General features: G+C 67.7%; 41 protein-coding genes, 3 tRNA genes and 1 pseudogene. 19 read left to right on the top strand and 26 right to left on the bottom strand.

Annotated elements, in window-relative coordinates; genetic code table 11:
- The first annotated feature begins 77 nt into the window (after positions 1-77).
- A tRNA-Cys gene (locus tag ACP96_RS02855) sits at positions 78-153 on the top strand.
- Positions 154-180: 27 nt separating this feature from the next.
- Here the strand turns inward: ACP96_RS02855 and ACP96_RS02850 are convergent.
- Positions 181-984, bottom strand: coding sequence for a DUF7839 domain-containing protein (locus ACP96_RS02850; protein ID WP_050032077.1), 804 nt, complete (start codon positions 982-984; stop codon positions 181-183).
- A gap of 310 nt (positions 985-1,294) precedes the next feature.
- Here ACP96_RS02850 and ACP96_RS02845 point away from each other — a divergent pair, with 310 nt between their 5' ends.
- Both ACP96_RS02845 and ACP96_RS02840 read left to right on the top strand, forming a co-directional pair.
- Positions 1,295-2,134: a hypothetical protein gene (locus ACP96_RS02845; protein ID WP_050032082.1), complete on the top strand. Its 840-nt coding sequence runs from the start codon at positions 1,295-1,297 to the stop codon at positions 2,132-2,134.
- 179 nt (positions 2,135-2,313) lie between these two features.
- Positions 2,314-2,523 (top strand): hypothetical protein, encoded by a 210-nt coding sequence (locus tag ACP96_RS02840; protein WP_050032076.1) that lies wholly within the window; start codon positions 2,314-2,316, stop codon positions 2,521-2,523.
- Positions 2,524-2,566: 43 nt separating this feature from the next.
- Here the strand turns inward: ACP96_RS02840 and ACP96_RS19085 are convergent, their stop codons facing one another.
- Positions 2,567-2,713: a hypothetical protein gene (locus ACP96_RS19085; RefSeq protein ID WP_202593903.1), complete on the bottom strand. Its 147-nt coding sequence runs from the start codon at positions 2,711-2,713 to the stop codon at positions 2,567-2,569.
- A gap of 132 nt (positions 2,714-2,845) precedes the next feature.
- Between ACP96_RS19085 and ACP96_RS02835 the strand changes: the two genes are divergently transcribed.
- Both ACP96_RS02835 and ACP96_RS02830 read left to right on the top strand, forming a co-directional pair.
- Positions 2,846-3,460, top strand: a complete 615-nt coding sequence (locus ACP96_RS02835; RefSeq protein WP_050032075.1) for a VOC family protein — start codon at positions 2,846-2,848, stop codon at positions 3,458-3,460.
- The gene (locus ACP96_RS02830) at positions 3,457-4,155 is read left to right on the top strand and encodes an alpha/beta hydrolase (RefSeq protein WP_050032073.1); all 699 of its coding nucleotides are present in this window, start codon (positions 3,457-3,459) and stop codon (positions 4,153-4,155) included. The genes ACP96_RS02835 and ACP96_RS02830 overlap by 4 nt, the downstream gene beginning before the upstream one ends.
- Before the next feature lie 45 nt (positions 4,156-4,200).
- Here the strand turns inward: ACP96_RS02830 and ACP96_RS02825 are convergent, their stop codons facing one another.
- Genes ACP96_RS02825 through ACP96_RS02810 form a run of 4 tightly spaced genes read right to left on the bottom strand, consistent with a single transcriptional unit; the run spans position 4,201 to position 12,185 of the window.
- Entirely contained in the window at positions 4,201-6,285 is a 2,085-nt protein-coding gene (locus ACP96_RS02825) for a SpoVR family protein (protein ID WP_050032072.1), read from the bottom strand.
- On the bottom strand, positions 6,282-7,664 hold the full coding sequence (locus ACP96_RS02820) for a DUF444 family protein (RefSeq protein WP_050032071.1): 1,383 nt from the start codon (positions 7,662-7,664) through the stop codon (positions 6,282-6,284). Before ACP96_RS02820 ends, ACP96_RS02825 begins: the two co-directional genes overlap by 4 nt.
- A complete protein-coding gene (locus ACP96_RS02815; RefSeq protein ID WP_050032069.1) occupies positions 7,655-10,108 on the bottom strand; it encodes a PrkA family serine protein kinase in 2,454 nt (817 codons plus the stop codon). Before ACP96_RS02815 ends, ACP96_RS02820 begins: the two co-directional genes overlap by 10 nt.
- A 1-nt stretch (position 10,109) precedes the next feature.
- Positions 10,110-12,185, bottom strand: a complete 2,076-nt coding sequence (locus ACP96_RS02810; RefSeq protein ID WP_050023621.1) for a PrkA family serine protein kinase — start codon at positions 12,183-12,185, stop codon at positions 10,110-10,112.
- A 411-nt stretch (positions 12,186-12,596) separates the two neighbouring features.
- On the opposite strand from ACP96_RS02810, the gene ACP96_RS02805 reads away from it, so the two are divergent.
- On the top strand, positions 12,597-13,283 hold the full coding sequence (locus ACP96_RS02805) for a DUF1028 domain-containing protein (RefSeq protein ID WP_050032067.1): 687 nt from the start codon (positions 12,597-12,599) through the stop codon (positions 13,281-13,283).
- A 17-nt stretch (positions 13,284-13,300) separates the two neighbouring features.
- Here the strand turns inward: ACP96_RS02805 and ACP96_RS02800 are convergent, their stop codons facing one another.
- Both ACP96_RS02800 and ACP96_RS02795 read right to left on the bottom strand, forming a co-directional pair.
- Entirely contained in the window at positions 13,301-14,143 is an 843-nt protein-coding gene (locus tag ACP96_RS02800; RefSeq protein WP_050032065.1) for an endonuclease/exonuclease/phosphatase family protein, read from the bottom strand.
- A 510-nt stretch (positions 14,144-14,653) separates the two neighbouring features.
- On the bottom strand, positions 14,654-15,136 hold the full coding sequence (locus ACP96_RS02795; protein WP_050023618.1) for an RNA-binding protein: 483 nt from the start codon (positions 15,134-15,136) through the stop codon (positions 14,654-14,656).
- A 191-nt stretch (positions 15,137-15,327) separates the two neighbouring features.
- On the opposite strand from ACP96_RS02795, the gene ACP96_RS02790 reads away from it, so the two are divergent.
- The 3 genes from ACP96_RS02790 (at position 15,328) to ACP96_RS02780 (ending at position 16,829) form a co-directional block, all read left to right on the top strand.
- Positions 15,328-15,930 (top strand): 2Fe-2S iron-sulfur cluster-binding protein, encoded by a 603-nt coding sequence (locus ACP96_RS02790; protein WP_050032064.1) that lies wholly within the window; start codon positions 15,328-15,330, stop codon positions 15,928-15,930.
- A gap of 118 nt (positions 15,931-16,048) precedes the next feature.
- Positions 16,049-16,375, top strand: a complete 327-nt coding sequence (locus ACP96_RS02785; protein ID WP_050023615.1) for a hypothetical protein — start codon at positions 16,049-16,051, stop codon at positions 16,373-16,375.
- 127 nt (positions 16,376-16,502) lie between these two features.
- The gene (locus ACP96_RS02780; RefSeq protein WP_050023613.1) at positions 16,503-16,829 is read left to right on the top strand and encodes a NifU family protein; all 327 of its coding nucleotides are present in this window, start codon (positions 16,503-16,505) and stop codon (positions 16,827-16,829) included.
- Positions 16,830-16,891: 62 nt separating this feature from the next.
- Here ACP96_RS02780 and ACP96_RS02775 read toward each other — a convergent pair whose 3' ends face one another.
- From ACP96_RS02775 to ACP96_RS02765, 3 genes are all read right to left on the bottom strand, one after another.
- A complete protein-coding gene (locus ACP96_RS02775) occupies positions 16,892-18,040 on the bottom strand; it encodes a glutamate-cysteine ligase family protein (protein ID WP_050032062.1) in 1,149 nt (382 codons plus the stop codon).
- A gap of 398 nt (positions 18,041-18,438) precedes the next feature.
- Complete coding sequence (locus ACP96_RS02770; protein ID WP_050032060.1) at positions 18,439-19,908, bottom strand: DUF402 domain-containing protein; 1,470 nt, start codon at positions 19,906-19,908, stop codon at positions 18,439-18,441.
- Complete coding sequence (locus tag ACP96_RS02765) at positions 19,905-20,297, bottom strand: DUF7532 family protein (protein ID WP_050023610.1); 393 nt, start codon at positions 20,295-20,297, stop codon at positions 19,905-19,907. Before ACP96_RS02765 ends, ACP96_RS02770 begins: the two co-directional genes overlap by 4 nt.
- 128 nt (positions 20,298-20,425) lie before the next feature.
- Between ACP96_RS02765 and ACP96_RS02760 the strand changes: the two genes are divergently transcribed.
- Entirely contained in the window at positions 20,426-21,436 is a 1,011-nt protein-coding gene (locus ACP96_RS02760; protein WP_050032059.1) for a PrsW family intramembrane metalloprotease, read from the top strand.
- An 88-nt stretch (positions 21,437-21,524) separates the two neighbouring features.
- Here ACP96_RS02760 and ACP96_RS02755 read toward each other — a convergent pair whose 3' ends face one another.
- The 3 genes from ACP96_RS02755 to ACP96_RS02745 form a co-directional block, all read right to left on the bottom strand.
- Positions 21,525-22,505, bottom strand: a complete 981-nt coding sequence (locus tag ACP96_RS02755) for an ROK family protein (protein ID WP_050032057.1) — start codon at positions 22,503-22,505, stop codon at positions 21,525-21,527.
- Positions 22,506-22,626: 121 nt separating this feature from the next.
- Complete coding sequence (locus ACP96_RS02750) at positions 22,627-23,082, bottom strand: universal stress protein (protein WP_050032055.1); 456 nt, start codon at positions 23,080-23,082, stop codon at positions 22,627-22,629.
- A gap of 164 nt (positions 23,083-23,246) precedes the next feature.
- On the bottom strand, positions 23,247-23,630 hold the full coding sequence (locus ACP96_RS02745; RefSeq protein ID WP_050026139.1) for a DUF5611 family protein: 384 nt from the start codon (positions 23,628-23,630) through the stop codon (positions 23,247-23,249).
- 330 nt (positions 23,631-23,960) lie between these two features.
- Here ACP96_RS02745 and ACP96_RS02740 point away from each other — a divergent pair, with 330 nt between their 5' ends.
- The gene (locus ACP96_RS02740) at positions 23,961-25,223 is read left to right on the top strand and encodes an RNA-guided endonuclease InsQ/TnpB family protein (protein ID WP_050032053.1); all 1,263 of its coding nucleotides are present in this window, start codon (positions 23,961-23,963) and stop codon (positions 25,221-25,223) included.
- A 1-nt stretch (position 25,224) separates the two neighbouring features.
- On the opposite strand, the gene ACP96_RS02735 is transcribed toward ACP96_RS02740, so the two are convergent.
- Entirely contained in the window at positions 25,225-26,379 is a 1,155-nt protein-coding gene (locus ACP96_RS02735; RefSeq protein WP_050032052.1) for a DUF7093 family protein, read from the bottom strand.
- 200 nt (positions 26,380-26,579) lie between these two features.
- Between ACP96_RS02735 and ACP96_RS02730 the strand changes: the two genes are divergently transcribed.
- Positions 26,580-26,894, top strand: coding sequence for a 2Fe-2S iron-sulfur cluster-binding protein (locus tag ACP96_RS02730; protein WP_050026112.1), 315 nt, complete (start codon positions 26,580-26,582; stop codon positions 26,892-26,894).
- A gap of 225 nt (positions 26,895-27,119) precedes the next feature.
- On the opposite strand, the gene ACP96_RS02725 is transcribed toward ACP96_RS02730, so the two are convergent.
- Positions 27,120-27,314, bottom strand: coding sequence for a cold-shock protein (locus ACP96_RS02725; RefSeq protein ID WP_004048101.1), 195 nt, complete (start codon positions 27,312-27,314; stop codon positions 27,120-27,122).
- 196 nt (positions 27,315-27,510) lie between these two features.
- On the opposite strand from ACP96_RS02725, the gene ACP96_RS02720 reads away from it, so the two are divergent.
- On the top strand, positions 27,511-28,053 hold the full coding sequence (locus ACP96_RS02720) for a hypothetical protein (RefSeq protein WP_050026114.1): 543 nt from the start codon (positions 27,511-27,513) through the stop codon (positions 28,051-28,053).
- A 75-nt stretch (positions 28,054-28,128) separates the two neighbouring features.
- Positions 28,129-28,464, top strand: coding sequence for a zinc ribbon domain-containing protein (locus ACP96_RS02715; protein WP_050032050.1), 336 nt, complete (start codon positions 28,129-28,131; stop codon positions 28,462-28,464).
- Between the two features lie 50 nt (positions 28,465-28,514).
- Here ACP96_RS02715 and ACP96_RS02710 read toward each other — a convergent pair whose 3' ends face one another.
- The 3 genes from ACP96_RS02710 to ACP96_RS02700 all read right to left on the bottom strand — a co-directional run bounded on the left by ACP96_RS02710 (position 28,515) and on the right by ACP96_RS02700 (position 30,206).
- Positions 28,515-29,381 (bottom strand): amidohydrolase family protein, encoded by an 867-nt coding sequence (locus tag ACP96_RS02710; protein WP_050032048.1) that lies wholly within the window; start codon positions 29,379-29,381, stop codon positions 28,515-28,517.
- A gap of 31 nt (positions 29,382-29,412) precedes the next feature.
- Positions 29,413-29,907, bottom strand: coding sequence for a DoxX family protein (locus tag ACP96_RS02705; protein WP_202593902.1), 495 nt, complete (start codon positions 29,905-29,907; stop codon positions 29,413-29,415).
- A 225-nt stretch (positions 29,908-30,132) separates the two neighbouring features.
- Positions 30,133-30,206: transfer RNA gene (locus ACP96_RS02700), tRNA-Phe, on the bottom strand.
- A gap of 223 nt (positions 30,207-30,429) precedes the next feature.
- Between ACP96_RS02700 and ACP96_RS02695 the strand changes: the two genes are divergently transcribed.
- Positions 30,430-31,023 carry a beta-class carbonic anhydrase gene (locus ACP96_RS02695; RefSeq protein WP_050026118.1) on the top strand — a complete coding sequence of 198 codons (594 nt, stop codon included), beginning with the start codon at positions 30,430-30,432 and terminating at the stop codon, positions 31,021-31,023.
- A 94-nt stretch (positions 31,024-31,117) separates the two neighbouring features.
- Here the strand turns inward: ACP96_RS02695 and ACP96_RS02690 are convergent.
- The 7 genes from ACP96_RS02690 to ACP96_RS02660 all read right to left on the bottom strand — a co-directional run bounded on the left by ACP96_RS02690 (position 31,118) and on the right by ACP96_RS02660 (position 40,147).
- Positions 31,118-31,188: transfer RNA gene (locus ACP96_RS02690), tRNA-Pro, on the bottom strand.
- A gap of 54 nt (positions 31,189-31,242) precedes the next feature.
- Entirely contained in the window at positions 31,243-33,297 is a 2,055-nt protein-coding gene (locus ACP96_RS02685) for a DEAD/DEAH box helicase (RefSeq protein WP_050032046.1), read from the bottom strand.
- A gap of 95 nt (positions 33,298-33,392) precedes the next feature.
- On the bottom strand, positions 33,393-33,923 hold the full coding sequence (locus ACP96_RS02680; protein WP_012659307.1) for a 50S ribosomal protein L16: 531 nt from the start codon (positions 33,921-33,923) through the stop codon (positions 33,393-33,395).
- Positions 33,924-34,046: 123 nt separating this feature from the next.
- The gene (nucS, locus tag ACP96_RS02675) at positions 34,047-34,790 is read right to left on the bottom strand and encodes an endonuclease NucS (RefSeq protein ID WP_050032045.1); all 744 of its coding nucleotides are present in this window, start codon (positions 34,788-34,790) and stop codon (positions 34,047-34,049) included.
- Positions 34,791-35,230: 440 nt separating this feature from the next.
- Positions 35,231-36,520 (bottom strand): adenosylhomocysteinase, encoded by a 1,290-nt coding sequence (locus ACP96_RS02670; protein ID WP_050032044.1) that lies wholly within the window; start codon positions 36,518-36,520, stop codon positions 35,231-35,233.
- A gap of 103 nt (positions 36,521-36,623) precedes the next feature.
- Positions 36,624-38,123, bottom strand: a complete 1,500-nt coding sequence (locus ACP96_RS02665) for a hypothetical protein (RefSeq protein ID WP_050032078.1) — start codon at positions 38,121-38,123, stop codon at positions 36,624-36,626.
- Between the two features lie 698 nt (positions 38,124-38,821).
- Positions 38,822-40,147, bottom strand: coding sequence for an amidohydrolase (locus tag ACP96_RS02660; protein WP_050032042.1), 1,326 nt, complete (start codon positions 40,145-40,147; stop codon positions 38,822-38,824).
- A gap of 174 nt (positions 40,148-40,321) precedes the next feature.
- On the opposite strand from ACP96_RS02660, the gene ACP96_RS02655 reads away from it, so the two are divergent.
- The 4 genes and pseudogenes from ACP96_RS02655 to ACP96_RS02640 form a co-directional block, all read left to right on the top strand.
- Positions 40,322-40,699 (top strand): dihydroneopterin aldolase family protein, encoded by a 378-nt coding sequence (locus ACP96_RS02655; RefSeq protein WP_050026137.1) that lies wholly within the window; start codon positions 40,322-40,324, stop codon positions 40,697-40,699.
- Positions 40,700-40,783: 84 nt separating this feature from the next.
- Positions 40,784-42,649 (top strand): ABC transporter substrate-binding protein, encoded by a 1,866-nt coding sequence (locus ACP96_RS02650; protein ID WP_050032041.1) that lies wholly within the window; start codon positions 40,784-40,786, stop codon positions 42,647-42,649.
- A gap of 105 nt (positions 42,650-42,754) precedes the next feature.
- A complete protein-coding gene (locus ACP96_RS02645) occupies positions 42,755-43,825 on the top strand; it encodes an ABC transporter permease (protein ID WP_050032038.1) in 1,071 nt (356 codons plus the stop codon).
- Positions 43,822-44,605: pseudogene (locus ACP96_RS02640) on the top strand (ABC transporter permease); the annotation flags it as partial. The gene ACP96_RS02645 and the pseudogene ACP96_RS02640, both read left to right, overlap by 4 nt.

Below are 44,605 nucleotides of genomic sequence, written 5' to 3'. Positions count from 1 at the left end.
CTGTGTAGCGAGCGAGAGCGCCTTCCACCACATGCGACCGCTAGGCTTAAACGCTCGACTGCGGTACGTTCGATAGCGCCAAGGTGGCAGAGTCTGGTCAGACGCAGCGGCCTGCAGAGCCGCCCAACGCCGGTTCAAATCCGGCCCTTGGCTTTTCTCGAAATTCGTTTCGACTTCGTCTCAGAAGTCGCCTGCGTCGATCACTTCGTGCGGAATGCTCTCGTCGCGGAGTCGCGCGGTGTGTTGTGGCAGTTGGTCGGCCGTAACCACCAGTAGCACGTCTAGTCCTCGCACCGCGGCTTCGGCAACCGCGTCGGCGGTCCCGAATCGGATGTCCGGGCGCGCGTCCGCCTGCGTCGCGAGCGCGTACGCTTCGGTACCGGCGACGGCGAGGAGGCCCTCCGACGGACGGATCTCCGGGAGTATTTCGGGATCCACCGACGCGGCGTCCGTGACCGCCGGAACGGGGAGGACCGTGACGTATCCGGTGTCGTAGTCGACCACGCCTTCGAAGTCCGCGACGCCGACAGCTTGGCCCGCCGAGGCGGCGGTGACGGTGACTGCTGTCGCCGTCCCACCCGCGGGGTTCGCGTGCAGGACGCCACTACGCATAACGAGGCCGACGTCGCTCCCCTCAGAGACGTCGGCCATCGCGATCGCGGCGTCGACGTCGACGCTGCCGAGGACGTCTGAGCTGACGCGGTCGAGGTACGCTTCTAAGCTGTCGGTCCGGGAGATCAGCCAGTCGACGCCCTCTTTCGTCACCGCGTACCGTCCACGCCCTTCCTTCTCGACGTAGCCGTGCTCAACGAGGTCCCTGACGTAGTCGCTGACGGCCTGTGATGTCACGCCGATCGCGTCGGCGATCTCCGTTTGACTCACTGCGGGCTGCCGGGCCGCGATCTCCACGAGAACCTGGTACCGCGTTGCGTCGCGCTTGCTGTCGAGCACTTCCGGCGGAGTCGCCCTGTCGGGATCTGTCATTGCTGGTGTTCGGCAGCGGGCAATTAAAGTACTGTTGCAGAAGCGATTCGTTAAGACGTGTTTCTCACCTGATCGACGGATCTAATGAAATCTATATTGTATTCGATCAGTTTCGGTTGTCTACTGTTCGCGTTCACTTGGGTTCTCTCGGGCCCAACCGTCCGTCGCTGCCGGATATTCACCGCCGAGACCGCGTCGCCCTACCGCGTTGACCGGTACTCCGCGTCGGCTTCGTTTCGCGCTTCGGGAGCACGGCTTAGTAACCGTTATACACCGGGTGACCCATGCTGGAACTATGCAACGACGCGCTGTGGCCGTGTACGCCGCGCTCTTCCTTCTCGTCGCGGGCGTGGCCGGTGTGCTCACTGTGACGGCTGAGAGTCCGGAGGTCGCGTTCGAGAACCCCGATCTCGAACTGTCTTCCGGTGACACGTTCGAAGTGGACGGCGCGGAGTACGTCGTCGCCGACATTTCCGAGGTCGAAGAGGGCGGTGGTGGCCACGGTGGGAGCGCCACGACCTCGATAGTGGCGACGATCGAGCGGGAAGTCACGGTAGATCAGTCCGAGACCTGGGCGAACGGGTCCACGGTTACGGTCGGCGACCGCGACTGGCGCGTCGAGATCACCGGTGACGACCCGTCCGAGTTCACCCTCGTCGAGGTGCTTGACCGACAGGCGATCCTCGAGGCCGACGATAACGCGGACAACGAGACGGTCGAGCGCGACGACGGCGAGTACGTCGTGGTCACCGAAAACGGTGAGTCGACGCTCGTTCCGGCAGACGAGTACTTCCCGGCTCCCGACGAGCAGTCGTACGCGACCGGCGACTCGTTCGACTACGGCGGCCAGTCCGTGACCGTCGATCAGGTATCCGCCGATCAGGCCGTGATCGTTTGGGAGGCGACGCAGACCAACTCGATGGAAGTCGAAGAGGAGTCCACGGTGACGCTCGGCGAGACGGACTTCGTTGCGAACTTCCCGGACGCGTCCACGCTGACGATGTCGAGTGACATCGAGGGATACGAAGCGCAGGTCGCGGAGATCGATCAGTTCGAGCAGTACAACTCCGGGCTGACGCGCGTGCTGATCCTCTCGCTGTTCTCGGTCGTCCTGCTGCTCTCGACGACGTTCATCCCCTCGCGGTACTGACGCCCGGCACCGTCCGGTCAGCTCCCTTCGTCGATTTCTGTCCGACAACCGCACTCGGTTCTTTTCCCGGGTTCGACGGGAGCGCCCGCAAGCGAACGGCGTGAGCGACGGGAGTTCGCCGCTCTCGACGCGCACGCCGTGACCGGCAACGTATATCCGTCGGGCCCGTTGCGAGGCGTATGACCGATACCGCGGAGAAAGTCCGACAGCTCGCACCCCACTGGGGCGTGATGTTCGTCGTGATGTTCGTCGTGTTAGCGCTCGTCGAGCGCGTCGTCGGATCGCTCTCGTTCCTCCCGTCGATGCTGCTCGTGTTCGTCGTCGCGTTCGGCTACCCGGCTGTCGTTCGGGCGCTCGGCGTCGCCCCGCCGGTCTGGCAGCGGCCCTAGCCGCTCGATCCGGCGGGCCGTGTCCCGGTTCGAGCCCCGGCGATCACTCCTCGGCGGAGTCTCGGAACGGGGACGCGAGCCGTCGACTGTACGTCGCCGAAACGGCGCCGAGCGCGAACGAGACGACCGCGGCGATCGCGATCCACAGGGTGTTCGGGTGTTCGAGTCCGGAGTGTAGCAGTATCTCCATGTCTTCCGGTTCGCATTCCCCGGATTAAGGGGTTCGTTTCGGCGGCCCGCCCTCCGATCGGATAACACCGATGTCAGCGGGTGGCTCGGCGGTCCCTTTCGCTTTTATCCGTGTCCGTCTCGTATCGGTGGTATGAGCGACGAATCCGCGGCTCCGGTCACGACGGACCTGCCCGACGCACCGTTCCACACCACTGGTACCGACCACATCACGGTCTGGGGGAGCAACGAGGCCGACACGATCGCGTTCTACCGCGACCTACTCGGCATGCCGCTCGTCCTCCGCCAGCCGAACCTCGACGACCCCTCGCAGACGCACCTGTTCTTCGACACCGGCGACGGTCGGATTCTGACCTTCTTCGTGAGCGACGACCGACCCTCCGCGCGCGGCCAGCGCGCGGGAACGGGTGCCGTCCACCACCTCTGTTTCAGCGTTGAGCCCGACGAGTACGAGGACATCATGGCGGCCCTCGAAGAGGCCGGCAAGGGGTACAACGTGTTCGACCGGGGGATCTTCCACTCGATCTACACCCAGGACAACAACGGGCTCGTCATCGAGCTCTCCGCCGACAAGTACGAGATCCCCGACGACCGCAAGGGCGAGGTCCTCGCGACCGCCCAGCGTCTCCGCGAGGAGGACGGCGCCGACTTCGCACAGGACCGGCACATGAAGGGCGCCTTAGAGGAGCTCGGTCTCCCCGTGAAGAAGCACGACCTCCCCGACGCGGACGCGGGCGTCGGCGTATGAGCCGAGGATCGCCGCACGCGGGCGACGATCCGCACGCCGACGAGCCGCTGGTGACTGCCGGCACCGACATTGAGACGGCTGACGCCGCCGTCATCCTCGTCCACGGCCGCGGCGCGACCGCGCGCAGCATCGTCGAGTTCGGGCAGCAGGTCGCCGGCGACGGCGACGTCGCGATCATCGCGCCGCAGGCGGCGGCGAACACGTGGTATCCGAACTCCTTCCTCGCGCCGGTCGCCGAGAACGAGCCCGGTCGGAGCTCCGGGCTGCGAGCGGTCGGTCGCGCGGTCGAGACCGCGACAGACGCGGGGGTCCCGGCCGAGCGCGTCGTCGTCGGGGGCTTCTCGCAGGGCGCCTGCCTCGCGAGCGAGTTCGTCGCGCGGAACCCGACGCGGTACGGCGGGCTCGCGGTCCTGAGCGGTGGGCTCATCGGTGAGTCGATCGATCTCGACGACTACGTCTCTCACGCGGCGGCCGCGGTCGACGGGGACGCCGCCGCCGCGCTCGCGGGGACGCCAGCGTTCCTCGGGTGCAGCGATGTCGACCCGCACATCCCCGAGGAGCGGGTCCACGAGACCGCCGAGGTGCTGGGGGCGCTCGGCGCGGACGTGGACGAGCGGATCTACGAGGGGATGGGTCACGGGATCAACGAGGAGGAGACGGACGCCGTCGCCGCGCTGGTCGCGGACTTGGCGTAGGACCGCCGCCGTTCGCGGCTCGTCGACCCTTTTCCGTTCCGCTCCTCACGCCAGCCAGTCGTCGGGTTTCGTGTCGTAGTCGACCTCGTCCGCCGCGATCCGTTCTCTGATCTCGGGGTCGAGGTCGTGTTCCGTCACCTCGCCGCCGTCGTATTGGAAGCGCACGCCGACCTCTTCGCCCCCCGGCTCGGTGCCTCGCCGCTTGGCGCGCCGGATCGCCTCCTCGGAGTACTCGACGCGGATCGTCGCGAGGTTCACCGGCCGTCCCCACAGCTCGAAGACGCGCTCCAGGGTCGCCTTCGCCGACTCCTCGTCGAGCGCGACCCCGTTGTACCGGTGGCCGAGGAGGAGCTCGCCCCGGTTCCGGAAGTTGCCGTCGAGCACGACGATCGTCGGCTTCCCGAAGTTCGTGAACCGGAGGAGGAGCTTCTTCCGCACGTCGTCGGTGTCGACGCTGGCGACGTGGTGCTGTTCGGTCGCGTGGCTGTACTCGTAGGTGAAGTAGTTCCCCTCGCGCACGAATTCGTCGGTGAGGAACGCGTCGATGAACGTCACGTCGTTATGGCTCTCCCGAACCTCCAACATCCGGTCCCAGCCGGCGGTTCGGTCCACGTCTGCGAGCGCCTCGTCGACGGTCGCGTACCGATCGACGTCGAACATGTACCGCGCCCGTTCGGCCAGCGTCTCCCGCGAGACGTTCCGGAGGGCGCCCCGGTGTTCGGGCCGCGAGAGGACGTAGTGGCGCTCCGCGAGCCCCTCGCGCGTGAGCAGCTTCCACGGGTAGCGCTCGATGTCCGGGTCTGTTCTGGGGCCGGTCTCGCCGCCGCCCTCGGTCCCCGTCAGCTCCTCGCCCCGCGCCGACAGCGCCCGGTCGACCGCCTCGGCGTCGACGCGCGGGTCGCCGTCGGCGGCGAGGTCGGAGAGTTCGTCGAGCGTCGCCGGCCCCGCCCCGGCGATCGCGGGATGGGGTTCGAGCGCTGCGGCGACCTCGTCCAGATCGATCCGCGAGTGGAAGTTCTCGGGCGTCACTCCCTCGACTCGAAGCAGCTTGTCGATCACGTCCCGGCGGGCGGCCCGCAGCTCCACGTGGGTCCACAGTTCGAATCCGAGCTTGTAGGGGTTGAGCCCGGGCGAACCGAGCACCCGAGACATGTGGTCGGCGTACGTGAGGAACTCGTCGGGGCCGGCGAACCCCTCGCCGCCCATCATGACCGATTCCCAATATGTAGCCCATCCCTCGTTGAGCACCTTCGTCGACTTTTGTCCCGCGAAGTAGTACGCCTCCTCGCGGAGCGCGTCGATGACGGTCGTCTCCCACGGCTCGCGGTCGACCGCCTTCCCGCTCTCGGGGTCGTACCGCTTCCCGTAGTCGCGGAGGAAGGCGAGCACGTCCGGGCGCGGCTCCTCCGGCTCGACGCCCTCGCCTCTGGCCTCGAGCCACTCGTCGTCGAACACGTCGCGGCGCACCTCCTCGGAGAGGTCCAGCTCCGCGATCCGGTCTTCGATCGCCGCGAGCGGGTCCTCATTGGGGTCGTTCACGTCCTCGGCGACTCCCGGCTCGTCGACCGAGCGCGCGGCGTCGACCGGGTTGTGCTGGTCGATCGTGTCCTCTAACGCACTCACGGCGTCGATCAGGCGCTCGACCTCGTCGCGGTCGACCGCCGAGCGGTCAGCGATGGCGGCGATCCGGTCGGCGTTACGCTCCAGCCGCGCCGCGGCGTTCGGCCCGCCCTCGCCGCGGTCGGCGTACAGCCCGAACCAGCGGTTGTTCGCGAAGAAGTCGGCGTGCGCCTCGACGTGGGTGATCACGGCCTTCTGGTCGGCCGCCGAGTTCGACTCCTGAAGGAACGCGTGGCTCGGGTCGTCGTTGTTGACGATCTCGAACGCCTTCCCGAGCCCGTGACGGTCCTTCTTGCGCTGGCGCTCGTAGTTCATCCCCCAGCGCCAGTGGGGGTAGCGCCGCTGGAAGCCGCCGTACGCGATCAGCTCGTTCATCTCGTCGTGATCGACGACCCAGTACCGGACCGGGTACGGCGCTAACCCGAGCCGTTCGGCGAGTTCGCGCGCTTCCGCGGCGGGCTCGTCGAGGGACTCCGCCTCGCGTTTCGCCTCGACGCGCTCGTCTCTCATCGGCGGTCACCCCTGTCGGTCCGCCCCCTCGCCGCCTCGCCGGCGGTCGCGGTCACGTCGCCCTCCGTCTCCGTGCTGAGGATCTCGTAGATGGCGTCGGTCACGTCCTCGGAGTCTGAGACGCGGGCGACGGCGACATCGCTCGCGTCGCCGAGCGCGTCCTCGACCTCGTCGGCGTGGCGCGCGTTCGGCGCGGCGCCGCCCGGCTGGGTCTCCACGTACGCGTGGAGGTTGGCGTCGATCGACTCCATCAGCGGGATCACCGACTCGGTCGTGTCTCTGCCGGCGTTCTCGGAGTCGCCGGCGGCGAACACGTAGCGGTTCCACTCGCTGTAGGGGTACTCCGCTAAGATCTCCGCGACCAGCTCGTAGGCGCTCGAGATCCGGGTGCCGCCGCCCGACTGGATCCCGAAGAACTCCTCGCGGTCGACCTCCCACGCCTCGGCGTCGTGGACGACGTACCGGAACTCCGCGGCGTCGTACTTCCCGGTCAGGTACCAGTCCATCGGCGTGAACACGCGCTCGACCAGCTCGCGTTTCGTCTCGCGCATCGAGCCGGACGCGTCTCGGACGTTCACGACGACGACGTTGCGCTCGCGCTTCTCGATCACCTCGGGGTGGCGGAACCGCTCGTCCTCCCGGCGGAAGGGGACGCTGTCGAGCCCCTCCCGGCGGATCCGGTGCGTGGCGGGCTCGCGGTCGAGTTCGTCGTCGAGCGCGTCGAAGCTCTCCCACCGGTCCAGCGCCTCCACGGGCCCGTCGTGTTCGTCCGCCGCGGTCGCCGCGGCGTCGGCGATCCACGCCCGCGAGACGGGGATCCCCTGGTCGCGCGCCCACGCGAACACGTCGTCGACGTCGGCGTCGGCGACGCGGAGTCCCTCGCGAACGTATTCCCCGTCGAAGTCGGTCGCGAGGTGCCGCTTCAGCCCGCGCTTGAAGAACTCGTCCACGTCGAGGGTCCCCCGCGGGCCGGCGCGGGCGGTGTCGGTGAAGTCGCCTTCCGTCTCCTCGACGACCCGTTTTCCCTTCGGCTCGAGGTCGAGCCCGAGCTCCTCGTCGAGCTCTCGCGCGAACTCCTCCGGGTCCATCTCGTAGTACTCGTGCTCGCCGCCCTCCTCGCCCGGGTCGCCCTCCTCGTCGCCGTCGGGCTCGGGATCGACGGGCTGTCCGGGCTGCGGCTGGCCGCCCCGTCCCTGCCCGACGCCGCCGGCCTCCCGCCGGTCGTACTCGAACTCGGGGAGGTCGACAATCTTGACGGGAATTCGGACCCGATCGGGGCCGGAGCCGCCCAGATCGCCGTGGCTGATGAACTCCGCGAGGTCCTCGCGGCGCTGTTCGCCCACCTCGCGGAAGCGCTCGCGGTCCTCGGTCAGTCCCACGTCCGACCACCTCCGTTCCGGCCGCCGCGGTCGCCCCTCGGGCGGTCCGAGTCGCGCGACCCGTCCGCGCCGCCGTCGGCGGTTAGCCCCGTCCACTCGTCGCGGACGCTCCGCATCACGGCGCGGCTCGTCAACTCGGCCGAGGCGGGGCTGTACCCTCGCTCAACCAGCCGCGATATCGTCGCCGCCTTCACGCGCTCCGTCTCGGTGTCGGCGGGAGGGTCGGCCCACTCGGCGGGGTCGAGGTCAGGGAACCGCCGTTTCACGTCCGCGAGGTCGTTCGACTCCAGCACCGCCTTCAGCTCCGGGATCTCGCCAAGCTCGACGTCGTCGACGCTGAACGCGTCGCCGCGGTTCCGCCACGCGTACCGGGTGAGCGCGCGGATCACCCGCTCGCGCCGGAACGCCGCGACCGACTCGGCGGGGTCGGTCCCGCGGTAGTCGCTCTCGTCGAACCGGCCGAGCGTCTCCGTCTCGAACACCTTCATCGTAAGCGCGTCCGGCTCCTCCGGACCGCGCTCGGTCTCGACCGGCTCGTCGGCGTCCCACGCGTACACGTGTTCGACGTACTCGGCCACGGTCGCCTCCGGGACGGTCTCCGCGGCGAGGATCGCGTCGACCACGTCCGCCCGCTGGCGCTCGCGCACGCGCTCGGCCACGGGCGACTTCCGGCTCTCGAACTCCGCGACCTCGGCCTGCGAGAACACCGGCGCGTCGGAGAGCCCCTCGGCCATCGCGTCGAGCACGTCGGTCGGCGTGACCACCCGCTCGACCGGCAGTTCCGGGTGGTTGCGGTCGGCGTCCGACCCGAGCAGCTCCGCGACCGCGTCGCGGACGTAGGTGACCGGGACGCCGTTCCGGCCGTCGCCGTCGCCGAACTCGACGTCGTCGACGGCGACCCGCTCCTCCTCGCCGCCGCGCTCGCGCCGGATCTCGCCGGCCTCGTACAGCTCCGCCTTCTCGACGAGGTCGATTCCCGCCGGCAGATCGTCGGTGTCGAGCCGCGTGACGACCGCGTACAGCGCGGCCGCGCCGACCGCGTGAGGCGCGAGCTCGCGCTCCGTGACCCCGCCGTCGCCGTCGCGGACGCCGATCGTGAGCGCCGCCGCGCCGGGCTCGCTCGCGGGGTCTCGGGCCGGATCGTCGCCGGGGGCGCTCTCCTCGGCCTCCCCGTCGTCCTCGACCCCGTCAACTGTGGGCACGCCCCGGGGTCCGCCGACCTCGCGCCGCAGCAGCTCCGCCTCCAGCCGCCGGTTCGTGAGGTACCGGAACTCGTGGCGGGTGAGGCGGCGCTTCAGCGCCTTCAGCGGGTCCGCCCCCTCGCGCTCGGCGTGGCGGTCGAGCTCGGCGTCGAGGTCGGGGTTCGAGATGACGATGAGCTGGGTGTCGAGATCCATCCCGATCCCCTTGTCGAGCTTCACGCGGCGCTCGTCGGGGACGTTGAGGAGTCGACGGAGGAGGTCGGCGTGCTGGCTGGCGTCCTCGACGACGGTCGCCACGCCGTTGCCCTGCGAGAGCACGCCGTCGTAGCTGAACGCCTGCGGGTTCTTCCGGCCGCGCGAGTCGAGCTCGCGGAGCATCCCGCCCATCCACGAGCCGACGAGCCGCTCCTTCGGGCTCCCGTCGTCCTCAGCGTGGAGCACGCCGATCCCCTCGCCCACGTCGACGACATAGCTCGTCACGCGCAGGTGGTCGCGGTCGGTGATCGCCGAGAACAGGTCCCGACGCCCCTCGTCGCGGTACACCGATTCGAGGTGGTCGTACGCCTCGCGGCTGAACGGGTCCAGGTCCACGTCGGCCGCGATCGGGTAGGCGTCGTCGTCGACGGCGTCGGCGATCGACTCCCGGACCGCCTTGGGGAACACCGAGAGGGGATGCGTCTGGACGGGGCTCCGGTACCACGCTCCGGCGTTGCCGCCGTCCCCGTACGAGAGCGACGCGGCGCCCGCGCCGCCCCCGTTTCCGCCGCCACCGGCCCCGGTGACATTCCACTCGACCGTGTATCGCCGGCCGGCCTCGGTCTTCGAGAACTCCCGGAGACCGTTCACCAGACAGCGCTTGAACTCCGACTTCCCGGTAGCCGTGGGGCCGTCGATCCACACGATCGTCTCGTCGCTGCCGCGCCCCGCGGCGGCGGCCCGGAGGTCGTCGACGAACGCGTTGAGCGCCCCGGTATTGCCGAGCACGGCGTGTTCTCCGTCGTTGAACGGATCGTCGAAGAAGCGGTAGCGCTCCAGCCGCTCGCCGCGCTCGCGGACCTCGCGGGTCCCCTGCGACTCGACGGCCGCGAGGAGGTACCGCGCGCCGGAGGCGGCCGCGGTCGGATTCGTCAACACCCGGTCGACGTACTCCTCGAGGCTCATCGGCGGGTCGTACGCCCCCCGAAGCGTCTCGTCGGCGTCGCGGACGAACGCGTCCCCGTCCGGCGTGTCGCGTTCGGACATCTCAGTCCCCGCCGTCCTCGATCTCGGAGCGGGCGACCGCCGCGCCCGCGTACTCTAACACTTCGGCGGCGCCGTCCTCGGAGTAGCCGCGGTCGACCAAGGCGTCGACCCACGCGCTCCGCTCCTCGTCGTCGAGGTCGGTCGCGGAGACCAGCGCCGAGAAGTTGATGTTGTGCTTCTTGTCCTCCCAGAGCTTGCGCTCTAAGGCGCGCCGGAGCCGGTCGTTCTCCCGGGGATCGAAGCCGCGCCCCTCGCGGGCGCGCCGCGAGACCCAGTTCGACACCTCCTGCCGGAAGTCGTCCTTGCGGTCAGAGGGCACGTCGAGCTGCTCTTCGACCGCGCGCAGGAACGTCTCGTCCGGCTCGGTCTCTCTCCCCGTCAGCTCGTCGTCGACGGTGTCGTCGTCGATGTACGCCATCACGTGGTCCATGTACTTCTCGCCCTGCCGGCGGAGCTCGTCCACGTCGTACGCCAACGCGTGTCGCACGTCCTCGATGGCGCGCTCGCGGTACTCCTCGCGGACGGTCTCCAGTAGGCGCTCGTACCGATCGAGGTCCGACTCCGCGATCGAGCCGTGGCCGCCGAGGTTCGCCTCGAAGTGGTCGAAGACGGACAGCGGCGAGAGGTAGTTGCGGTCGCGATGGGTGGCGTCCATGATCGCCTCGGCGATCTCGTCGCCGACGAACCGCGCGGAGATGCCGTCCATCCCCTCGCCGATGTCGGCGGACTCGGCGGCGTCCTCGCGGAGCTTTCGGCGGTCGATCTCCTCGTCTTCCAGCTCGCCGTTGTACACCTTCGCCTTGTCGAGGAGGCTCACCGTCTCGTCGGTCGGCTCCTCCAGCCGGGTGAGCACGCCGAAGAGGCCCGCCATCTCCAGGGCGTGCGGCTCGACGTGGACGTTGGGCACGTCGGCGTTGTCGAGCATCTTCCCGTATATCTCCGACTCGCTCTCGTACTCCAACACGTAGGGGTAGTCGATCCGCTTGGTGCGGTCGTTGAACGCCTCCATCTTCTCGTCGCCGGTCTTCTCGCGGTACTCCGGCATGTTCGTCCGGCCGACGATCACCTGATCGATGTCGATCCGGGGATTGTTCTTCGGCTTGATCGTCGACTCTTGGGAGGCGTGGAGGAAGTCGTAGAGGAACTCGCGCTGGAGCTTCAGGAGCTCTTCGCCGGAGAACAGCCCGCGGTTCGCGTTACAGAACGCGCCGGCGTAGTCGAACGCGCGCGGGTCGGACTCGCCGTAGACGGCGAGCTTCGCGTAGTTGACGTCGCCGGTGAGCTCCGTCTCGTCCTGGTTCTTCTTGTCCTTCGGCTCGAACGTCTCGATGCACTCCCGGCGGTTCTCGTCGGCGACGAGCCGGACGACTTCGACGTGCTCGTCGAGGACGCGCTGGAGGTCGTCGTCGTAGTACGCGAGCAGCTCGTTCAGGTAGAACTCCGAGGCCGGGTCCGGGTGTTGGTCGTTCCGGAGGGTGTAGGGGGCGTCGAGCCGCTCGTTGATCTCGTCGATCACGCCCTCGCGCTGTTCGCGCGGGATGAGCACGAGCGGGTCCTGATTCATCGGCGATCGGACGGTGTCGTCGCCGGGATCCTGGTCGTCGATCACCGAACAGAGGTTCACCCACCGGAAGGTGTACATCCGGCCGGCCTCCTCGTGCGTGTACGCCTCGAAGTACCGCCGGACCAGCCAGTCGAAGTGCGACTTTCCCGAGCCGACGGGGCCCAAGAGGAGCTTGATCCGCTTTTCGGGGCCGAGCCCGCGGGCGCCGGACTTCACCTTGTTGACGAACTCGTGGATCGCCTCGTGGACCTCGCGGCCGTAGAAGACGTTCTCGCCGTCGTGAAGGGGGTCGTCCGCGGCGAGCGCGTACTCGACGACCCCGTGCTCCTCGTCGTAGCGGGTGCCGTAGTGGTCGAACATGTCCGCGACGCGCTGGTGGGCGTTCCGCGCGATCCGCGGCTCCTCGTACAGCGCGTCGAGGTACCAGTCGAACGAGCGAGGCTCCCGGAGGTCGTCCGGGACGTTCGTCCGGTACTCCTCGCTGAGCCGTTCGAGCGTGTGTCGGTCTGACATTGTATTTCGTCTCTGATTGCTCGGATGGGCGCGATTCGCTGCGAGCGCCCTCGACGCGTGGCGGCACGGCTCTGCGTGCCTGAGACGACGGCTCATCGAGCCGCGAACACCGCTGTCGTCGAGGGCGACCCGCGACGGATCGCCGTTCGCCCGTAACCGAGGCTATATGTATGGGAGGGATTCGCACGCATAAGTGTGTCGCCTGTTGACACCAACCATAACACTACGACCGTCTCCGATGCCGGCGGTTTGGCTCCGCTTAAGGGTGTGTAACCGCCTGTTTCGGCTTCCACTTCGTCTCTACAGTGACGTCGCTCTCTACGCGACCCGGCGTGCAGTCCGATCGCGAGCGAAACCGGAAACGTCGCCCCCGGAACGTACCCTTTTGCGGTACCTCCACCGATTTACGGTGTGACGTTCAGCATCTGCGTTCGCGAGCGGTACACGGACGACGACGGCGACGACCAGATCCGGTACGGCGTGGCGGTGACCACGCGCCTCCCGGGGGTCGGAACGCTGTGTCCGTTCGCGTCGGCCGACGGCGCGGTGGCGACCCAGTCGCTCGTCAACGTCGAGTTGGGCCGGAAGGGGATCGAGTACCTCGGCGACGGGCTCTCGGTCGACGATGCCCTGGAGGCCCTTTTAAACGCCGACGACGGGAAGCCCCAGCGCCAGCTCCACGGGGTCGACGCCGACGGGACCTTCGCGTTCTCCGGCGAGGAGTGTAACGACTGGTACGGCCACGTCGTCGGCGAGAACTACACTATCGCGGGCAATCTCTTGACGGGCGAAGACGTGATCGACGACGCCGCGGCCGCCTACGAGTCGGACGCGCACGGCGACGCCCCGCTGGCGGAGCGGCTGATCGACGCGCTCGCGGCGGGCCACGCCGCCGGCGGCGACAAGCGGGAGGACCTGCCGGTCCAGTCCGCGGCGCTGCTGGTGCGGACGACCGCGGGCGACGAGACCGAGGACCCGTACTACGACGACCTCCGCGTCGACGCGAGCGAGACGCCGATCGCCGACCTCCGCGAGACGTACGAGACGGCCAAGCACGGCTACGAGACGGTGATGGAGAAGTACGCTGACGAGGAGTAGGGCTCTCCGAGCGTTCCTTATATCTCCAATCGCGCGAGCACCGGCAGGTGATCGGAGGGGTATCGCCCCCGGTCGTCGCGGTCCGCGAGGGTCGCGAACGCCTCGACGCCCACCTCGGGCGAGACGAGCGCGTGGTCGATCCGGCGCCCGTCGATCAGTCGCGCGAAGTCGGTGAGGCTCGTCTCCGGGCCGTGTCGGAGGTCGGCGGCCGCGGCCGCGTCGCGGAGGGCGAGTCGGTCGGCGTCGGTCGGCCCCACCTCGGACTCCCCCGCCGGATCGTCACCGACGAGGATCCGGTGCGGATCCGATCCCGGTGTGCAGTTCAAGTCGCCGACGAGCACGACGGGGGGCGTCGAGTCGGGGGTGTCGGCGTCTGCCCCTGCTAGCTCTGGAAGCCGCTCGCGGAGCAGCCGCGCCGACTCGCGTCGCGCGTGCGCGCTGACGTGGTCGAAGTGCGTGTTGACGAGGAGGAGCGCGGCGTCGCCGTCGACCGCGCGGACCCGCGCCCACGTCGCGATCCGCGGGTGGGCGGCCCCCCAGTCGGTCGACCGCTCGCTCGGCGTCTCGGAGAGCCAGAACGTGTCGCTGTCGGCGACCTCCCACCGGTCGGCTCGGACGGCGATCGGGCATCCCTCTCCCTCGCCGCCAGGGTCGCGCCCGCGTCCAACGAACTCGTAGCTCGGAAGCCGCTCGCGGAGGTCCTCGCGCTGGTCGGGCAGCGGCTCCTGAAAGGCGGCGACGCCCGGGCGGTGGAAGCGAACGAGCCGCGCGACGGCGTCTCGACGGTCGTGCCACGCGTCGTGGTGGTCGCCGCGGTTGGCGTAGCGGACGTTGTAGCTCAGCACCCGAATCGCGGTCATTACCGTGGGGGTCACAGGGGAGGCGATTAAAAGGCGCGGAGCGATCGCGAGATCGGCGAATACGGTGTTGACGCTTCAGTCGATCGTTTATAAATAGTAACTGCGGATCTGCCGCGAATACTGACAAAGCCCCAGCCGCTCACTTATAAGCGATTGCTGTTAGATCCGCGGAGAACACCTCCAAAGCCCCAGTCGCGAGGAGCACGCACGCTCGCTGTGCTCCTCACTCGGTCGCTCACTTCGTTCGCTCCCTCGTTGCGGTGCTTACGTCGCCTGCGCGCTCCTCGCGACTGCCCCTTTGAGTCCCACCCCGCCCCGCACAGCACCGCGCCTCACACCTCCCCAGCCTCGTCGGCCGCCCTTCGCTTCACTCCGGGCGTCCGACTCCCTCGCACCGTCGGTTCGCGCCCCTTCGGGCCGCTCACCGGGGCGCGCCACCGCACCGTTCATTTATAAACAGCCGTCGCGCTCGCTCGCACCGTTTATAAGCAACACACCGCTCGCGCCCGCTTACGCCGAGAACTCGTACAGCTCGTCGCCGACGTGGTGGATCGACTCGACGACCTTCCCGCTGTCGCCGGCCATCTCGTCGCCGTCGACCAGCGCGCGGCCGACCGCGAGCACCTTCTCGTGGGTCTCCTCGGCGATCACGACGAGGTCGCCCTCGCGGATCTCGGGGTCGGCCTCGACGATGCCGGGACGCATCACGTCGGCGCCGTCGGAGACGAACGAGATGGCGCCCGCGTCGACCGTGACGACCCCCGTCTTGGGTTCGTAGTCGTTCGCGCCTCGCACGGTGAGGAACGGCTCGTCGTCGTCGACGTAGAACACCGCCGGCTCGCCGTCGACGAGTACGAGTTCGTAGTTCGCGTTCACGAACTCGACGAACTCGAAGGTGTCCCCGTCGATGTCGACGCCGAGGTGGTCACCGACCGCCTCGCGGATCGCCTGGATGTCGTCGCTCCGGAGGTGGTGCCGCGATTTCACTTCCATGCGGGTCCAGTCGGCCGCTCGGCCGATAAATGGTCCGTTCCGTGACGTGGGTCCGTTTCGTGGTGTGGGCCCGTTCCGGTGACGTGGCGCGCGGCCGCGCCCCAGTCGCGCGCCTCGGGCCCCGCCCTCGCGACTCTCACGCGGTTGGACCGATCAAAACGGCCTTAAGCCACCTCTCCATATCGTCTCGTATGCTCAACCCGCTCATTGCGAACATCGCGAACGTCCCCGCGATCGTTCTCGGGGCGATCGCAACGCTGCTCGTCGTTTTCGTCACCAGCCTGAAGGGGACGGGCTGGGAGCCCGCGGCCGACATCTCGGACGAACTGCTCGAACGCCGCGCGTCCGCGGTCCCCGAGACCGACTTCCCCGAGCCCGGTAACCGCGCCATCGGCGGCGGCGGTGGCGGCGGCGCCATTCCCGCCGGGGGCGAGGGGGAAGAGGGCGAGCTTGAGGACGCCGAGGCCGGCGGCTCCGGCCCCGGAGACATCCCCGAAGACGAGGTCGAGTACTTCGAGGTCGAGTTCGTCAAGCAGGGCGAGACCGTCGAACTCTCCAACAACGAGCCCATCCTCGAACAGGGCGAAGACGAGGGGTGGGACCTCCCGTACGCCTGCCGGCAGGGCCAGTGCGTCTCCTGTGCCGGTCGGATCGCCGACGGTCCCTCCGAGGACTTCGTCGAGCACGACAACCAGCAGATGCTCGAAGACGCCGAGATCGACAACGGCTACACCCTGACCTGCGTCGCGTACCCCCGCGACTCCTTCAGCATCGAGACCGGCGAGGCGCCGTAGGCGTCGCGCCGCGGTCCGCGGTCCGCGGTTCGCGGTCTTTCTCCCCCTCTTTCGGTTTCTTCTCGGATCCGTCGCCCGTTCGCGACACCCTTTTTCGCCTCTCGACCGAACGGGACGTATGTCCGTCACCACGGTCCTCGGCGTCGGGATCGCCGCGTTCCTCGCCGCGGTCGCGGCCGCGCTCGTCTCCCGCGACGCCGAGGCGGTCGGCGTCGACCTCGGGTCGCCGCGCCTTTGGGCCGCCTTCGTCCTCGTCACGTCGGGTGTCGCTGCGCTCACCGTGCTTCTCGTCCCCGACGCGCCGCTCCCCGGCGTGCTCGTGCTCGCGGCGCTCGGACCGCTCCTGTACCTCCTCGAACGCGACGACTCGATGCACGGCGACGACCCGCCGGACCCGACGAGCCTCCCGAGCGAGTCGGAGCGCGCTGACGACCGGGAGGAGTGATCGTCGAGTAACCGAACGCCCCTTCCCGACTCGTTCTCGCAGGATCGACGGTGATACAGTTCCTTTCTCGCTCTCGCCGTGCTCGCAAACCGCAAGCTTCCATAGGCTCGGCCGCGAAGACGTGGCAATGAGTGACGAGAGCCTCGCGGACCGAGTCGAGGAGTGGATGGTCGGACAGATGCCGATCATCCAGATGCACGGCGGCACGAGCGTCGTGCGCGAGGCGAACGCCGAGACCGGCGAAGTGGTCGTCGAACTCGGTGGCACCTGCTCCGGCTGCGGTATCTCGAACATCACCGCCGACAACATCCGCCGCGACCTCATCATGGACTTCGAGGAGGTCGACAACGTGACGGTCAGGACCGCCTCCTCCGGCGATCAGGGCGCCTCCACCGTCGAAGGCGGTCGCGGGGGCGAGCTGAAACACGAGACCGAGTCCGCGAACCACTTCTGAGAGCGGCCGCGATCGATACACCGGTCACCGTGGCGCCGACGGGCGGGGACAACATCTCCGCCTCAGTCGCCACTCACCGGTTGTCGAGGGCGGATGTCGCGTTTTAACCGGTCCGCGTAGTCGAGCCGCGTCTGTCTCGCCTCCGCCGCCGAGAGCGCCTCGTCGCCTCGTAGCTCCGCCGAAAGGGGCTTGTACGCGTCCACGTCGAACCCCATCCGGTCCAGGTACGACCGAACGTCGTCCGACTCGAGCCCGTCGCGGATGGCGGCCTCGACGCGCTCCGTTACCGTGTCGAACGACGGAAGCACGACGGCGTCGTCCGTTACGCGCCCCTCGTCGCCTCCGATCTGCACCTCCGTGGTCACAGCTCGGTCGACGACCTCGACGAGGTCGTCCGCCAGCTGAACGACTTGGCTCGGGAGCGCGGCGTCCGGCGAACGCCACTCGACCGTCGAGAACGCCGCTCGGAGCTTGACGGGGATCCACACCGCGCCCTCCGGGGTGAAACACGCCTCGACGGTCTCCCGGTCGCAGCCGGCGGTGACCGCCTCGGCGACGAACGCCTCGTACCGGCGTTCGAGCCGCCTCGCCCACTCCTCGGTGTCCTCGAGATACGGCCACAGCTCGCCCTGCCTCGGGAGGTGTTCGTACGCCAGCCGGCGGTACAGCACCGACCGCGCGCTGGCGGCCAGCGGCTCCCGTTCGAAGTACGGCGAGGAGTTGACGAGCGCTAACGCCGGATCGAGCGCGGTGAGGGTGTTCAGTTGGTCGACCGCGCGGCCCGGCTGCTGTTCGACGTGGATGTGCGTGCCGGCGCAGTGCCGGACGTACTCGAAGCGGTCCCCGACCACGCGGTCCTGAATCCGTGTCCGCTCCCCCTCCAGATCGACGATATCGCCGTCGTGGAGCGGTGTTGCCAACGGGACGAGCCCCTTGTCGAGCTCGTCGGCCCGCCGGAGCACCCGATCGATGCGGTCGACCAGCTCGTCGCGAAGCTCCGCCGTCGACTCGCACGGCGTCGTCTTGATCTCGAGGAGCGGACTGACGAACTCGCGCTCGACCCCGGCGGACGCGTCGACGAGGTCGCCCGGATCGGTGAGCCGCCCGTCGTCGTCGATCACCCAGTACTCGACCTCGACGCTGCGCCGTATCGGCTCGGTACCGCTCCTCGATCCACCGCCCGACCCGTCCGCTCTGGCCGCGTCGCTCACGGTCCGCCGGTTCGATCGCCGTCTCCCTCTCGCTCGCTCGATCGAATATGCGTGGTATTCTCTATCACAATATCGGATCCCCATAGCTAACTAATAATTCTTGTGGGTATTTCGTCTACTGTCTCTCAAAATATCCGTTTTCAGTTAGGAATATGCGATTTTCACGAACGAATGGATTTTGTGTCCGTGCTGGATTCGACGATCGTTCCCTCTCTCTTCAGCATTGACGTTGAACGGCGAGAGTTACCAGCCTATTGCTGGGGACTGATTGCTGGGAGTCCACATCAAAGCCCCATCACCAGAAATCGGAGATTTCTGGTTAGCAGTCAGAAACTCCGCTTCTGACGACACTCTTAAGCACCGAGGCGCGGAGCGCCGAGGGAGTAGGGTAGGGTAGTTTACAGCGCGTTCTCCAGCGCCGACGCCACGCTCCGCGCCTTCTCCGCCAGCGGTTCCGGCACGTCGCCGGCCGCCTCCGCGTCCCGCAGTTCGTCGTCGTCGAGGCGTTCAGTGGTCCCGTCGGGGCGTTTCACCACGTCGACGTGGAGGTCCACGTAGCGGGCGGCGTCCGGGAACACCTCAACCGGCGTGCAGACGTTGACGTAGGTCCCGCGCACTGTCCCGTCGCGCCCGCGGTAGGTGGTCGGGTACCACCATCGACCCTCCTTCAGGCTCGTCTCCGCGATGTCGCCCGCCTCGCGGGGTACGTCCAGCCCGTCGTACGTGCCGCCGCCGGTCATCTCGCGCTCGACCGCGACCGAGCCGTCGGCGTCGACCGCGGTCACCGTCGCCTCGCCCAGCGTGATCAGCCGCCCGTCGGGCTTGCCGTGTTCGAGCCGGAGCATGTCGCCCTCGGCCGGGCCGAACGCGTCGGTCACGACGCCGAACGGAAACGCGGCGTCCGCGTCGGGCTCGCAGAGCGCCTCCGCGAGGTCGACCCCGGTGGACGCGTCCGCCGACCCCGCCTTCACGCGGTGGTGGCCCGGCATCGTCGCGGTCGCCTCGCGGCGACGGTCGTCGAGCGCGAACCGGCTCTCGCGCCCGAACCACACCCAGATTCCGGCCTTCGGGGTCGCCAGCGGCTCGTCGCGGACGAACTCCGATCCGTCGAGGATCTCGACCCCTCCCGCGGCGTCGACGGCGTCGTCGAGCCCCTCGGCCGCCGCGACAGCGCGGTCGAGCCCAGCCGCTAGCTCCTCGGTGTCCGCGTCGCCCGCGGGGGGCTTCCAGACGGCGCGCCACCCCTCCGGCGGTTCCAACCCGAGTAGGTCGAGCATCCCCGACAGCTCTCGGGCGGCCTCGTCGTTCCGCACGTCGACGCGGGTGCCCGAGCCCGGTTCGAGCGCGACGAGCCCGCCGCCCGCCCGCAGCGACCCGTCCAACTCGGGTCGGCGATCCGTCCACGGCGCCGCGGACTCGCGGACCTGTACCCGGACCGGATCGCCCGTCTCGACCCGGTCGTCGACGCTCCCGTACGGGAGGTACCCCTCGGCGGTCTCTCCCGTGCTGCCGCCGTCGTCGCTCTCGTTCCCGCCGACCCGAAGCCGCACCACCGCCCCCCCGCCGAGCGTCTCGGTCACCTCGCCGTCGAGGACGATCCCGGGGGGGGTCGGGTCGGGCCACGCCAGCGCGTCGAGCCCGGTCCCGGTCAGGAGTTCGCGGAGGGCCCCCACAGCGTCCGTGTCGCCGTGCGCGCCGACGCCCTGTCGGTCTTCGGTCGTCGCGATCCGCGCGTCGGGCGGCGTGCTTCCGAACTCGGCGTCGAAGCGTCGGCGGATCGGCGGCGACGCGTCGACGACCTCGTGGTCCGCGTCGAGCAGTGCCTGCGTGAGCGCCGTCGCGTAGATGCCGCGCACGCGGGCCTTCATAGCTCGTCGGGGTCGCGCGCGAATCGGACGCGGTCGTGGACCGTCGCGCCGAGCGAGAGCTCGACGAGGAGGGGGGTCTCGTCGTCCGCGGTCCGCAGCACCCGTCCGCCCTCGACCGGGACGCCCCAGCCGTCGAGCGAGAGGTACCCGCGGAGGTCGCTCCCGTGGGTGAACAGATCCACGTCCGCGGTCGCGTGCTCTTGGACCTCGGTCGCGCTGTGTGCCATCTCCATGTCGGAGTAGTAGGGGCCGTCCGGCGCGAAGAACTCTCGGAGGCGGTCGGCGTCCTCGTCGACGAGTTCGGCGACTCGGTCGGACGCCGCTGCGATCGCGTCCGTATCGAGCCCCGCCTCGCGGAGGGCCTGCTGGGTCCGTGCGTCGAAGTGCATACCGCCCCTTCGGTCGCAGCGGTTTCAATCCTGTCGGCCTCCGTCGAGCGCGGCGCGACCGGAGTATCTCGCTTAATCACACCCCGAACCTGCCACGCCTTAAGTCGCCCCGGCCCGAACCGGGTGCTATGCCATCTCGGTCGGATCCGGTCGAGTCGCGCTCCGACGACGATCGCGACCTCTACGACATCGCCACGTGGGAGGAGCGGACTTCCCTCGACGGGCTCTCCGTCGCGTTACACTGGCTCATCACCCGGTCGGCGAAGGCCATCGTCGTCCTCGTCGCGCTCCTCGGGCTCCTCGCGATCCTCGGCTCCTTCGGGCTCGGGCTCGTCTTCGACCCGGCGATCGCGATGCTCGTCGGGCTCTCCGCGATCCCCGCGCTCGGGCTCGCCGCGTACGTCTACGTCTCCGACGTGACCACCGGCGAGCCGCTCTCCCTGCTGGTGGCGACGTTCCTCCTCTCGATCCTCACCGCGACGTTCGCCGCGGTCCTCAACGGTCGCGCGCAGCCGCTCTTCGACCCGTTCGGGTTCCCCGGGCTCGTCCTCTTCTTCTTCGTGATTGTCGGTCCGATCGAGGAGACGGTGAAGCTGCTCGCGGTCCGGCTGTACGCGTACACCGACGACCGGTTCGACGCGGTCATCGACGGCGCGGTGTACGGTGCGATCGCCGGGCTGGGGTTCGTCGTCATCGAGAACCTGGTGTACATCGCTCAGACCGTCGATCTGGGGGAGCTGTCGCTCAGCATCGCTACGCTCGGCGCGGGGGACGGGATCGCGGCGCTCCGTGCCCTCGCCGGGCCAGGACACGTCATCTACTCCGCGTTCGCGGGGTACTACCTCGGGCTCGCCAAGTTCAACCCCGAAAACCGCGGGCCGATCGTCGTGAAGGGGCTCGTCATCGCCGCCGCGATCCACGCGCTGTACAACACCCTCGTCGGCCCGGTCACGACGATACTCTCGCTGGTGACCGGACTTCCGCAGCTCGTCTCCCTGTTCGTCTTCGTGATCCTGTTTCAGGGCGCGTTCGGGTACGTTCTCCTGCGGAAGCTCCGCCGATACCGGGACGCGTACCTCGAGACGCGCGACGCGGTCGATCCGGACGTCAAGCCCGAAATGACCGAGTTTGAGGACTGATCGCGTTCCTCACGAGCTGTCTCCGTCTCTCCGACCCGCCCCTTCGTCTCTCTCCGACCCGCCCCTTCGCCTCTCTTTAACCCGCCGCTCACCCGGGCGGTGACTCCACCCGCGACCGGTCGCCCGTGCCGCCCGTGAGCGCGCTCGCGAGCGCGCCCTTCACGACCACTTCGTCGCCGAGTTCGGTGAGCCGCACTTCGGGGACGTTGATGAACACCATGTCGGCGAGCTTCTCGCGGATCGGGTCGAGCACCCGCTCGGGGTTGTTGAGCGCGACCGCGCCGCCGACGCTCACGACTAGCGGGGCATACGCGTGGATGACGTTGGCGACGCCCATCGCGTTCCAGTGGGCGACCTGCTCGACCACGTGGTCGGCGAAGGTGTCCTCGCCGGCCGCCTCGAACACGTCGACCGCGGAGAAGTCGGGGTCTTCGACCGGAAGCGAGGTCTCGATCGGGTCCTCCTCGTGGAGTTCGCGGGCGTACTTCGGGATGTTGTTGCCCGAGCAGTACCCCTCCCAGTGGCCGTCGAGCCCGCATCCGCAGGTCATGAAGCCGTGCGGGTCGACGGTCATGTGGCCGACCTCGCCGGCGTTGCCGTCCCACCCCGAGAGCACGTTGCCGTCGACCGCGACGCCGGCGCCGATCCCCGAGGAGATCGTGAGATACACCATGTCGTCGGGGTTGCGCTCGGAGTGGAACCGTTCGCCGATGACGCCCGCGATGGTGTCGTTGTGGAGGTGGACCTCGTCGGTGTCGAGAAGCTGCGAGACGGGGCCGACGAGGGGGATCCGTTCGACGGTGTCCGGGAGGTTCGCCGGCCCCTGCACGACGCCGGCGGCCAGATCGAGGGGGCCGATCGAGCCGATCCCGGCCGCGACGGCCGCGGTCGGGTCGATTCCGGCGTCCTCGCACGCGCCGCGGATCACGCCGAGGACGGCCTCGGTGACCGCGATCCCGTTCGGCCCGCGCGGGGTCCCTCGCGACTCCGATCCGAGGATGGTCGCGGTCTCGTCGCCGACGACCGCCCGGACGTTCGTCGCTCCGAGGTCGACGCCCACGTAGTACATCGGGTAAACCCGCGGACCGGTGTCACTTAAGCGGGACGCTTCATGGGAACGCGCCGGAACGTGTTGCCGCTAATATTCCGTACTACGCGGCCTCATGCCCTCAAAAATGCCGAATACGAGATTACGACGCCGAGCGAACGAACGTCACCGGGCACGGCGACGAGAGGAGGACCTCCTGCGCGACGCTCCCGAAGACGGCTTTCCCGGTCGGCGACCGACGGCGCCCGCCGACGACGACGCGGTCGGCGCCGACCGCAGACGCCGTCTCCACGACCCCGTCGGCGTGGTCGCCGACCGCGCCGCGGACCGTGTGCGACACGCCGGCCTCGGTGAGCGCCTTCGAAATTGCCCGCGTCGTCGTGTGTCGTTCGGCGACGGCGTCGGGTGTCGATCCCTCGCTCGTCTCGTCGACGCCCAGCCGCGACCTGGCCTCGTCGAACTCCTCGTCGGTGAACACGTGAGTCACCACGATCTCTGCGCCCGCGGGCTCCGCCACCGCGATGGCCTCCTCCGCGAGCTGTTCGGCCCGCTCGTCGTCTTCCGTTCCGACCGCTAGCATGACTGTCTTGATGCTCATACGTCCCCTTCGTCCCCCGCGGGCTTAAAAGCAACGAATAATTAACTCGGTTCTGAATAAACTTTCTCACCGATCGATCCTGACACTCGCCGGATCGACGGCGACGCCGCTCGAAACGCCTCGAATCTGTCAAACATCGGTCTCAAAGAAAGCGAGCTCGTCGTTCAGTAGTCGGGGGCGTCGTCCTCGACTTCGCGCTTCAGCGAGTCGCGCCGAGACTTCGCGTCACGGCCCGTCGCCTCTAGGAGGAAGTCGTTTTTCGCGTCGACCGCGTCCGCGGCGGCGTCGGCGTTCCCCTCCGCGATCACGTCTTCCGCGGGCCGTTCCTCGAAGTGGACCGCGAGCTTGTCCTTCTTGCTGCCGTACTCGGCCGCACCAGCCACAATGCGGTCGAACACGGGGTTGTCGGGGTCCTCGACGACGTACAGCTCGTGGCCCTGCCACTCCTCGGTGTCGGTGATGTCGCCGAAGTACTCCTCGACGGAGCCTTTCAGGTCGGGCATGCGGTCGTCCAGATGCTCGCCGCGGCGCATCTTGTACTCCTTCATGCCGCGTTCGTTCGACAGGGGGCCGTAAACCAGTTTCGTCACGGGGTCTTCGTCCGGTTCGCCGGCGGATCGAGATCGCGGTCGGCCGCCCTCGGAGGAGGAAGCGCTCCCGACGAGTCCTCGTTTAGCTGAATAGGCGGTAATCCCCCTTCCTCAACGAGCAGCGCAGTCCGCCCAAGCGGACAAGCAGCGCAGTAGGGAGGGGATACACCGCCGTCATCGTCTCTCAGACACGTGCTTGTTGCCGGATCACAGGCCCACGGGGAGACTACTTTCACTCCGGACGGCTAGGGTTGATACGTCTGTCACGTCTCTCTCGAAGTGCGTGGAATGAACTACAACTACAGGTATCGCCTCAAGCCAACCGAGCGCCAGCGCGAGACGTTAGACTACCACCGCGATACCTGTCGACAACTCTACAACCACGCCCTGTACCGGTTCAACCAGATCCCCGAACACGAGGGCACCGTTAAACAGCGTGTGCGGAAGATTCGTGACGAGCTTCCTGACCTCAAAGACTGGTGGGATGCACTCACCGACGTGTATTCGAAAGTACTTCAGCCCACGGTCATGCGGATTGCCAAGAATATCACCGCTCTCGGGAAGCTCAAAGAACAGGGCTACACCGTCGGTGAACTTCGGTGGAAGTCGCCTCGGGAGTTTCGCAGTTTCACCTACAACCAGTCTGGCTTCGAACTCGACAAGAAGGGTGGTCAGACCGTGTTATCTCTGTCGAAACTCGCGGATATCCCCATCGAACACCACCGATCGCTGCCTGACGACGCCACAGTCAAGGAAGTCACGCTCAAACAGGAGAAAACCGGCGAGTGGTTCGCTATCTTCGGTATCGAGATGGACACAGACCCGCCGGCCAAGCCACCGTTGGAGGATGTTGGCACTGACGAGATGGTCGGGATCGACGTGGGCATCCTGAAATATGCCCACGACACTGACGGAACGGCAGTCGAATCGCTCGACCTCTCGGAAGAACGCGACAGACTCGAACGGGAGCAACGGAACCTCTCACGCAAAGAGTACGAGTCGAACAACTGGGAGAACCAACGTCGGCGTGTCGCTGCGTGTCACCAGAAAATCAAGCGCAAACGGCGTGATTTCCTGCACAAACTCTCGAACTACTACGCTCGGGAGTACGAACTGGTGGCCGTCGAAGACCTCGAGGTCAAAGGGATGCTCGAATCACCGCGAAACAGCCGCAATACGGCGTCAGCGGCGTGGAATACCTTCTCCGACATGCTCGAAACGAAGTGTGAGCGTGAAGGCACGTATTTCGCGGAAGTTGGACCCGAAGGAACCACCAAAGAGTGCGCTCAGTGTGGCGTCGAAACCGACAAGCCGCTGTGGGTGCGTGAACACTCCTGTCCAGCCTGTGGTTTCAAGGCGGACAGAGACGCAAACGCGGCGTGGAACATTCTTTCTCGCGGACTCACCAAACTAGGAGTGGGCTACTCCGAAGGAACGCCTGTGGAGACTGCGCTCCCTGCGGACACTGCGGTTGTGTCTGCAAAGCACGTCGTAGAAACAGGAAGCCCCTGCCTCAAGGAGCCGCCGAAGGCGGTGAGTAGGCAGGGGTAGTTCACATCGGTCGCTCGTCGACGTACCCTCGCTTGCACTCGGGACAGATGTCGCCCGCCCGCATGGAGTTTCCGTCGGCCGCGCGGGTCATCTCGCACTCGGGGCAGTAGTACTCCGTCGTCACCTCCGAGGTCGACGTCTCGAGGTCGGGACTGTTTCCGTGAGTGATCCCAGCACCCTCGTCGACCGCGCCGGTCCGGGCCACGCCGTTCGCCTCGCCCGCCGCCTGTGCCGGTGCCTCGACGTACTCCGCGTCCTCGTCGTCGGCCGGCGGATCGGCGGCTTCGGGCGTGAGCCCCCCGCCGAACTCCACGTCGCCGGCGTCGCCCTCGCCCACCTCGGCGCTGAACCCCTCGTCCTCGCCGCCGTGGTCAGGCCACGGCGTCGCCTCGCCGTCGCCCCCCTCCGACTCGTCCACGTCGGGCCACGCGCCCCGCTCGCGGTCGTCCGCGTCCTCGCCCTCCTCGTCGAGGATCACGCCGTCGTCGGTCTCGGCGCGCTCCTCGTCGGCGGGCGCGTCCTCCGTCTCGGCCTCCGGGTACGCCGCGTACTCGCCCTCGTCGCGTTCGAGGCCGTCGCCGGCGGTGGAGTCGCCGTCGTCGCCGCTCCCCGACGGCCCGTCGTCTATCAGCTCCGCGCCGTCGCTCTCGGCTGCCGCGTCCGCCTCCTCGTCCGCGTCCGCCTCAGACGGGGCCGGCTCGCTCGACCGGCTCGGCTCCGCCCCTGCAGACCCGGGGTCGACCGGCTCGGGATCCGCCGAGTCGTCCGTCCCGTCGTCGGTGTCGCCGATGTCGTCGTTGATGATCACGGCGTCGTCGCCGCCGGGGTCGTCGTCGATCCCGACCGCGGCCGCGGTCCCCGCGTCGGTCCCGACTTCGACGCCGCCGGAGCCCCCTTCGTCGACGCCGGATCCGGGCGTCTCGTGCCCCGGGCCGGTGTCGGGCCCCGTCGGCTCGCTGCCCGCGGCGGTGGCCTCGTCGGTCAACTGCTCCATCGTCGTGACCTCGGTGTTCTCGCTGACCACCTGCGTCTCACCGCAGCGAGCGCAGGTCTTCACCTCGGTGACGGTGGTGACGACCTCGTTCCCGTCCTCCTCGCGCTCGCGCCGTAGTTCGGGCTCGTCGAAATCGTGCCCGAGCAGACATCTGAGTCCCATTATGCCCATCCTGCGGTTCCGAGGGTAAAAAACGCCCCGTCCGGCGTCAGACGTTCGGCGCACGTCGCCCCCGCGCGCGGTCGTTCCGCTCGCGTCCTTTCCTGCTCGCGGTCACTCGATCGCGTCTCGTCTCGCTCGCGGTCGATCCGATCGCGTTACCCAGACTCTTTGTGGATCGGTCGCGTACCACTCGATCGTCTATGCCGACCGTATCCTACCAGGGAGAAGAGATCGAGTGCGAGGAGGGTGCAGTGTTGCGCGACGTGTTGGCGGAGGCCGGCCTCTCCGTGTACAACGGCAAGATGAACCAGCTTAACTGCCGGGGCGCGGGGTCGTGCGGTTCCTGTGCGGTCCAGGTCGACGGCGAGGTGAGCGAGCCGGACAAAAAGGAGAAGGCCCGACTCTGGTTCCCGCCGCACCACCCGAGCCACGACGTGCGTCTCGCGTGCCAGACGAAAGTCGAGGGCGACGTCGAGGTGACGAAGGGCCGGGGGCTCTTCGGGCAGCATATCTGACCGGGCCGTCGCGCTGTTCTCCTCTTAAACCGGTGCGCTCGGGCCACCGCTCGTCGTCGCCGCTCGGGACCGTCCGTGACGTTCGGATCGATCGACGGCGGCGACGCTCAGTGTCGTAATAAGAACCCGCGTCGGACGTGAATCCGGGGACGGGCAGAAGTCTCGTTGTCGCGTGTCAGAGTCGCGTTCGGCGTCAGCCGGACCGACCCACCGTATCGGATCGGCTTACTGCCGAACGACGTTGGACGCGCGCGGCCCCTTGGGCGAGGACTCGATGTCGAACTCGAGCTCCTGGCCCTCTTCGAGGTCCGGCCCTTCGACGTCTTCCATGTGGAAGAACACGTCGTCGTCAGCGTCGTCAGTCTCAATAAATCCGTAGCCGCCAGTGTCGTTGAAGAAATCAACCTTTCCGGTCGCCATTGCATCCTAACGGACGCCTCAGTAGGGCATAAGGATTGCGAGTGTCGAGTTACCACGGCTGTAGGCGAACGTTCGTCTCCGAAATATGCGGTTATCGAGACGATCGGTGACCGCACGTCCGACCTCGACCCCCCTTCTCGACCGATCCGTCGGTTCCCTCGATCCGGCGAGCGCGGTAGTCGCCGGAGAGACGTTTATGTTCGACCGCGGCGATCCACACGCCGTGTTCCGATCCCTCCGCGAGAACGGACCCGCGCTGCTCGTGCCGGCTGCGTGGCTCGTCGCCGCCGCGACCGTGCTCGGCGCCGTTTCGACACACGCGCTGTTCGTCGCGCACGTCGTCATGAGCGCCCTTCTCGTCGCGTTTGTCGTCGCCTCGTGGCGCGAGATGGGGAGTGGCGTGCTCCGGGCGTGGAAGCTCGTAATCGTAGCGGGCACGCCCGTCACGCTCGCGGGCGTCGCGGGGTTCCTCGCGCTCGGCGGAACTCTCGGTCTCCGGCCGGACGCCCTGCTCGCGGTTTCCCTGTACGGTTGGGTGCTCCTCCCCGCGGCCGGATTTGCGTACACCGGGCGTCGCGTCGAGGCGGGTGTGAGGATCTACGACCTCGGAGCCGCCTGCTGTGTCGCCGGCGCGGTCGGCGTCGCACTGGCGCCCTCGTCGACGTGGACCGCGGTCGCGCTCGCGGTCGTCGGCGCTGGCCAGACCGTCGGTATCCTCGACGCCACGCTGCGGTACTGACTCATCGGTGCCGCGGCCGGGTATGTCGTATGAGATCACCACACAATATCTAAGTCTCCGGTCCGTAGAAGTGCCATGATCGACCTCTGGCCGGCCTACCTCGCGGTCACGGGAGCGCTGCTGCTCGTCGCGCTGGGGGTCGGACTCCGCGTGCTCCGCGGAATCGTCCGCGACGCGCGCGACCGGCAGCGGCGTCGGCGGGCCGGGGAGATGGAGAAGTACACGGATGACGAGGAGTACGGGCGAGGACCGCCGACGGGATCCGGAGACGATCGCGGGGAGGCGGAAGGCCGAGGCGATTCGGACGACCCGAACGACTCGGCTGCAACGTGTCCCCAGTGCGGAGCGGACAACGAGTCGGGCTTCAACTTCTGCCGCCGCTGTGCCGCGCCGCTCCGCGTCGGCCCCTAGTTCGCGGGCTTCGAGGTGCATCTCGGAAGGGTCCAGCGAGGTGGACAGCGTCACTCCCGAAGCGTATCGAACGTCCGATAGGAAAGCCACGACAGATCCCGAGCCGAGAGGTATTCAGCGGCTTCCACCCAGGAGAGACACTCTCGATACGATGCCCAGTCGTCCAGCCAAGGGTAATCCGAGCCGAGCATGAGCCGCTCGGGACCGAACCACGACAGGAGTTTCCGGATGAACATCCCGGCTGTCTCGTACGGCCATGCGTCCCCTGACGCCCTCGGAATCGAGCTCACCTTGACGTAGACGTTCCCGTGCTCTGCCAGCGTCTCGATATCGGTCCAGGGCGCTTCGTCGGAGCCCATCCCCTCGTCAGGCCAGCCCATATGTTCGAGGACGAACGTGACATCGGGATTGGCCGCTGCGAGCGTGGCGAGCGTGGAGTACTGTCCGGGTTTCGCGAGGACGAACACGGCCGCATCCTGCGCGGCGAGCTCGTCGTACAGCGGGTCGAGCGCGTCGTCGGCGATCCAGTCCGCCTGCCGATCCATCTCGCCGGGCGTCTCCCCGTACTCGAAGGCGGCGTGGAACCGAACCCCGAGCATTCGTTCGTGATCAGTTACGCGGCGAACAGCCTGTCTGAGGTCCGGTTCGTCTTGGAAGTAGTCCATGACACCGACGCCCCACAGCCGCTCGGGATGGGCTTCGATCGCCCGGAGCGTGTACTCGTTGGCTCGTTCGTCGCGGCCGTAGATCGACGTCGGCATCAATACTCCTTCGTCGATCTCGGCCGCATCCATGTCGGCGACGAGATCTGTGTGGGGATACGGACCAGACCACTCTGGCGGGAGATCGGCACTGTACCAGGGTAAGTCAGCGGTATCGGGCCCCCAGACGTGAGTGTGTGTATCGACCAGGCGCATACGACTGCAGTGGGCGATCAGGTTTGTATAGCTATGGCGTGCGTATCTCTGTGGGCCCAGCGTCGTCGTCGTCAGTTCCGGACCCAGGTTCTGATTCCAAGCGCGTGTACCACCACGCCCACAGCAGCAACACGCCCTGCAACGGGAGCCGCGCCCACGCCACCGCGCGGGCGACCCCCGAGAGACGGTTGGGAGCGAGATCGGCCGCCACGTCGTCGGTCGCCATGTACACGTTCGCGGGGAAGACGGCGCCGAGAAGCGCCATGATCCCCCACGCCGACCCGCGTCGTGTTCGATCGCAGGCGACGCCGAACCCCAGCCCGACCTCCGCGATTCCGGAGAGATACACGAGGGCACGAGGCTTCGGAAGTCCGGGCGGGACGACCCGCGCGAACGCCTTCGGCGCGAGGAAATGCGTGATCCCCGCGATGACGTAGGCCGCGCTCATCGCGTACCGAAGCGGGCGCTTCCGGCGGGCGATCGGTCCGTCGTCGGGATCGTCGAGGTCGCGTCCGTCGTCGCTCACCCGCGTGGATAGTGATGGACGACTAATGAGCGTTCCTCCCCGTGGAAGTGGGACGGATCGGTGTTCACTCGGGGCTCGTGAGATCTGTCGGCAGGAAACTGCCGCCTCCCCGATTTGAACTCGCCGAGACGCTCGCCCTCGCTCCGCTCGGGCTCGCGATTCGTCTGCTCAAATCGGCTCGGGGTCGTTTCTCCACCCGCTCGCTGCGCTCACGGGTTCAGAATATGCCGCCTCCCCGATTTGAACGGGGGACAGCTCGATCTTCAGTCGAGTGCTCTCCCAATCTGAGCTAAGGCGGCTCGCACTCGGACCAACGCCGATTCGAGACAAAAGGATTTCGAAAGGCGGCGGACGGATCGAACGCGGACTCATCGTCGGCCTGCCATCACTTGACTGCGCTTCGTCGCTGATGACTCGTTTTCGCGCTCGCAGGAATCAGATATTCTTGCTGGTGATCTGCGGCCCCGGCAGCGACCGTCCCCACCGAAATCGGGCCGGTGATCCCGCCCGTTGGTCTACTCGATGTCCGACCACGAGCACCACCACGAACGTGTCGACGCCACCGTCGACGACCGGGCCGCCTGGGCCCGTCGTCGTCGCGAGGGGATCCCCACCGACGAGAACCTCCTCGTCGTCGCCTGCATGGACGAGCGAATCCCGATCGAGGACGCGCTGGGAATCGAACTCGGTGACGCGCAGGTGTTCCGCAACGCCGGCGGCAAGGTCACCGACGACGTGATCCGGTCGGCGGCGCTCACGACGAACTTCTTCGACACCGATGAGATCATCGTGATCAACCACACCGACTGCGGGATGATGAGCGCCCCCGACAAAGCGGTTCGCGAAGGGCTCGAAGCACAGGTCGGCGATCTCGACGGTACCGACCTCGATCCCGCGCTGCCGGCGCTGAACATCGGTGACGCCGACCTCATGGATTGGGTGAAGATGACCGACGACATCGACGAGGCCTGCGCCGCGCAGGTCGCGTACCTCCGCGAATCGGCGTTCATTCCCGACGACGTGACTGTCACCGGCTACGTCTACGAGGTCGAATCCGGCGAACTGCGCCGTCCGGACGAGCGCCTCGCCGAGGCGATCAGCGAACGACGGGATTGAGCTCGAACACGGCAACCGGGGCGTCGCCCGCTTCACTCCCTACTTCGAATCCGCTCCACTGCTGCTGCTCGCGGTATCGCTCGCAGCAGCAGAATGGGACCGCCCGGATTCGAACCGGGGTCACGGGCACCCAAGGCCCGGAGTATACCACTAACCCACGGTCCCGCACCCATACGTACCCGCATCGGCCGGTAAAGCGTTTCGTTGCGCGGGCGGGTTTCACTCCTCGTCGTCGCGCAGTTCGAGGTCGGCGACGATCTGGTAGGGGTCGGTCCCCTTCCGGATCGCGTCGAGCATAAAGAACGCCTCGTCGGGCGCGAGGAAGTGCCTCGTGATCCCGCGACCGAGCGGCGTCGGCTCGAAGCCGTCGATGAACTCCCACTCTAGCAGCTTGCCGATCGCGTGTTTCGTCGGCACGTCGCCGATCATGCGGTCGTTGAGCCGCTTGGCCTTCTTGCCCGCGACGACGACGTTCGCCAGCGTCTCCTCGACCGCGGCGGTCTCGTCGTAGTGGGTCGCCACGTCCTCCATCTCGCCTTTGAGGAGGGTGAACGCCACCTCGTCCTCGGTGCGGTCCATGGAGTTGTGGTAGACGCCGTCGGGCTCGACGAGGAGATAGACTCGGCCGCGGTCGTGGTAATCCGGGCGTCCGGCCCGGCCGAGCATCTGGGAGAACTCCTGGACTGAGAGCCACTCGATCCCCATCGCCAGCGAGTCGAAGATCACCTGCGAGGCGGGGAAGTCGACGCCGGCCGCGAGCGCCGCGGTGGTGACAACCGCCGAGAGGTCCTGGTTCCCGAACTGTCGCTCGACCGTCTTCCGGCGCTTGTAGTCGAGGCCGGCGTGGTACGGCGCGGAGTCGTACCGGAGCTTCCGGCTGATCTCGTGGCAGCGCCGCCGCGAGTTCGTGAAGATGATCGTCTGCCCGCGGTACCCCTTCGACGACTTCGTGTCGAACTCCCGTTTCACGAGCTTGTCGGCGATCTGGGCCTTCTCGCGGCTGTCCGCGAAGGTGACGTGGCGTTCGATTGGGACGGGGCGCTCCTCGTACTCGATGAGCGTCGCCCGGAGCTTCTCGGCGAGCCACTCGGGGTTCCCGACCGTCGCGGAGAGGTAGACGAACTGGGTGCCGTCGTACCCCGAGTGCGTCTCCATCCGGTTCTCGCTGTAGTACTTCAGCCGGGAGATGAGCCCGTCGAGCCGGTGGCCGCGCTCGCCCTCTTTGAGGGTGTGGACCTCGTCGATGACGACGGTGCCGACGTCGCCCAGATCCTTTCCGGTCCGAAGCGCGTGGTCGATCCCCTCGTAGGTGCCGACGATCACGTCGGCGTTCGGGTCGAAACGGTTGCCGTCGTCGTTCACCCGCGAGGAGCCGACCCGGATCGAGACGTTCAGCAGGTCGCCGTAGCGGTCCTCGAAGTCCTCGTGCTTCTGGTTGGCGAGCGCGACGAGCGGGACTAAGAAGAGGAGCTTCCCGTCGCCTTTCAGCGCCCGGTCGATCCCCGTCAGCTCCCCGACGAGGGTCTTCCCGGTCGCGGTCGCGCTCACGACGAGTTGGTCCTTCCCGTCGAGGAGGCCGTTCCGGACCGAGAGACTCTGGACCGGAAGCAGCTCCTCGAAGCGCCCTTGGAGGTGCGCAGAGAGGTCCGTGTGGAGATCCAGGTCCTCGGTCCGGACCGGCGAGACGTCGTCGACGTTCGCGGAGACCTCGTCGTACTTGGTGAGGTCGGGGTCGAGCCCGCCCTGCAGGAGGTTGACGATCCGGTCCAAGTCGCCGGACTCGTAGAGGAGCTCTTCGAGTCGCTCCTCGGCGGCGCCCGTGAACTCGCCTTTGTACGACAGCTCGCGTTCCAGCTCCCGGCGGGCGCAGTCGCGGCAGATCAGCTCGCCGTTGTGTTCGATCGCACTCTCGCTCGTGATCGGGCCGTACCGCCCGTCGCCCGCGCAGCGCCGGCAGGTCCGGACTGCCGTCGCCTCAAGCTGGTAGCCGTCAAGCATCTCCTTCAGCCGCGTCCGGTTCTCCGGCGAGGTCTGCTCGGAGATCCGGATCCGCCCGGCCGCGCGGGCGAGGTCGACGAACTCGTCGGGCTGGCGGGGCTGGTCCTCGCCGTCGCGGATCACGCGGAACTTCCCCGGCCGCGGGCCTGCGGAGGTCTCCTTGAGTTCGAGCCGCCCGCGGAGCACCCGGTTGCCGTCGCGGTTCGCGACGACGGTGTAGTCGCTCCGCGCCTCGTGGAGGAACAGCGTCTCGACCTCGGCCAACTGCTGTGACACTGCCGTTCGGTACGCGAGCGAGGTATTTCAGGAGTTCGGCTCGGCGCGCGCGGCTCACGACTGCGAGAACCGCGCCTCGAAAAGGGTCCGCGGAGTTACGAGACGAGCAGCTCCTCGCCGCGGTCGACCGTGATCCGGCACGGCGGCGAGAGCTTGTTGTACGCGCGGCGGAACGCCTCCTTCACGACGGAGGCCTGCTCGACGTCGCAGTACGCCGTGAAGACGATGTCGTCCTTGTTGAGCCGCGCGGCGGTTCCGACCGGCTTGCCGAACGCCTGTCGCATCCCGTCGGAGACGCGGTCCGCGCCGGCGCCGGTCGCCTGCTTGTTCTCCCGGATGACTTGGTGGGGGAACTTGCGGAGGGTCATCTTGTAGTTGCCCTCGCCGAGCTCCTTGATGAGGTGGCGGTTCGCCGAGAGCCGGGAGCTCTCGAGCGAGCCGTGTCGGATCTGGAGCTCCTCCTCGACGCGGAGGCTGATCTGGACGGGGTAGTCGTCCGGCTCCGCGGAGAGGTCGCCCATGTTGTGCTGAGCGATCTTCGAACCGGGAATGCCCGTGATGTATTCGCGGCGGGTGTACGACGGCTTGTCGATCGTCCGATACATAGAGGCGGGTTTGTCAGACATGGCTACTTGTCCGATGTAGCCGGTGCTGCGGCGATAAAGCCTTCGATAGTGAGGCGTCGTCACCCCGTTTTCGGGCCGTTACTCGCCTCAGTAGTCCGCGTTACGCGTTATCACTCTACTCGATCACTCCTCGGGCGTCGGTTCGAGCGCGACGTGGTCGAACCCGCGGTCCGCGAGCCGCTCGGCGGCCCGATCGGTTATCGAGGGCGCGACGAGGACGCCGCGGACCGTGGGTGGGTCGTCGCCGTGCTCCTCTCCCCCCAACTCCTCCTTGAGCGCCCGCACGTACCGGGCGAGCTGCCCGACCGCGTCCGGGCCGACCCGCCGGCGTTTCAGCTCGACGACGACCGGGGTGCCGTCGGCGTCGACGCCGAACACGTCCATCGGGCCGGCGCTGGAGGGGCGTTCGGTCTCGCGCGGCTCGAACCCCGGTTCGACGAGTTCGGGGCGCTCCAAGATTCGGGTCCGGAGGTCCTCCTCGCTCCCGTGGAGCGTGAGGTCGCGCCCGCCCGTGACGGCCATCGCGGAGAGCTGGTGGACTCGCTCGAAGCGGACCATCAGCGTCTCGTCGGGGTTAGTTCTGGTGGAGCGCACGCGGAGCTGCCCCCCGCGCACCGCGGCGTGGTGTTCAGACCCCGGCGGCTGCCAGTTGACCGGCTGGCGCCCCTCGTCGGTGTGGACGAGGGCAGCGCCGTCGGGCTTCAACACGAGCAGCCGGTCGCCGGCGCCCAGATCGGAGGCGGCGCGCCCCTCGTAGCTGACGGTGCAGCGGCCGAAGACGCTTATCAGGTCGCCGCGCTCGAAGGCGTCCTCCAGCTCCCAGAGGGCCTCGCGGTGGCTCGGGTCGTGGACGCTCGTGACTGTCACTACGAGTCGTACGTGATTGTCGCTCAAAAAGGGCGCGAGGGCGAGGTGTGTGGAGGTCGGTTTTACGTCGTTGTTGTCGACGGTGGTGGAGTGCGCTACGGGATCGATGCTGCTGTCGATCGCTTATAAACCGTTCCTGCCGACGGCCCGGTGAACTCCTCCAAAGCCCCAGCCGGCGAGGTGAGCGCACGCTCGCTGCGGTCCTCAGTCGGTCGCTAGCGCTCCCTCCTTGCGGTCCTTGTGTCGCCTGCGCTCGCCTCGCCGGCTGCCCCTTTGAGTCCCGCCCGACCGCAACCGCCCCGCACCTCACGCCTCCCCAGCCTCGTCGGGGCGGCGCTTATAAGCGCCGCCCCGACTCCCTCGCACCGTCGGTGAGCGACCCTCTGGGCCGCTCACCGGGGCGCGCCACCGCACTTCGAGTTATAAATGACGCCGCTGCCTTACGTCCCGTGCTCCCAGCTGTCCATGTACTCGCGCTGCTCATCACTGAGCTCGTCGTACTCGACGCCCTCGGCGGCGAGCTTGATGTCCGCGACCTCGCGGTCGAGCTCGTCGGGCACGTCGTGGACGCCGGGCTCGTAGCGCTCGCCGTTCTCCGCGAGTTCGCGGACGACGACCGCCTGCACGCCGAAGCTCTGGTCCATCACCTCGACCGGGTGGCCCAGCGAGATGGGCGCCGCGAGGTTGACGAGCCGCCCCTCGGCGATGACGTTCAGCACGCGGCCGTCGGGCATCTCGAACCCCTCGACGCCGTCGCGGACCTCGTAGCGGTCGACCGCGAGGTCGTCGAGGTCCTCGAGGTTGACCTCTACGTCGAAGTGGCCCGCGTTCGCGAGGAGGACGCCGTCCTCCATCTCCTCGAAGTGCTCGCGGGTGATCACGTCGCGGTTACCCGTCGTCGTGATGAACACGTCGCCCTTCTTCGCGGCTTCCCGCATCGGGAGGACCTCGTACCCCTCCATGTGGGCCTCTAGGGCCTTCCGGGGGTCGACCTCGCAGATAATGACGTTCGCGTTCTGCCCGGACGCCTTCTTGGCGACGCCCTTGCCGCACTGGCCGTAGCCGCCGACGACGACGTTCTTGCCGGCCCACGAGAGGTTCGTCGTCATCGCGATGGTCGCGAGCGAGGACTCGCCCGTGCCGTGGACGTTGTCGAACAGCTGTTTCATCGGCGTGTCGTTCACGGCGAAGACGGGATAGTGGAGCTCCCCGTCGGCGTCCATCGCGCGCAGCCGGTCGACGCCGGTGGTCGTCTCCTCGGCGCCGCCGACGATGGAGTCGATGAGATCCGGGTACTCCTCGTGGACCAGCTTCACCATGTCCATCCCGTCGTCGACGGTGATGGTGGGCTCGTGGGCGATGCAGGCGTGCATCGCGTCGTAGTACGCCTCGTCGTCGACGTCCCGGACCGCGTAGGAGGTGATCGACTCGTGGGTGTCGAGCGCGGCCGACACGTCGTCGTGCGTCGAGAGCGGGTTACACCCGGTGATCGCGACCTCGGCGCCCCCGTCGGCGAGGAGTTCGACGAGGTTCGCCGTCTTCGCCTCGACGTGCATCGCCATCGCGATCGTCTCGCCGTCGAGCGGCTGCTCGTCGACGAACTCGTCGCGGAGGGAGTTCAGAATCGGCATGTGCTGGAGCGCCCAGTCCATCTTCCGGCGGCCCTCCTCTCGGGCCGCTTCGACGTCCGAGAGGTGCTGTGACACCGGCGGATACGAAGTTTCGCTCATACTCTCCGGTTCGCTCACGGCGCACTAAACCCTGCCGACACCGAGCGCATCCGGAAAAAGAAGCGTCAGCGATACGCGAACCGGGCCGGCGCGAGACGCGCCGTCAGTTCTGCGGACCGTTACCCTGTCCGTTGCTCGGACCGTTTCCGGCGTTGCCGTCGTCAGCGCCTCCGTCGTCATCGTCATCGTCGTCGTCAGCGTCTCCGTCGTCGCTGTCATCGTCACCGTCCTCACCGTCATCGTCACCGTCGTCGCTCTCCTCGGCGTCGTCCGCTTCCGTTTCCGCGTCGTCGGCATCGTCGCCGTCGTCCGTTTCGTCCTCGTCGTCAGCATCGTCGCCGTCGTCATCGCTGGGCCCGGCGTGATCCGGCGGTCCGCGTTCCTCGTCGTCATCGCTCTCGTTCGCGTCGTCGCCGTCGTCACCGCTTTGGCCCGCGTGGTCCGGCGGTCCCTGCTCGCCGTCGCTATCGTTGCCAGGTCCGGCGTGATCGGGCGCGTTACCGGGGCCGTCGTCCGCGTCGCCTGCGTCGTTTCCGTTGTCCGCGTCGTTTCCGTTGTCGGTGTCGCTTCCGTTACCCGCATCGCTCGGGCCGCCCGGGTTCCCGGCGTGATCCGGGGCGTTCCCCGGGTTGTTCTCCGTCGCGAAGTCGGAGACAGCGGCACCGATGCCGCCCTCGCGGTCCTGCAGACGGTCGACGAAGTCCTGCACGAGCCGGCCGAAGGGCTGGTCCTCGGCCTCGTCACCCTCCACGAGCAGGTCGACCGTCGTCGAGACGGAGTTGTTCTCGTACTCGGCGGTCACGTCGACCGTGACGTTCTCGTCGGCGGAGTCGAGGGTGACCGTACCGTTCTCGTCGGTCTCGTAGTCGCCCGCGCCGGCGTAGGTGACGTTCTGGCCGTCGGCGGTGGAGACGTTCACCGAGGCGTTCTCCGCGGCCTCGCCGTCGTCGGTGACCGTGACGACGGGCTCACCGCTGGTGTTCTCGACCTCGAGCGCGAGTCCTTCGGGGGTCTCGAGATCGACCGTCTCCGTGACGGAGTCGTTCTCGTACTCGGCGGTCACCTCGATCGTCACGTCCTCCTCGGTGGCGTCGAGGGTGACGCTGCCGTTCGCGTCCGTCTCGTACTCGCCCGCGCCGACGTAGGTGTCGTTCTCGTCGGCGGCGGTGACGTTCACCGAGGCGTTCTCGACCGCGGTGTCGTTGTCAGTCACCGTCACGATCGGCTCGCCGCCGGTGTTCTCGACGTCGAGCTCGAGGCCGTCGGGGACCTCGAGGTCGGCCGTCGTCGAGGCGGTCTCGTTCCCGGAGGCCGCCGCGACTTCGACCGTCACGTTCTCCTCGGGGGCTTCGAGGTCGACGGTGCCGTTCGCGTCCGTCTCGTACTCGCCCGCTCCCGCGTACGACTCGTTCTCATCGACCGCGCTCACGACCACGGTGGCGTTCTCCACCGCGGTGTCGTTCTCGGTCACCGTGACCGTCGATGTCCCGTCCGCGTCTTTGTCGACGGCCACGCCGAGTTCGCCCTCGGCGGCCGCGACGCCGGTCATCGCGCCGAGCGCGACGACCGCGATCAACAGCAGGCCAATCGTGCGTTTGCTCATGTGCATCCGGTCCGTGGCAGCGTTATCCTATAAAAAGGGAACTCCGTTAAGCCGGTTTAAACCGGATTGTATTCGGGTCAACGGCGCTGACTCGGCCGTTCGTGGATTCGGCGAGATCGGACGGTTAATCGCTCCTGATCGATGCCGGTTCGGGCTTGATAGCATCGGTCCGCGGCTCGGGCGCGCTCCGATCACGATCGATGATTTCGGTGGCGAATCAGGCCGGGAGTGAGTGTTGCAGATCGGTTATGGCAAGAGCATATTTAAAAACATACAAGCGATAGCGACGATCGCTTATAAATAACGACGCGGTGGCGCGCCTGCGAGCGGCCGCCACCGGCGGCCGCGAGCCAGCCCGCGAGGGACGCGGTGAGCGCTCGGAGAGCGCGAACCGCGAGGCTGGGGAGGTGTGAGGCTGCGGTGCGGTTGCGGGCGGGCGGGACTCAAAGGGGCAGCCGTGAGGGTGAAGACGGGCGACGTAAGGACCGCAGAAACGAGCAACGCGAGTGACGAGGACCGCAACGAGCCCATCGAGCCCTCACGGCTGGGGCTTTGGAAGCGTTCACCGTCGATCCGCAGCCAGCAACCACGTATAAACAGCCGACAGCAACACCACTCGATCACTTATAAACAACCGATCAACCGAATTGATACACGTACTTCCGCTCTCGCTCACGATCACCCAAAACGCCTAATCACTATTCGTCGACCCGATCGACGAGGTCGCTCGCGGCCGCCGCCGCCCGCTCCTGAACCGCCTCGGCGTCGAGCGTCAGCACCTCGCGGTCGCGCATCAGGACCTCGCCGTCGCAGACGGTGTGGCGCACGTCGCTCCCGCGCGCCGCGTACGCGAGGTGCGAGACGGGGTCGTGGACCGGTGTGAGGTGCGGGGCGTCGAGGTCGACGACCGCGAGGTCGGCGGCCGCGCCCGGCTCGATCCGGCCGCCGGGGAGACCGAGCGCCTCGGCCCCGCCGGCGGTGGCCATCTCCACGACCGCCGCGGCGGGCACCGCGCTCGCGTCGTCCGCGGCGAGCTTCCCGAGCATCGCGGCGTCGCGCATCTCGTCGAAGACGTCGAGGTCGTTGTTCGAGGCCGCCCCGTCGGTGCCGAGCGCGACCGTGACGCCCGCCTCGCGGAGGCGCTGGACCGGGGCCATCCCGCTGGCGAGCTTCATGTTCGAGGCCGGGCAGTGGACGATCGCGGTCCCCGCGTCGGCGAGCCGGTCGATCTCCGAGCCGTCCAGGTGGACGCCGTGCGCGAAGAAGTCGTCCGGGCCGAGCGCGTCGATATCCTGCGCGTACGCGATCGGTCGCTCCCCGCGCTCGTCGACGATCGGGTCGACCTCGTCGGTCGTCTCGTTCGCGTGGAGATGGACCGGAATCCCCGCCTCGCGCGCCTCCGCGATGCCCTCGCGGAGGTACTCCTCGCCGACCGTCGTCAGCGAGTGCGGCATGAACGCGGTCCGGATCCGGCCGTCCGCGGCGCCGTCGAGCGCCGCCGCGACCTCCAGGCCCTCCTCGACGTCGGCGCGGGCGTCCTCCGCGTCCTTCCCGACCGTGACGACGCCGTGGCCGAGGCGCGCCCGAAGGCCCGCGCGGTCGACGGCGTCGGCGACGCGGTCCATCGCGAAGTACATGTCCGCGAAGGCCGTCGTCCCCGACCGGATCATCTCCAGCACGCCGAGTTCGGCGCCGGCCTCGATGTCGTCGGGCGTGAGTTCGGCCTCGGCCGGCCAGATGTCCTCGCGCAGCCACGGGTCGAGGGGCTTGTCGTCGGCGTAGCCGCGCAGGAGCGTCATCGCGACGTGGGTGTGGGCGTTGACGAGCCCCGGGATCACGAGACCGCCGTCGGCGTCGAGGGTCTCGTCGGCCGTCCCGTCGACGCTCTCGCTCGCCGCGTCCTCTGGCGTTTCGTCGTCGACCGCGACGATCGTCCCGGCGTCGCGGTCGACCAGTACGTCCGACTCGGTCACGCGGCCGTCGGAACGGAGCACCCGTCCGCCCGTCACGCGAAGCGTGTTCATGGCTCCCGATTCCGGCCGGCGGACCTAACGCCTTCCGTTCGCTGGCGGCGCGGGCGGTGGGGGCGGTGGGGGCGGAGCGAGCGACGCGAGCGACACGGGGTGCGCAGTCGCCCCCGCCCGCCCCGCCGGCGCCGCCTCCGAACGTTCTTTCCCCGCCGACGCCGGAGTTCGCCCATGGCAACCGACGCCCAGCAGGCGTGTTTCGAGGCCGGGATCAAGTTCGGCTCGCTGTACCACCAGTTCGCGGGGACGCCCGTCAGCCCGTCGAGCGCGCGCAGTCTGGAGGCCGCGATGGCGGAGTCGATCGAGAACCAGCCGTTCTGCGAGTCGGTAACCGTCGAGATCAGCGACGACCGGGTCGCCGACGCGATCGACCACGAGAACGGCTACACGGAACTCACGGGCTCGCTGATGGACGTCGAGATGCGGATCGCCTACGAGGGCGTGACCGTCCGAACCCGGATGGCGATGCGCGACGGCTACCCGCTGATGGAGCTGGTCTCGGTCGACGACGAGGCGGACGGAACCGACGAGAACGGCGCGATCAATTGACCGTCCAGTCGCATCCCGATTCTCTTAGTGTCTGTACGTTACTTTGAGGAAGGCTTTAGTATACGCTACCAAAATCGGTATGATATGCCCGATCCAGCAAATGGAGAGGCTGTTGAGAGCACGAGCCGACGACGGCTACTCGGCCTCCTTGGCGGCGGGGCGGCGGTAAGCCTCGCCGGCTGTTCCGATCAGGAGCCCTCCGACGGCAGCGACGGTAACGACACCGACGGCGAAGACGGAACGGACGGCGAAGACGGCGAGGACGAGCCCCAGCGCACCAACGCCGACAAGGCGCAGGCCGCCTGGGAACGCGCCGTCAACAACCCCCTCCCGGAGGACGAGGAACTCCGACAGGAGGCGTACATCGAGATGGAGGAGGCGGTCCGCGACGACGCCGCGGTCATCCCGCTGTATCACAGCCTCACCGAGCGGTTCTGGTACGACTACGTCGACGTCCCGCTGACTGGCGCGCTCGGTTCCCACTGGCAGCAGCTCAACACGACGACCGTCGAGGGACAGAGCGAACTCAACCTCATCGCCAGCACGTTCGACGAACTCGACCCGATCATGTCGACGGACACGGAGTCCTCCCGGGTCATCACGCAGATCTACGAGAACCTGACGTCGTTCCCCAACGGCGTCCCGGAGGTCGAAAACCAGCTGCTAGCGGAGTACGAGGTCTCCGAGGACGGCACCACGTGGACGTTCACGCTCCGCGACGACGTCCAGTTCCACGACGGGACCCAGATGACGGCCCAAGACGTGAAGTACTCCTGGCGCCGCACCGTCGAGTCGGAGAACTCCGAGCGCGCGGGCTTTACGCTTAACCAGCCCGTCGGTCTCGGCATCGACGCCGAGACGGACGACGACGGCAACGTCGTCGCCGACTCGCTCGCGATCGAAGTCGTCGACGACCGGACCATCGAAATCCAGCTCGTCGGTCCGAATCCCGACGTGCTCGACGTCATCGCGTACAGCAGCTTCTCGGTCATTCCCGAGGGGTACGTCGGCGATATCGACGGGTACGACGGCGAGGTCACTCACCAGGAGTTCTCGACCGAAGTCGCGAACGGTACCGGGCCGTTCGAGCTCGACGCGTTCAACGTCGACGAGGATGTCACTGTCGTCCGTAACGACGACTACTACGGTGAGGTCGCGAGCGTCGAAGCCGTCAACTGGGAGATCATCGAAGACAGCCAAGCGCAGTGGACCTACGCCCTCGAACAGAACGCCGACATCTTCGAGATGCCGACGTTCGCGTACGAGGCGGACGCCGTCGACGCTGAGGCCGACGACCGCGGCCGTCAGGTCGGGACGTACGGCCCGGCGGGCGAGCTGAACGAGGAAGTCAACTACGTCGGCGTCGCCGAGATCAGCACGTACTACTTCGCGTTCAACGTCTCGAACACGGAGCGAGCGGCGCGTCAGGCGATCGCGTACGTGATGAACAAAGAGCAGATCGTCCAAGAGGTGTTCGCCGGCCGCGGCACGGCGGCCTACACGTTCCTTCCGCCGGCGATCTGGCCCACCGGGAACGACGGCTACAACGACTTCCTCGACGCGTATCCGTACAGTCTCGGCGAGAGCGACATACAAGGCGCGCAGTCGGTTCTCGAAGAGGCCGGCATCACGCCCGACGATCCGGTCGATGTGACGCTTACGACCTACGAGAGCGAGGTGTTCCAGACGGCCGGCGAGCTCATTCGCGACCTGATCTCCGGCACCGGGATCAACATGTCGCTGGAGACGTCGCAGTTCTCCACCCTGCAGAGCCGCGGCGAGGACGGCGATCTCCAGATGTACAGCCTCGGGTGGATCTGGAGCTGGCCCGCCGTCCCGTACGGGATGTTCCAGCTCGAACCGCGCAACACCGACACGTCGACGATGCCCACCGAGACCAACGGCTTCTACCTCGACTGGCAGACCCTCCTCGAGGAAGAAGCGGAGTAGAACCGCTCGACCTCCCGCTATCGAAGCACTTAGTTATTGCACGAGACACCCTCCAATATTGAGCCGATCCATGCCCACCACGACCCCAAGAGACCGTAAGATACCATGAGCCGTTGGGAGTACTTCGTCAAGCGGCTCCTGCTCACCGTCCCGGTGTTGTTCTCCGTGTTGACGTTCCTGTTCATCATGCTCCGGGCGGGGCCGATCGATCCGGTCGCCGCGCGGCTCGGCCCCCAAGCGGGCGCGGCGGACAGAGAACAGCTCCGGGAACGGCTGGGGCTCAACGACCCGCTGTGGGAACAGTACGTCGACTTCATCACCGACTTCATCACCTTCAACTTCGGCCAGTCGTGGGTGGTTCAGGCCGAACGCGACATCCTCGATATCGCCGTCAACGCCGCGCCCGCGACGCTCTGGCTGGGGTTCTGGGCGATCCTGCTGCCGCTTTTCATCGGGATCCCCCTGGGCTTCTACGCCGGGCTCAACCCCAACACCCTCGGCGACTACGCGGCCTCCCTCGGCGGTATCGTCTGGCAGGCGCTGCCGAACTTCTGGCTGTGCGTGATCGCGCTGGCGGTGCTTCGGCGCACCCGTGAGGGCGGCGAGCTGCTCGGAATCAACTGGTACACCCTCGGTCCGGACTTCGCGGCCCGAAACATCAGCATCACCGGCACCCCGAGGCTCGAGTGGATCTCGACCACTGACGTTCTCATGTTCCCCCTGCCGTACATCAACGACTGGACGGCGCTGGCGATCGACATCAAGCTCATCCTGCCGCCGGCGCTCATCCTCGGGTCGGCGTCGATGGCGGCGGAGCTCCGAATCGGGCGGACCGCGATGCTGGAGACGGTCAACTCGAAGTTCGTCGAGACCGCGAAGGCGAAGGGGCTCTCCGACCGGGTGATCGTCTGGAAGCACATCTTCCGGAACGCCCTGATCCCGCTGCTGCCGGTCATCACGAGCGAGGCCTTCCTCCTCATCGGCGGCTCCGTGATCGTCGAACAGATCTTCAACATCAACGGGCTCGGGCGGATCTTCTTCCAGGCCCTCACGCAGGGCGACCTGCCGATGGCCGGGGCCTTGCTGTTCCTCTTCACGGTGATCATCTTGGGACTCAACATCCTCCAGGACTTCCTGTACACCGTCATCGATCCCCGCGTGGGGTACGACCAATGAGCACGAGACAGAGCGATTCCACGGACGAGTTCGAGGAACCGGACGACGACACGCTGTTCCGAGATCGCATCCGAGAGAACCCGCGGCCGGCGCTGGTGTGGCTCGCCGGGCTCGCGTTCCTGCTCTTGCTCGAGATCGGTCGCGTGTTCGCCGGCGTCGGTCAGGTGTTCGGAATCGTCGGGTTCACCGTCGAGATACTCGCGAGCATTCCGACCTCCGTCGGCGGCAACGTGGCGGGGACGCTCGGCTCCGCGGCCGGGTTCGTCGCGACCGCTCTCACGGCGATCCTGATGGCGCTCGCCGTCACGGTCCCCGTCGCCGGAAGCGTGCCCGACGGCGCCGTCGACGTCCTCGGGTTCGACCTCTCGCGCCGGGGTCACCGCTGGGCGAAACGCGCTGAGCTGACGTTCGTCCTCGTCGCCGCCGCCGGGCTCATCGCGTACACGCCGGTCGGCGGCGCGTTCTCCGCGCTCGTCGGCGCGATCACCGGCGGGGCCGACGCGCTCGCGTCGTCGCTCCCCTCGATCACCAGCCGGGAGCTGATCCCGAACGCGGGACACCGGCTCCCCGGGGGCGGCTGGGAGGGGACGTTCCTCGGCCTCTCGCCGGCCGTCGCGTGGGCGATCCGGACGGGGCTCGTGTTCGCGTACGCGACCGCGTTCCTCGCTTGGCTGTGGCGCGGCTTCGACGTTTACCGGACGCACTACCGGCTCGCAGACTGGACGCCGCGAGACGACACGGTCCGACGCTTCCGGAACAACTACCTAATTCAAGGAGAGA

Origin of the sequence: Halorubrum halophilum, from assembly GCF_000739595.1 — an archaeon.
Classification (GTDB): Archaea; Halobacteriota; Halobacteria; order Halobacteriales; family Haloferacaceae; genus Halorubrum; species Halorubrum halophilum.
Note: the sequence above shows the minus strand (reverse complement) of the source record. Positions and strands in the feature narration are given on the sequence as shown.

What these genes read in the sequence shown, in the direction of transcription:
- ACP96_RS02660 (WP_050032042.1), bottom strand. Translation starts at nt 40,147, where the DNA reads ATGAACACGCTTCGCGTGACGGGCGGACGGGTGCTCCGTTCCGACGGC.
- ACP96_RS19085 (WP_202593903.1), bottom strand. Translation starts at nt 2,713, where the DNA reads ATGGAGATACTGCTACACTCCGGACTCGAACACCCGAACACCCTGTGG.
- ACP96_RS02710 (WP_050032048.1), bottom strand. Translation starts at nt 29,381, where the DNA reads ATGCGCCTGGTCGATACACACACTCACGTCTGGGGGCCCGATACCGCT.
- ACP96_RS02765 (WP_050023610.1), bottom strand. Translation starts at nt 20,297, where the DNA reads ATGCACTTCGACGCACGGACCCAGCAGGCCCTCCGCGAGGCGGGGCTC.
- ACP96_RS02785 (WP_050023615.1), top strand. Translation starts at nt 16,049, where the DNA reads ATGTCCGTCACCACGGTCCTCGGCGTCGGGATCGCCGCGTTCCTCGCC.
- ACP96_RS02750 (WP_050032055.1), bottom strand. Translation starts at nt 23,082, where the DNA reads ATGAGCATCAAGACAGTCATGCTAGCGGTCGGAACGGAAGACGACGAG.
- ACP96_RS02800 (WP_050032065.1), bottom strand. Translation starts at nt 14,143, where the DNA reads ATGACCGCGATTCGGGTGCTGAGCTACAACGTCCGCTACGCCAACCGC.
- ACP96_RS02815 (WP_050032069.1), bottom strand. Translation starts at nt 10,108, where the DNA reads ATGTCCGAACGCGACACGCCGGACGGGGACGCGTTCGTCCGCGACGCC.
- ACP96_RS02835 (WP_050032075.1), top strand. Translation starts at nt 2,846, where the DNA reads ATGAGCGACGAATCCGCGGCTCCGGTCACGACGGACCTGCCCGACGCA.
- ACP96_RS02760 (WP_050032059.1), top strand. Translation starts at nt 20,426, where the DNA reads ATGCCATCTCGGTCGGATCCGGTCGAGTCGCGCTCCGACGACGATCGC.
- ACP96_RS02755 (WP_050032057.1), bottom strand. Translation starts at nt 22,505, where the DNA reads ATGTACTACGTGGGCGTCGACCTCGGAGCGACGAACGTCCGGGCGGTC.
- ACP96_RS02745 (WP_050026139.1), bottom strand. Translation starts at nt 23,630, where the DNA reads ATGAAGGAGTACAAGATGCGCCGCGGCGAGCATCTGGACGACCGCATG.
- ACP96_RS02780 (WP_050023613.1), top strand. Translation starts at nt 16,503, where the DNA reads ATGAGTGACGAGAGCCTCGCGGACCGAGTCGAGGAGTGGATGGTCGGA.
- ACP96_RS02735 (WP_050032052.1), bottom strand. Translation starts at nt 26,379, where the DNA reads ATGGGACTCAGATGTCTGCTCGGGCACGATTTCGACGAGCCCGAACTA.
- ACP96_RS02770 (WP_050032060.1), bottom strand. Translation starts at nt 19,908, where the DNA reads ATGAAGGCCCGCGTGCGCGGCATCTACGCGACGGCGCTCACGCAGGCA.
- ACP96_RS02840 (WP_050032076.1), top strand. Translation starts at nt 2,314, where the DNA reads ATGACCGATACCGCGGAGAAAGTCCGACAGCTCGCACCCCACTGGGGC.
- ACP96_RS02810 (WP_050023621.1), bottom strand. Translation starts at nt 12,185, where the DNA reads ATGTCAGACCGACACACGCTCGAACGGCTCAGCGAGGAGTACCGGACG.
- ACP96_RS02850 (WP_050032077.1), bottom strand. Translation starts at nt 984, where the DNA reads ATGACAGATCCCGACAGGGCGACTCCGCCGGAAGTGCTCGACAGCAAG.
- ACP96_RS02645 (WP_050032038.1), top strand. Translation starts at nt 42,755, where the DNA reads ATGAGCCGTTGGGAGTACTTCGTCAAGCGGCTCCTGCTCACCGTCCCG.
- ACP96_RS02680 (WP_012659307.1), bottom strand. Translation starts at nt 33,923, where the DNA reads ATGTCTGACAAACCCGCCTCTATGTATCGGACGATCGACAAGCCGTCG.
- ACP96_RS02720 (WP_050026114.1), top strand. Translation starts at nt 27,511, where the DNA reads ATGTTCGACCGCGGCGATCCACACGCCGTGTTCCGATCCCTCCGCGAG.
- ACP96_RS02730 (WP_050026112.1), top strand. Translation starts at nt 26,580, where the DNA reads ATGCCGACCGTATCCTACCAGGGAGAAGAGATCGAGTGCGAGGAGGGT.
- ACP96_RS02725 (WP_004048101.1), bottom strand. Translation starts at nt 27,314, where the DNA reads ATGGCGACCGGAAAGGTTGATTTCTTCAACGACACTGGCGGCTACGGA.
- ACP96_RS02665 (WP_050032078.1), bottom strand. Translation starts at nt 38,123, where the DNA reads ATGAGCAAACGCACGATTGGCCTGCTGTTGATCGCGGTCGTCGCGCTC.
- ACP96_RS02795 (WP_050023618.1), bottom strand. Translation starts at nt 15,136, where the DNA reads ATGGAAGTGAAATCGCGGCACCACCTCCGGAGCGACGACATCCAGGCG.
- ACP96_RS02825 (WP_050032072.1), bottom strand. Translation starts at nt 6,285, where the DNA reads ATGAGAGACGAGCGCGTCGAGGCGAAACGCGAGGCGGAGTCCCTCGAC.
- ACP96_RS02670 (WP_050032044.1), bottom strand. Translation starts at nt 36,520, where the DNA reads ATGAGCGAAACTTCGTATCCGCCGGTGTCACAGCACCTCTCGGACGTC.
- ACP96_RS02695 (WP_050026118.1), top strand. Translation starts at nt 30,430, where the DNA reads ATGTCCGACCACGAGCACCACCACGAACGTGTCGACGCCACCGTCGAC.
- ACP96_RS02655 (WP_050026137.1), top strand. Translation starts at nt 40,322, where the DNA reads ATGGCAACCGACGCCCAGCAGGCGTGTTTCGAGGCCGGGATCAAGTTC.
- ACP96_RS02790 (WP_050032064.1), top strand. Translation starts at nt 15,328, where the DNA reads ATGCTCAACCCGCTCATTGCGAACATCGCGAACGTCCCCGCGATCGTT.
- ACP96_RS02830 (WP_050032073.1), top strand. Translation starts at nt 3,457, where the DNA reads ATGAGCCGAGGATCGCCGCACGCGGGCGACGATCCGCACGCCGACGAG.
- ACP96_RS02650 (WP_050032041.1), top strand. Translation starts at nt 40,784, where the DNA reads ATGCCCGATCCAGCAAATGGAGAGGCTGTTGAGAGCACGAGCCGACGA.
- ACP96_RS02740 (WP_050032053.1), top strand. Translation starts at nt 23,961, where the DNA reads ATGAACTACAACTACAGGTATCGCCTCAAGCCAACCGAGCGCCAGCGC.
- ACP96_RS02715 (WP_050032050.1), top strand. Translation starts at nt 28,129, where the DNA reads ATGATCGACCTCTGGCCGGCCTACCTCGCGGTCACGGGAGCGCTGCTG.